At 70.3% G+C, this 55862-nt stretch carries 48 protein-coding genes (1 of these 48 only partly in view); 20 read left to right on the forward strand and 28 right to left on the reverse strand.

Features of this window, described 5'->3' with window-relative positions; translation table 11 throughout:
* Positions 1-52 carry the 5' end (the start) of an aldo/keto reductase gene (locus tag HUA74_RS10260; RefSeq protein ID WP_174454424.1) on the reverse strand. Its footprint begins 3215 nt before the window's first position, so 52 of the gene's 3267 nt are visible here — the first part of the coding sequence; it begins with the start codon at positions 50-52; its stop codon lies off the left edge, out of view.
* 36 nt (positions 53-88) lie between these two features.
* Here HUA74_RS10260 and HUA74_RS10265 point away from each other — a divergent pair, with 36 nt between their 5' ends.
* Positions 89-721, forward strand: a complete 633-nt coding sequence (locus HUA74_RS10265) for a hypothetical protein (protein ID WP_174454425.1) — start codon at positions 89-91, stop codon at positions 719-721.
* A gap of 67 nt (positions 722-788) precedes the next feature.
* On the opposite strand, the gene HUA74_RS10270 is transcribed toward HUA74_RS10265, so the two are convergent.
* The 5 genes from HUA74_RS10270 to HUA74_RS10290 form a co-directional block, all read right to left on the reverse strand.
* Positions 789-1406 (reverse strand): hypothetical protein, encoded by a 618-nt coding sequence (locus HUA74_RS10270; RefSeq protein WP_141640934.1) that lies wholly within the window; start codon positions 1404-1406, stop codon positions 789-791.
* 167 nt (positions 1407-1573) lie between these two features.
* Positions 1574-2638: an esterase family protein gene (locus tag HUA74_RS10275; RefSeq protein ID WP_174454426.1), complete on the reverse strand. Its 1065-nt coding sequence runs from the start codon at positions 2636-2638 to the stop codon at positions 1574-1576.
* 107 nt (positions 2639-2745) lie between these two features.
* Positions 2746-4722 carry a hypothetical protein gene (locus HUA74_RS10280; protein ID WP_174454427.1) on the reverse strand — a complete coding sequence of 659 codons (1977 nt, stop codon included), beginning with the start codon at positions 4720-4722 and terminating at the stop codon, positions 2746-2748.
* A gap of 180 nt (positions 4723-4902) precedes the next feature.
* The gene (locus HUA74_RS10285) at positions 4903-5811 is read right to left on the reverse strand and encodes a TIGR01777 family oxidoreductase (protein WP_141647706.1); all 909 of its coding nucleotides are present in this window, start codon (positions 5809-5811) and stop codon (positions 4903-4905) included.
* Entirely contained in the window at positions 5808-6185 is a 378-nt protein-coding gene (locus HUA74_RS10290) for a hypothetical protein (protein ID WP_246137697.1), read from the reverse strand. The genes HUA74_RS10285 and HUA74_RS10290 overlap by 4 nt, the downstream gene beginning before the upstream one ends.
* Before the next feature lie 310 nt (positions 6186-6495).
* Here HUA74_RS10290 and HUA74_RS10295 point away from each other — a divergent pair, with 310 nt between their 5' ends.
* The 11 genes from HUA74_RS10295 (at position 6496) to HUA74_RS10345 (ending at position 17190) form a co-directional block, all read left to right on the forward strand.
* Positions 6496-7581, forward strand: coding sequence for a polyprenyl synthetase family protein (locus tag HUA74_RS10295; protein ID WP_141647704.1), 1086 nt, complete (start codon positions 6496-6498; stop codon positions 7579-7581).
* 7 nt (positions 7582-7588) lie between these two features.
* The gene (locus tag HUA74_RS10300; RefSeq protein ID WP_174454428.1) at positions 7589-9136 is read left to right on the forward strand and encodes an NAD(P)/FAD-dependent oxidoreductase; all 1548 of its coding nucleotides are present in this window, start codon (positions 7589-7591) and stop codon (positions 9134-9136) included.
* On the forward strand, positions 9133-10149 hold the full coding sequence (locus tag HUA74_RS10305) for a phytoene/squalene synthase family protein (protein ID WP_174454429.1): 1017 nt from the start codon (positions 9133-9135) through the stop codon (positions 10147-10149). The genes HUA74_RS10300 and HUA74_RS10305 overlap by 4 nt, the downstream gene beginning before the upstream one ends.
* 102 nt (positions 10150-10251) lie before the next feature.
* On the forward strand, positions 10252-11709 hold the full coding sequence (locus HUA74_RS10310) for an NAD(P)/FAD-dependent oxidoreductase (protein WP_174454430.1): 1458 nt from the start codon (positions 10252-10254) through the stop codon (positions 11707-11709).
* Positions 11706-12632, forward strand: coding sequence for a carotenoid 1,2-hydratase (locus HUA74_RS10315; protein ID WP_174454431.1), 927 nt, complete (start codon positions 11706-11708; stop codon positions 12630-12632). The genes HUA74_RS10310 and HUA74_RS10315 overlap by 4 nt, the downstream gene beginning before the upstream one ends.
* Positions 12629-14005 (forward strand): glycosyltransferase, encoded by a 1377-nt coding sequence (locus HUA74_RS10320; RefSeq protein ID WP_254625013.1) that lies wholly within the window; start codon positions 12629-12631, stop codon positions 14003-14005. The genes HUA74_RS10315 and HUA74_RS10320 overlap by 4 nt, the downstream gene beginning before the upstream one ends.
* Complete coding sequence (locus tag HUA74_RS10325; RefSeq protein ID WP_174454432.1) at positions 14002-14388, forward strand: lycopene cyclase domain-containing protein; 387 nt, start codon at positions 14002-14004, stop codon at positions 14386-14388. Before HUA74_RS10320 ends, HUA74_RS10325 begins: the two co-directional genes overlap by 4 nt.
* A complete protein-coding gene (locus HUA74_RS10330; RefSeq protein ID WP_141647698.1) occupies positions 14385-14741 on the forward strand; it encodes a lycopene cyclase domain-containing protein in 357 nt (118 codons plus the stop codon). Before HUA74_RS10325 ends, HUA74_RS10330 begins: the two co-directional genes overlap by 4 nt.
* Entirely contained in the window at positions 14738-15415 is a 678-nt protein-coding gene (locus tag HUA74_RS10335) for a lysophospholipid acyltransferase family protein (RefSeq protein WP_174454433.1), read from the forward strand. The genes HUA74_RS10330 and HUA74_RS10335 overlap by 4 nt, the downstream gene beginning before the upstream one ends.
* Complete coding sequence (locus HUA74_RS10340; protein WP_217443421.1) at positions 15415-16278, forward strand: MerR family transcriptional regulator; 864 nt, start codon at positions 15415-15417, stop codon at positions 16276-16278. The genes HUA74_RS10335 and HUA74_RS10340 overlap by 1 nt, the downstream gene beginning before the upstream one ends.
* Positions 16279-16290: 12 nt before the next feature.
* Positions 16291-17190 (forward strand): MerR family transcriptional regulator, encoded by a 900-nt coding sequence (locus HUA74_RS10345; protein WP_141647695.1) that lies wholly within the window; start codon positions 16291-16293, stop codon positions 17188-17190.
* On the opposite strand, the gene HUA74_RS10350 is transcribed toward HUA74_RS10345, so the two are convergent.
* From HUA74_RS10350 to HUA74_RS10385, 8 genes are all read right to left on the reverse strand, one after another.
* On the reverse strand, positions 17150-18229 hold the full coding sequence (locus HUA74_RS10350; RefSeq protein WP_174454435.1) for an oxidoreductase: 1080 nt from the start codon (positions 18227-18229) through the stop codon (positions 17150-17152). The two genes, HUA74_RS10345 and HUA74_RS10350, sit on opposite strands and share 41 nt — an antisense overlap.
* A gap of 32 nt (positions 18230-18261) precedes the next feature.
* On the reverse strand, positions 18262-19755 hold the full coding sequence (locus HUA74_RS10355) for an ADYC domain-containing protein (protein ID WP_174454436.1): 1494 nt from the start codon (positions 19753-19755) through the stop codon (positions 18262-18264).
* Between the two features lie 170 nt (positions 19756-19925).
* A complete protein-coding gene (locus HUA74_RS10360; RefSeq protein ID WP_174454437.1) occupies positions 19926-24593 on the reverse strand; it encodes an SUMF1/EgtB/PvdO family nonheme iron enzyme in 4668 nt (1555 codons plus the stop codon).
* Entirely contained in the window at positions 24590-26425 is a 1836-nt protein-coding gene (locus HUA74_RS10365) for a sigma 54-interacting transcriptional regulator (protein WP_254623665.1), read from the reverse strand. Before HUA74_RS10365 ends, HUA74_RS10360 begins: the two co-directional genes overlap by 4 nt.
* A gap of 80 nt (positions 26426-26505) precedes the next feature.
* Entirely contained in the window at positions 26506-27189 is a 684-nt protein-coding gene (locus HUA74_RS10370) for a hypothetical protein (RefSeq protein WP_174454438.1), read from the reverse strand.
* Between the two features lie 5 nt (positions 27190-27194).
* The gene (locus tag HUA74_RS10375) at positions 27195-27686 is read right to left on the reverse strand and encodes a hypothetical protein (protein ID WP_174454439.1); all 492 of its coding nucleotides are present in this window, start codon (positions 27684-27686) and stop codon (positions 27195-27197) included.
* Positions 27687-27962: 276 nt separating this feature from the next.
* Positions 27963-29483, reverse strand: a complete 1521-nt coding sequence (locus tag HUA74_RS10380; RefSeq protein WP_174454440.1) for a hypothetical protein — start codon at positions 29481-29483, stop codon at positions 27963-27965.
* Between the two features lie 94 nt (positions 29484-29577).
* Positions 29578-31035, reverse strand: a complete 1458-nt coding sequence (locus HUA74_RS10385; protein WP_174454441.1) for a hypothetical protein — start codon at positions 31033-31035, stop codon at positions 29578-29580.
* A gap of 144 nt (positions 31036-31179) precedes the next feature.
* Here HUA74_RS10385 and HUA74_RS10390 point away from each other — a divergent pair, with 144 nt between their 5' ends.
* Positions 31180-32463: an APC family permease gene (locus HUA74_RS10390; protein WP_174454442.1), complete on the forward strand. Its 1284-nt coding sequence runs from the start codon at positions 31180-31182 to the stop codon at positions 32461-32463.
* Here HUA74_RS10390 and HUA74_RS10395 read toward each other — a convergent pair.
* Positions 32460-33899: a glutamine synthetase family protein gene (locus HUA74_RS10395; protein WP_141645137.1), complete on the reverse strand. Its 1440-nt coding sequence runs from the start codon at positions 33897-33899 to the stop codon at positions 32460-32462. The two genes, HUA74_RS10390 and HUA74_RS10395, sit on opposite strands and share 4 nt — an antisense overlap.
* A 286-nt stretch (positions 33900-34185) precedes the next feature.
* On the opposite strand from HUA74_RS10395, the gene HUA74_RS10400 reads away from it, so the two are divergent.
* On the forward strand, positions 34186-34992 hold the full coding sequence (locus tag HUA74_RS10400; protein ID WP_141645136.1) for a S9 family peptidase: 807 nt from the start codon (positions 34186-34188) through the stop codon (positions 34990-34992).
* Between the two features lie 81 nt (positions 34993-35073).
* Here the strand turns inward: HUA74_RS10400 and HUA74_RS10405 are convergent, their stop codons facing one another.
* A complete protein-coding gene (locus HUA74_RS10405; RefSeq protein WP_174454443.1) occupies positions 35074-37170 on the reverse strand; it encodes a thaumatin family protein in 2097 nt (698 codons plus the stop codon).
* Positions 37171-37422: 252 nt separating this feature from the next.
* Between HUA74_RS10405 and HUA74_RS10410 the strand changes: the two genes are divergently transcribed.
* Together HUA74_RS10410 and HUA74_RS10415 are read left to right on the forward strand one after the other, a co-directional pair.
* Positions 37423-37764 (forward strand): helix-turn-helix transcriptional regulator, encoded by a 342-nt coding sequence (locus HUA74_RS10410; RefSeq protein ID WP_141645134.1) that lies wholly within the window; start codon positions 37423-37425, stop codon positions 37762-37764.
* On the forward strand, positions 37761-38252 hold the full coding sequence (locus HUA74_RS10415; protein WP_254625014.1) for an SRPBCC family protein: 492 nt from the start codon (positions 37761-37763) through the stop codon (positions 38250-38252). The genes HUA74_RS10410 and HUA74_RS10415 overlap by 4 nt, the downstream gene beginning before the upstream one ends.
* Before the next feature lie 61 nt (positions 38253-38313).
* On the opposite strand, the gene HUA74_RS10420 is transcribed toward HUA74_RS10415, so the two are convergent.
* From HUA74_RS10420 to HUA74_RS10450, 7 genes are read right to left on the reverse strand one after another with little or no spacing between them, the layout of a single operon-like run.
* Positions 38314-39051 (reverse strand): SDR family oxidoreductase, encoded by a 738-nt coding sequence (locus HUA74_RS10420; protein WP_141645132.1) that lies wholly within the window; start codon positions 39049-39051, stop codon positions 38314-38316.
* On the reverse strand, positions 39029-40426 hold the full coding sequence (locus HUA74_RS10425) for an NAD(P)/FAD-dependent oxidoreductase (RefSeq protein ID WP_217443411.1): 1398 nt from the start codon (positions 40424-40426) through the stop codon (positions 39029-39031). The genes HUA74_RS10420 and HUA74_RS10425 overlap by 23 nt, the downstream gene beginning before the upstream one ends.
* Positions 40413-41693 carry a kynureninase gene (gene kynU / locus HUA74_RS10430; RefSeq protein ID WP_174454445.1) on the reverse strand — a complete coding sequence of 427 codons (1281 nt, stop codon included), beginning with the start codon at positions 41691-41693 and terminating at the stop codon, positions 40413-40415. Before kynU ends, HUA74_RS10425 begins: the two co-directional genes overlap by 14 nt.
* On the reverse strand, positions 41690-42706 hold the full coding sequence (locus HUA74_RS10435) for an amidohydrolase family protein (protein ID WP_174454446.1): 1017 nt from the start codon (positions 42704-42706) through the stop codon (positions 41690-41692). Before HUA74_RS10435 ends, kynU begins: the two co-directional genes overlap by 4 nt.
* The gene (gene nbaC, locus HUA74_RS10440) at positions 42703-43227 is read right to left on the reverse strand and encodes a 3-hydroxyanthranilate 3,4-dioxygenase (protein ID WP_174454447.1); all 525 of its coding nucleotides are present in this window, start codon (positions 43225-43227) and stop codon (positions 42703-42705) included. Before nbaC ends, HUA74_RS10435 begins: the two co-directional genes overlap by 4 nt.
* Positions 43228-43656, reverse strand: a complete 429-nt coding sequence (locus tag HUA74_RS10445) for a RidA family protein (RefSeq protein WP_141645127.1) — start codon at positions 43654-43656, stop codon at positions 43228-43230. It lies immediately after the preceding gene.
* Between the two features lie 21 nt (positions 43657-43677).
* On the reverse strand, positions 43678-45120 hold the full coding sequence (locus HUA74_RS10450; RefSeq protein WP_174454448.1) for an aldehyde dehydrogenase: 1443 nt from the start codon (positions 45118-45120) through the stop codon (positions 43678-43680).
* A gap of 285 nt (positions 45121-45405) precedes the next feature.
* On the opposite strand from HUA74_RS10450, the gene HUA74_RS10455 reads away from it, so the two are divergent.
* Both HUA74_RS10455 and HUA74_RS10460 read left to right on the forward strand, forming a co-directional pair.
* Positions 45406-47145 (forward strand): HAMP domain-containing sensor histidine kinase, encoded by a 1740-nt coding sequence (locus HUA74_RS10455; RefSeq protein WP_174454449.1) that lies wholly within the window; start codon positions 45406-45408, stop codon positions 47143-47145.
* A 42-nt stretch (positions 47146-47187) separates the two neighbouring features.
* Positions 47188-47970 (forward strand): SDR family oxidoreductase, encoded by a 783-nt coding sequence (locus tag HUA74_RS10460; protein WP_141645124.1) that lies wholly within the window; start codon positions 47188-47190, stop codon positions 47968-47970.
* 72 nt (positions 47971-48042) lie between these two features.
* Here the strand turns inward: HUA74_RS10460 and HUA74_RS10465 are convergent, their stop codons facing one another.
* Positions 48043-48654 carry an outer membrane beta-barrel protein gene (locus HUA74_RS10465; protein ID WP_174454450.1) on the reverse strand — a complete coding sequence of 204 codons (612 nt, stop codon included), beginning with the start codon at positions 48652-48654 and terminating at the stop codon, positions 48043-48045.
* A 234-nt stretch (positions 48655-48888) separates the two neighbouring features.
* On the opposite strand from HUA74_RS10465, the gene HUA74_RS10470 reads away from it, so the two are divergent.
* Positions 48889-49674: a 2-keto-4-pentenoate hydratase gene (locus HUA74_RS10470; protein WP_174454451.1), complete on the forward strand. Its 786-nt coding sequence runs from the start codon at positions 48889-48891 to the stop codon at positions 49672-49674.
* Between the two features lies 1 nt (position 49675).
* Here the strand turns inward: HUA74_RS10470 and HUA74_RS10475 are convergent, their stop codons facing one another.
* The 3 genes from HUA74_RS10475 to HUA74_RS10485 all read right to left on the reverse strand — a co-directional run bounded on the left by HUA74_RS10475 (position 49676) and on the right by HUA74_RS10485 (position 54203).
* Positions 49676-51127: a hypothetical protein gene (locus tag HUA74_RS10475; protein ID WP_174454452.1), complete on the reverse strand. Its 1452-nt coding sequence runs from the start codon at positions 51125-51127 to the stop codon at positions 49676-49678.
* Positions 51128-51312: 185 nt separating this feature from the next.
* Entirely contained in the window at positions 51313-52593 is a 1281-nt protein-coding gene (locus tag HUA74_RS10480) for a hypothetical protein (protein WP_174454453.1), read from the reverse strand.
* A 131-nt stretch (positions 52594-52724) separates the two neighbouring features.
* The gene (locus HUA74_RS10485) at positions 52725-54203 is read right to left on the reverse strand and encodes an FAD/NAD(P)-binding protein (RefSeq protein ID WP_174454454.1); all 1479 of its coding nucleotides are present in this window, start codon (positions 54201-54203) and stop codon (positions 52725-52727) included.
* A gap of 124 nt (positions 54204-54327) precedes the next feature.
* On the opposite strand from HUA74_RS10485, the gene HUA74_RS10490 reads away from it, so the two are divergent.
* Positions 54328-54903 (forward strand): cysteine dioxygenase family protein, encoded by a 576-nt coding sequence (locus HUA74_RS10490; protein WP_174454455.1) that lies wholly within the window; start codon positions 54328-54330, stop codon positions 54901-54903.
* Here HUA74_RS10490 and HUA74_RS10495 read toward each other — a convergent pair.
* The gene (locus HUA74_RS10495) at positions 54842-55840 is read right to left on the reverse strand and encodes a sensor histidine kinase (protein WP_174454839.1); all 999 of its coding nucleotides are present in this window, start codon (positions 55838-55840) and stop codon (positions 54842-54844) included. The two genes, HUA74_RS10490 and HUA74_RS10495, sit on opposite strands and share 62 nt — an antisense overlap.
* Positions 55841-55862: the final 22 nt, after the last annotated feature.

Consider the following 55862-nt stretch of genomic DNA (forward strand, 5'->3'; position numbering starts at 1 on the left):
CCGTGACGTCCTCATCGAGCAACCGCACGGTGGCCAGGTCCAGTTCGAGCATCGCCAGGGACTCTAGGCGCCCTGCTACACTGCGGACATGCCCGACATGCTGGCCATCATCAGCAAGGCGATTTTCGAGAAGGAGGCCGCTGGCCTCTCACCCGGCCAGGTGTTGCCGACGGACCGCTACCGCAGCCAGAGCAGGCACCTGTCCCCGCTCGAAGACGGTGGACGCCTCTTCCTCGTCACGGTGCGCCCGCCCAACGAGTCCCTCTGGCTCGTCGCCGTGCTGGAGGGCCTGTCCTCCGATGACGAGGGCTGGGTCGGTCGGAAGAACCGCATCCCCATCACCGACGTCACATCCGCCATTCCCACGCTGCGCTTCGAATCCGGCAAGGGCCTCCAGGCCGCGAAGGGCGCGCTGGGCATGTCCCTCCAGACGCCTCGCGTCCTCACCTCGACGGACGCGGAGCTCCTGCTCGCGAGCGCGGGAGGCGGCCCCATCAACTTCACCGCGCATCAGGAGCACTCCGCGCTGCCCTGCCTGTGCAAGCAGTGCTTCCCCCGAAGCCCCGAGCGCGCGGAGGCCCAGGGCATGCGCTTCGTCCGCGCCCAGGTGGAGACGAGCGGCCGGCTGCTCTACTACTGGCTGCCCGAGGAACTCGCCGGTGACTCGCGCGCCGTCGCCCAGGCCGTTCGAGGCGCGCTCATCGGGCGGCTCGGCGCCTGACACACGTCCACCGTCTCCATGGGCGACTCACCCATGGCGCGAACATTGGTGGAACGTCAGTGGGAAGCTACGGCTTGCTCGGGCCCGCGTCCGACGTGGACAGCTCGGAGCCGATCTGCTGCCACTCCTGGGCGTAGGCGCCCCGGGTGAAGGTGCGCAGGTCGTCGCTCGTCACGGTGCCTCGCGCCATCGCGGTGTCGAGCGCGCGGACGACGGCGGCGCGGTGCGGCTGCTCCACGTAGGGATTGCCCTCGCGGAACACCTCGCCAAACAGCGACTCCAGCCGGCCGTCCTGCTTCAGCCGCTCCACGATTCGCGCCTGCGAGGCGGGCTCGTCCGCGTGCGCATGCAGCATCGCGGAGGCGAGACCACCCTGGGCGTCGGCATCGGGGAACTCGGAGAGCAGCTCCAGCTCCGCGTCCGCTCCGGCGATGGCCGAAGCCTCCGAGGCGGCGGGCGCCAGCGCGGCGTTGATGGCCGGCGTGGCGCGCGGCGTCGGACGGCGGTCCGGCTCGAAGTCGCTGCGTCCCTGGAATGGCCTCACCGCCTGGTGTGCCGGGAGGTCCTTTTTTCCGGGGCTCTGCTGCGCGCCCTTGGAGGCGGAGTCCGGCCGCTCCGTGCTGGAGCGCTCCGAGACGGAGCTCTTCGGCGAGGACGAACGGTTGCCACCATCAATGCGCGACATGAGTGCGCTCCAGGAAGACTGCGAGCCGGTGCGGGCATGGCTCCGGGAAGTCTCAAGGAAGTTATCGGACGCCCCCGGCGCCAGTTGCGTCCAGTGCAAAGGTGAGGTGGCACACGCGCGAGTGCAGCGCTGATGACCGCCAGAAGACACTTGAAGAAGCGCAGCAACTACCGGCGCTTGGCCGCGGGCCGCGGGGGAAACAGCCACTCCAGCCCACGCACCACGTCATCCCGCCAGGCCGGGTAATTGTGCCCGCCGCTGTACTCCCGGTACTCGACCCGGTGTCCCGTGGCCTTCAGCAAGGGCCCCAGTCGCTGGTTGCCCTCCAGGAGCACCTCGAAGCGCCCGCAGCTCATCCACACCTCCAGCGGGCGCCGGGGCACGTGCCGCGCCAGATCGAACACGACGAACTCGTGGTTTTCCACGATGAACGCCCCCGACTGCGACAGCACCCGCCCGAAGGTCTCCGGCGCGCGCAGCCCGATGAAGAGCGACATCAGCCCGCCCAGCGACGAGCCCAGCACCCCATGCACCCCCGGGTTGTGTCTTTCGTCCACCAACGAAAGGTGTTCCCGCGCCAGGGGCAGCACCTTCCACAGCAGCAGGGCCACGGTGTACTCGCTGCACGCGTACTCCACGCCGCGCGTCAGGCCGCCGTTGGAGACGAGCGCGAGGGCGACGGGCTGCATGCGGCCGTCGGCGACCAGCGTGTCCACCAGCTCCGGCAGGCGCACGCGGCGCAGGTAGTCGTCTCCGTCGAGCACGACGAGGAGCGGCACCGGCTCTCGCGTCGGCGGGGCGTACAGGTGCACGGTGCGCTGTCCATCCAGGCCCACGTCGGACATGTCCACGCGGTGGCGGGTGACGCGGCCGCGCGGCACGCCCCGGGGGCGTCGCAGGGGCAGCGAGGGCCCGCCGTCGGGCATGTAGAAGGCGTGGTTGACGTCGCCGAAGCCGTTGTCGGAGACGCGGGTGTTGAAGTCGTCCTTCAGCCGTTGGCCGTGCGCATCGAAGAGGGCGTATTCGACATAGGCGTCGCGGGGCAGCGCCAGCGAGCGCGTCCACAGGCCGGGGGCCACGCGCTCCAGCGCAAGCGGCTCGCCCCTCCAGTCCTGGAAGTCACCCTGGACGAAGACGGGGCCTCGCCCACGCCACACGAAGGTGGCCGTGTCTCCGATGATGACGGGTGTCCCCTCGGCGCGCGCTCTTGCTTCCAGCTCCTTGGCGTCCATCCCGTGTCGCTCCCTGGTGGGTCCAGGGAGCGCGTTCTAGCGCGAGACGGCCACGCGGGCGCGCGCCGTGCTCCGGAGTGTGTGGTGGCCCCGGAGCGCGGGTGGACTCAGCCGACGTTGTCGCGGTGGCGGGCCTGGATGTCACCCGGGAGCGGCTTGCCGGGGACGTGCAGGGGGCCCAGGTCCTCCGCGAGACCGCCGAGCCCTCGCGGGGCGTTCTTGGTCAACGTCAGGATTTCGGCGACCTCGGCCGGGTCCTTCGCGTTGGCGAGCTTCTGGACGAACTCGAACTGGTTCGTCGCCATCTTGCCCGAGTGGCTCTCCCACCGGGACTTGAAGTCGCGGGCGCGATCGGCGAGCTCGGTGAGCTGGTCTCCGGAGAACGTCAGCTCGATGTCCTTCTTCTTGTCGAAGTCGTGCTGGTCGACGTTGTACTGCTGCGCGAACGTGTACTCGGCGCCGCCGGACAGGCCCTCCATGAACATCTTGTATTCGAACTTGTCCTTGTCGAAGACCTCCTTGCCGTCCTTGTCGAAGCTGCGCTTGTAGTCGAGCCGCGTGCCGTCCGCGTCCTGGGTCTCCAGCACCGTGTCCCGCGAGCCATCACCCTTGGTGGTGATGGTGATGCTGCCGCCGTTCTCGGGGACGGCCTGGAACTCCTTGCTGAGGGGGCCCAGCTCCAGCTTCACCTTGGCGTCCGAGGAGAGCTCCAGCTTGTCGACGGTGGCGGAGTCGGAGACGCCCGCGCCGTCCTTCTCCGGCAGCTGCTTCGTCTTCGCGAACTGCTCGAAGGCGTCCTTGCCCTCCTTCGTGTTCACGTCGAACGTGGCGGTGCGCATCTTGTAGTCGGTCAGCTCGGTGCTCCCGTTGAGGGAGACCGTGGCGCCCGCCGCGCCGACGCTGACGGAGGCCCCGCTCTTGATGAGGTCGGTGGGGCCCGCCGTCACGGTGACCTGGCCCTTGTCATCCTTCGAGGTCTCGAAGGAGACGCCACGGCCCTTCTGGATTTCCTCGCCGAGGCCCAGGTCGACGCCCTTCACGTCCACGCTGCCGTTGTAGGAGAAGCCCTTGAGCTCGGCGGCGTCCATCTTCACCGAGGCGCCGTTCGGAATCGTCTCCGGCTTGAGCGGATGCGGCGGCGCGATTTTGCCCTGCTTCAGCTTCTCGAAGTCCTCGTCCTTCATCTTCACTTCGTATGTCTGGGTGTTCGCGCGGGAGACGCCTCCGCCCACGGTCACCTTCTTCATGTCCAGCTCGGCGTTCGCGCCCACCGACATCTCCGCGGAGAGCTCCACGGTGGTGTAGCCGTCCGCCTTCTTGACCTTCTTGTCGAGCTCCGCGCTGAACTCCAGGCCCACCGAGCCGTTCCCCACCGGCACCGTGAGGGGCGGAAGGGGGAGGGAGCCGGTGGGAGCGTTGGCGGCGTCGGGGGCCTGCGAGGGAATGGTCGGGTCGGCGACCATCATCTTCTGCAGCTCGGGTGACACCTTCCCGTCGCTCAGCGCCTGGGCCCGCTCGGGCGAGCCGGCCTCGGTGGCCAGAATCTTCGCGGCGGTGGTGCCTGGGATGGAGCCGGCCTCGGAGTAGTGCGGCTGCTCCTTGAGGTAGCTCTTCATGTCCTCGTAGCTCTTGCCGTTGCTCGGGTCGAGCACGCGCTCACCCTGCCGCACGACGACGTGGCCCGCCTGGCCCTCGGCGCCCGTGCGCGAGTCCTTGAGGAACACCAGGTCCGAGCGGCCCTGCAGCTCCGGCGAGCTCTTGCTGACGAAGTCCGCCGCCTTGTCCAGGCAGTTGACCTTGCTGTCCTGGCTGTTCTCCGTGAACAGCGAGGTCGCCGGCGCGGAGCCCTTTCCATCCAGGTTCAGCGTGTTCTTCGCGCCCGCGGCCTCGAACGTCGACTCGTCCTTCTTGGCTTCCTGCGCCTGGCGCGCGGCCTCGGCGGCCTGACGCGCGGCCTCGGCGGCCTGGCGCGCTGCTTCCGCCGCACGGCGCGCCGCCTCTTCCGCCGCGCGTCGAGCCGCTGCCTCCGCCGCGCGTTGTGCCGCTTCGGACGAACCACCACTGCCTACTCGTTCCACAGTCATTGTCGACTCCTCGAGCCTGAAGGGGGGTGTGGGAAGGCTCAAGTCATGTTGTCTTCTGAATTCTCAGGAGTCGATGTCTGAAGTTGCGCGCGCGTCCCCTTCGGCTCGAGGATGCTTGAAACACACACAACGGGTACATGTGTGCAAGGCGTCAGGTGACGCCTCGGTACGAACAAGCGTTCATGCGAGCAGGTGTTTCAGCGCGGCCTCCAGCTCCGGGAAGCGGAAGGTGAAGCCCGACTCCCGCGCGCGCTCGGGCAGCACCCGCTGGCCCTCCAGGACGACCTTCGCCATCTCCCCCATGGCCGCCTTCACCACGAACGCGGGGATGTGCATCACCGAAGGGCGGCCCAGCGCATGTCCCAGCGCATGGGCGAAGGCCGCGTTCGTCACGGGCTCCGGGGCCGTCGCGTTCACCGGGCCGTCTTCCAGGGTCGCGTGCTCCAGCGCGAAGCGCAGCAGCGCCTGGGCGTCCTCGCGGTGAATCCAGCTCACGTACTGCCGGCCGCTGCCCACCGGTCCCCCCGCGCCCATGCGAAAGGGGGGCAGCATCTTGTGCAGCGCGCCGCCGTCCGGGTGCAGCACCACGCCCATCCGCACCACCACCGTGCCGATACCCGCCCCGCGCGCGCCCCATGCCTCCGCTTCCCAATCCACACACACGCGCGCCAGGAAGTCGTCCCCCGGCGGGCTTTGCTCCGTCAGCGGCTCCGCTTCGCGCGCGCCTCCGTAGTAGCCAATGGCCGACGTGGACACGAAGCGCTTCACCGTGCCCGCCGCCTTCATCGCCTCCACCAGCGTGCGAGTGCCCTGCACCCGGCTGTCATGGATGCGCTGCTTCGCGTCCCGGCTCCACCGCTGCGCCACCGGCTCGCCGGCCAGATGGATGACCGCGTCCGCGCCCGCCAGCGCCTCCGGAGCCAGCGCCGTCCGCCCGTCGAAGGGCGCCCCCGTCACTCCCGGAGGCAGCTTCTCCAGCGCCCGCGCCACGTCCCGCGTCAGCACATGCACGCCATGGCCCTGGCTCAACAAACCCTGGACAAGCCCCGGGCCGAGAAAGCCCGTGGCGCCGGTGACGGCCACCTTCATGGCGCGGCCTCCGGGGCCTTGGGGGCCGCGGGCGTGTTGAGGTCCACCCCCACCAACTGGCTGAGCGCGGAGAAGAACGCCACCTGCTCCTCCGGTTTCATCTTCCCGGAATGCCGGTAGACCAGGGCGCCCTGGGCATCCAGGAGGAGGATGTTGGAGGTCTTCATTGGCAGGCCCCAGGGCGGCGCGCCCAGCGTCCCGTCCATATCCACCAGGATGGGCACGCCCACCTTCTTCTCCTCGTCCCGCACGTAGGACAGCGCAATCTGCCGAGCGGGAAAGAAGTCGAACTTCCTCAGATTCGCCACCGCCACCACCCAGGCGGAGCCCAAGAGATTCCGCTCCTTGCCGCGCGCGAAGAGCTCTTCCTTCATCCCCGCGTTGAGCGTCGTGGAGTCCTTGTCCTCATAAAACAGAATTACCGGTTTTCCGCGCCAGCGAGAGAGGCGGACCTCATCTCCGCTGGAACTCCGTAACGTGGCGTCGAGCGGGCCGTCTGCTGGGCTGGAAGCCAACGCGCCCTGCGTGAGCAGGGCCGCCGCCAGTGTGCTTGTGATCCACATCCTCATGAGGTGACCCCCGGTGGACAAGGTTCTTACAAACCCTGTACATAGCCTTGACAAGCCCTCGACGCAAACGCTACGTCTGGGGGGCAGGAACGTCCTGAATCTGGAGGATCACCCCATGGCACTCCCGCGTCCCGCTGCGCAGCCGTTGCCGGGCGAGGTCCCCCTGGAGCAGGCGTGGCTGGGGCTGGTGCACGCGGAGGTGGAGGCGTCGCTGTCGGAGCTGTTCGAGCTGCCGGACGAGGCGGGCCTGGACGCGCGGTGGACGCGGGCGCTGGAGGAGGCGCGGCTGTACGCGCTGCGGCCCGCGAAGCGGGTGCGGCCGGCGCTGGTGATGGCGGGGCACTGTCTGGCGAAGGGCACGCCGGTGGTGCCCTCGGAGCTGTGGCGCTTCGCCGCGGGGCTGGAGCTGCTCCACACCTTCCTCCTGATTCATGACGACGTGGCGGACCGCGCGGTGCTGCGGCGCGGGAGCGCGGCGTTGCATCACCTGCTGGCGCCGGGCCGGACGGGCGAGGACCTGGCGGTGGTGGTGGGCGACCACCTCTTCGCGCGAGCGCTGGAGGCGATGCTGGAGTCGGAGCTGCCGGGCGTGGCGAAGGTCGTCCGCTACTACCTGTCGGTGTGCCGGCACACGGCGGCGGGCCAGTACCTGGACCTGTCGCTGGAGCGCGCGCCGCTGTCGGAGGTGTCGCTGTTCCAGGTGCTGCGCGTGGCCTATCTCAAGACGGCGCGCTACGGCTTCTGCGCGCCGCTGGTGTGTGGCGCGATGCTGGGCGGCGCGAGCCCCGCGCTGCTGGAGGGGTTGGAGCGCGTGGGCCGCCAGGTGGGGCTCGCCTACCAGCTCCGCGATGACCTCATCGGCCTCTTCGGTGACTCCAGCGTGGCGGGCAAGTCGTCGGATGGCGACTTCACCCAAGGCAAGCGGACCTTCCCGGTGCTCGCGGCCTTCGCGCGCGCCACGCCCGAGGGACGTGAGGAACTGGAGGCGCTCTGGGCCCTGCCGGAGTGTGAGAAGGACACGGTGGCCCTGGCGCGTGCTCGCGCCTTGGTGGAGGCGCATGGCGGCCGTGCCGCATGCGAGCGGATGGTGGAGCGCGCCTCTCGCGCGGCTCGCCGCACCCTCCAGTCGTTGCCCAACCCCAACGGCGTGAGGGATTTGATGGACGCCCTCATCGCGCGGCTCGCGCATCGCGCGGCCTGAGGAACACATGAGCCCGCGGACACAAGGCAGACGTGTGGTGGTGGTGGGCGCCGGTGTTGGAGGTCTGGCCGCCGCGGCGCGACTGGCGCACCAGGGCTTCGACGTCCAGGTCGTCGAGAAGACGGTGGGACCCGGAGGGCGCTGCAACCGGCTGCGGGTGGATGGCTTCTCCTGGGACATCGGTCCCACCATCGTGCTGATGCCGGAGGTGTTCGAGGAGACCTTCCGCGCGCTCGGCCGCCGAATCGAGGACTACCTGACGTTGCTCAAGTGCGACCCGAACTACCGGGTGCACTTCCGGGACGGCTCGGACGTGACGTTCACCTCCGAGCTGTGCGCCATGGGGCGCGAGCTGGAGCGGGTGGAGCCCGGCAGCTACGCGCGCTACCTCGCCTTCCTGGCGCAGGGGCGTGTCCAGTACCGCACCAGCCTGGACCATCTGGTGGGCCGCAACTACGCGGGCATCACCGACTACCTGTCCCCGCGCGTGCTGGCCCGCATCTTCCAGGTGCGCGCCCACCGGCGCATGTACCCGGACGTCAGCCGCTTCTTCCGCGATGACCGGCTGCGCGCGGCGATGACCTTCCAGACGATGTACCTGGGCGTGTCGCCCTTCGAGTCGCCCGCCGTCTACGGCCTGCTGCCCTTCACCGAGCTGGGCGTGGGCATCTGGTTTCCCAAGGGAGGGCTGTACGCCATTCCGCAGGCGCTGGAGCGGGTGGCCATCGAGGAGGGCGTGCGCTTCCACTACGGCACGCCGGTGGAGCGTATTCTCACGGAGAAAGGCCGCACCACCGGAGTCCGACTGGAGGGCGGCGAGGTGCTGGAGGCGGACGCGGTGCTGTGCAACGCGGACCTGCCCTACGCGTACGAGAAGCTGCTGGACCCCCAGGCCACCACGCTCAAGCGCCGCGAGTCGCTGCGCTACACCTCCAGCGGCTACATGCTCTACCTGGGCATGCGCCGGAAAATCCCGGGACTGTTGCATCACAATGTCATCTTCGGCCGCGACTACCGGGGCTCGTTCGAGGACATCTTCAAGCGCTTCCGCGTGCCGGAGGACCCGAGCTTCTACGTGAATGCGCCCACGCGCACGGACGCGTCGCTGGCGCCCGAGGGCAAGGACTCGCTCTACGTGTTGGTGCCCGTGCCGCACCAGCACCCGTCGCTGGACTGGAAGACGGAGGGGCCGGCGCTGCGCGCCAAGGTCTTCGCGCGGCTGGCGGAGCTGGGCTTCCCGCGCCTGGAGTCGGACATCGAGGTGGAGCGAGTCTTCACGCCGGACGACTGGGCGGGGACCTTCAACCTGGCGCGAGGCAGTGCCTTCGGCCTGGCGCAGAACTTCCTCCAGATTGGTCCGTTCCGTCCGGCCAACCAGGACGCGAAGGTGAAGAACCTCTTCTTCGTCGGGGCCTCCACGCAGCCGGGCACGGGGCTGCCCACGGTGCTCATCTCCGCGCGGCTCGTCACCGAGCGACTGGGAGACTGGGCGCGCCAGCAGGGCGTGAAGCTGGCGCCGCGCGCGGCCCCGGTGAAGGTGGCGGAGGCGGCATGAGCGTGTCCGACGAAAGGGCGCTGGTGCGCCGGGGATACTGGCTGGCCCGGCGGGTGACGCGTCACCACGCCAAGAGCTTCTTCTTCGCCTCCTATCTGTTGTTCGGCCAGCGTCGGAAGGCGGCGTTCGCGCTGTATGCGTTCTGCCGACGGCTGGATGACCTGGTGGATGAGGCCGGCTCTGGGATGGAGGAGCTGTCCGTGCGACTGGGGCGGGCGCGGCGCATGGTGGCGGAGCTGTATGTGCCCATGCCGGAGCTGGCGTCGCGGGAGCTGGGGCCGCCGGGTGGGCGGTTGGAGGGCGCGGCGGCGCGCTCGCCGTGGGACGCGGGAGAGTTCGCCGCGCTGGCGCACACGGTGCGCCACTACCGGATTCCGGAGCAGCCCTTCCAGGACCTCATCTCCGGCATGGAGATGGACCTGACGAAGCACCGCTACGACACGTGGGAGGAGCTGGACCTCTACTGCTACCGCGTGGCGGGCGTGGTGGGGCTGATGCTGACGCCGGTGCTGGGGTGCTCGGACGAGGGCGCGCTGCAGCCGGCGGCGGACCTGGGCCGGGGCATGCAGCTCACCAACATCCTGCGCGACGTGCGCGAGGACCTGGAGCGGGGGCGGGTGTACCTGCCCTCCCAGGAGCTGGCGTCCTTCGGGCTGTCCGAGGACGACTTGCGGCAGGGGAAGGTGGACGCGCGGTGGCGTGACTTCATGCGCTTCCAGGTGGAGCGCGCGCGGACGTACTACGCGCGAGCGGCGCGGGGCGTGCCGTCGCTCACGGGCTTTGGCAGTCAGCGGATGGTGCGGCTGATGGGCGCCATCTACGGCGACATCCTCCGTGACATCGAGGCGCGCGACTACGACGTGTTCAGCGCGCGGGCGTATGTGACGACGCGCCGCAAGCTGTCGCTGGCCGCCGCGGCCTTCATCCGACCCAAGTCCGTGTTGCCCTCGCTTCCGGGCGAGCCGCGAGTGCCACTGCTGCCGAGCGAAGTGGGGGGACAACGCCATGGGTGATGCGTGTGCGAAGGCCGGCTCGAGGTCGCTTGAGCGCGGGGTTCGATGGGGGAGCGCGAGTGTCCTCCAGGACACCGAGGTGGCGTGGCGAAGGCGGGGGCCATGAGCACGACGCGTGTCGCGGTGGTCGGCGGAGGCATTGGGGGCCTCACCGCCGCGGGGCTGCTGGCGAAGGAAGGCCACGCGGTGACGCTCTTCGAGGGCGGGGCCTCACTGGGTGGCAAGGCGCAGGCCGTCACCGTGGATGGCGTGACGCTGGACACAGGCCCGACGTTGCTGACGTTGCCGGACCTGGTGCGTGGGACGTTCGAGCAACTGGGAGCGCTCGACCTGATGCCGCCCCTCACCGAGCTGGAGCCGCAGTGCTCCTACCGCTTCGGGGATGGGTGCGCCTTCACCGCGTACAAGGACATGGACCGCACCGCGGACAGCGCCGCCGACGTGAAGCCGGTGGAGCGCAGGGGCATCCGCGGCTTCTACGCGGAGGCCGCCGCCATCTGGGGCGCGGCGGGTGAGCCGTACCTGGAGGCGCCCTTCGAGGGCATGGCCGGGTTCATGGGGCGCGTGGCTCGCCGGGGGATTGGCGCGGTGATGGCGGGCATGCAGTTGTCGTCCCTGCACGGGCTGGCGGTGAAGCACCTGCGCACCGAGCACCTCCAGCAGTACGTGGGCCGCTTCGCCACCTACGCGGGCGCGTCTCCCTACGAGGCGAGCGCGGCCTTCGCGCTGATTCCGCACATCGAGCGCGCGTACGGCGTCCACCATGCGCGGGGCGGCGTGGGCGCGCTGGTGAACGCGTTGGGACAGGCGGTGCGCAGGCTCGGCGTCACGGTGCATCTCCAGACGCGCGCCCGCTTCGCGCACACGCGCGATGGCTACCGCGTGGGACCTGGTGAGGACGCCGCGTCCTTCGACAGCGTGGTGGTGAACGCGGACCCGATGGAGTCCCTGAGTCGTGGAGAGGAGCCGTTGGCGCTCTCCGGCTTCGTGTTGTTGCTGGAGGTGGAGGGGCGTCCCGCGCTGCCCCACCACGCGGTGCTCTTCGGGAGGGACTACCGGCGCGAGTTCGACGAACTGTTCAGCGGGCAGCTCGCGTCGGACCCGACGGTGTACTTCTGCAACCCGTCCGCCACGGATGCCACCATGGCGCCTCCGGGACGCACGGGTCTGTTCGTCATGGTGAACGCGCCGCCCTTGCCCGTGGATGCCGCGGAGGCGGACGTGGCGACGCGTGCCTGGGAGCTTCAGGCCGAGCAGGTGAAGGCGCAGATGTTCGAGAAGCTCGTCGCGCACTTCCCGGAGCTGAAGGGTCGCGTGCGAGTCATCGGCCAGCGCTCGCCGGTGGACCTGGCCGCGCAGGGGGCACCGGGTGGGTCCATCTACGGCTTCCTGCCGCACGGCAAGCTGGGGCCGTTTCGTCGTCCGCGCATCCGGGGCAACACGCCGGGCCTGTTCTTCGCGGGAGGAGGGACGCACCCGGGTGGGGGCGTGCCCCTGGTGATGCTGTCCGGCCGTTTCGCCGCGGAGATGGCCTCCGTGCACCTGCGGAGGGGCGAATGAACACCTTGCGAGACATTCCCGCGCTGCCCATCGAGGCGGGGGCCTATCGCTGGTTCTACGCGGACGTGACGGCGGGGCCCTACAGCGCGGTGTGTATCTTCATGCTGGGCTCGCTGTTCTCCCCGCGTTATTCGGTGGCGGCGCGACGGGGCGGCCGGCCCATGGAGCACAGCGCGGTGAACTTCGCGCTGTACCACGAGGGTGTGCGCCGCCTGTGGGTGTTGAGCGAGTACTCTCGCGCGGAGGTGGAGTCGGCGGGGCGGTTGCGGATTGGACGCTCGACGCTGACGTATGGAGAGGGCGGAACGGTGCGCATGGACGTGGAGGACTGGACGGCGCCCTGGGGTCGGCCCGTGAGTGCGCGCCTCACCCTGGAGCCGCTGACGCCGGTGGGCGAGGTGGTGCGGTTGATGCCGGAGCTTCCGCACTACTGGCAGGCCCTGGCGCCTCGAGCGCGTGCGCGGCTGGAGGTGTCGTCGCTCGGCGTGAAGGCGGAGGGGCTGGGCTACCACGACACGAACCACGGTGAGGAGTTGCTGGGCGAGCGGCTCGCGGGCTGGCACTGGGCGCGCACGCATCGCGGGGATGCGACGACGGTGGTGGACTACCACCTGCCGGATGGTGTGGCGCCGCTGCGGATGACGGCGTGCGAGCAGAGCGTGCGTTGTGAGCGGGGGCCGGGGCCGCAGACGCGTCCCACCGTCATCACGGGCTGGGGCCTGCGCGTGCCCACGCGTTTGCAGACGGACAATGTGGAGGTGGGCGAGGCACGGCTTCTGGAGTCCTCGCCGTTCTATGCACGGCTGGAGGCTCGCAAGGGCGCGCTGGACTGCATGGGTGAGGTGGCGGACTTCCGCCGCTTCCACTCGCCCTTCATCCGCTGGATGGCGCACTTCCGTACGCGGCTGGGGACGGCGGCATGAACGCGCCCGTCCTCCTGTGTCTGGGCTGGGCCGTGCTCGCGACGGGCTTCAGCGGAGTCGCGCTTGCGCGCCTGCTGCGCGTGCGCAGAGGCGGCTCGTTCATGGGGGCACGGTCAGCGCAGGGGCTCCGCGGTACGACGGGGATGTCCACGCTTCGGAGCACGGAGCAGTCCGCAGCGGTCCTGCGTGCTCAGCCCGCGCGGAGTCACCTGCATTCAGAGGATGTGCTCGCACCTCGGGATGAGGAGCCGCCCACCGAGGACCTGCGCCCTCAATCAGCGAAGAGTCCCCTTCATCCTGAAGAGGCGCTCGCGCTTCGGAGCCAGGACGTGCCTGTCGAGTCCCCGCGCACCACTCCTTCGGTGCTGCTCCTGCGCCCGGTCGATGCGCCTACGCCTCGAGAGCTGGAGAACCTGGCGCTGCCCATCGAGTACGCAGGCGCGCTGGAGCAGGTGGTCGTGTCTCCCTATCGGCCTCGGCTCGCGCCCGGCGTGCGCTGGCTGCCGAGCGACCCGCTCACCCCCAACCGCAAGGTGGGCCATCTTCTCTATGCTTTGGAGACGCTCCCCACCGAGGGCCGCGTGGTCCTCTCCGTCGACGCCGATGTCGCGGTGACCGGCGCGCTGGTGGAGGGACTCGTGGCTCCTCTGGTCCGAGGTGCCGCGCTGAGCACGGCCGCCCCCACACCCGTGGACGTGCGTGACGGAGCCGGCCGCGCCATGGCCGGATTGCTGCGCTACACGCATCACAGCTTCCTCGCGCTGCACGCGATGAGCGCGGGCGCGAAGGCCGTGTGTGGCAAGGCCCTGGGCCTCTCCCCCGAAGCCATGGAATCGCTCAAGTCCCTGGCCGACCACATCGGCGAGGACCTGGAGCTGTCGAAGCGCCTGCATGCCCGCGGTCTGGACGTCGCGCTGAGCGACGCGCCCGCGGTGGTTCCCCTGGGCGACATCGGCGCTTGGGAAGTCCCACTGTCCCGCTTCACCCGCTGGATGCGCGTGCTGGCCAGTCACCGCCCCGCGCTGTACCCCACGGTGCCGCTGCTGTTCACTCCCACCGTTCCGCTGGTGTTGCTGGCGGCGCTTCTGGGCTCGCCGGTGCTGTCGCTCGCGGTGGTGTCGCTCGTGGGTGTGCGCGCGCTGCTGGCGCTCCGACTCGCGGTGCTCGGCGCGCCTCGCGCGGCGGGTGTTCACGACGCGAGCCTGGGACACGCGCTGACGGACTGGCTCCTGGGTGAGATGTTGTTGCTGACGGCCTTCGTCATCTCCCTGGGTCGCCAGGGGATGGTGACCTGGCGGGGGCGCACGTACGCGCTGCTGCCGGGAGGCCGCATGGTCCGGGTGTCGCCGGAGCTGACAGGAGGACCTGGATGACCTACGCGCGTTTCCTCGGGCTGTTCGTCGTACTGCCCATCTTCTTCCTGCTGTGGCGCTACCGCCGCACCTTCACGGCCCGAAGCCTGGCGCCCATGGGCCTGCTGCTCGTGGTCGTCTACGCGGCGACGTCACCCTGGGACAACCTGGCGGTGAAGTGGGGCCTGTGGGGCTTCGATGAGACCCGCATCTGGGGCATCAAGCTGGGCTACCTGCCACTGGAGGAGTACCTGTTCTTCGGCCTCCAAACGCTGCTGGTGGGACTGTGGGCTCGGGCCCGGCTCGCCCGCGCGTTGGCTCGGCCCGCGACGACACCAGCGTCGGCTGCGGAGTCCACTGTCTCCTCCGAGCGAGCCCTGTCCCCGAGCGAGGTGTCCTCATGATGGATTCGCGCTGGGCCTACCTCATCCATCTGGTTGGCTGGACGCTGCCGCTCATCGTGTTCCAGACGGTGGTGCTGGTGCGCCACTACAAGGAACGCTCCGGCGCGGTGCTGCGCGCGGTGCTTCCGCCCGCGTTCATCATCGGCATCTATCTAGCGGTGGCGGACCACCTGGCCATCTCCACGGGCATCTGGAACTTCGGCGAGGGCCTGCACCTGGGCATCTACGTGGGGCTCGTTCCCCTGGAGGAAGTGCTGTTCTTCCTGCTGACCAGCGTGCTCGTGTCGCTGGGCCTGGCCCTCTTCACGGGGCTGGTGGAGCTCTTGACAAAGAAGGAGGCCGGGGCGTCGTGATTCCCGCCGCCAAGGGAGGCCCCTTCGGGTGGGCGCTGGACGCGTACATCGGGTGGAAGTTCCGCTCGGCGTTCCGGGGCCTGTGGGTGCGCGGTGAGCTGCCCGCCGCCGGCCCGGGGAGGCTGGTGTACCTGAACCATGCCAACTGGTGGGACGGCTTCATGCTGCACCAGCTCTCCCGGGTGGCGGGATGGGACGCCTACTGCCTGATGGACGAGGAGAACCTGCGCCGCTACCCCTTCCTGGCGCGCATTGGCGCGTTCAGCATCCGCCGCAAGGACGCGGTGTCGTCGGTGGAGTCGCTGCGCTACGCGAAGGACCTCCTGAAGCGTCCGCGCGCGGCGCTGTATGTCTTTCCCGAAGGCGAGCACCGTCCCTTCGGCGAGCTGCCACTGCGGCTGGAGCGCGGCGTGGAGCTGCTGGCGCGCGTGGCCAAGGTGGAGTGCGTGCCCATTGGCGTGCGCTACGCCTTCTTCGAGCACGAGCGCCCGGACGTGCTGCTGGAAGTGGGCACGCCGCATCCGCCCGGCTCGCTGGCCGTCTTCCAGCAGGGCCTGGAGTCGGTGGTGCGAAAGCTGGCGGCGGTGACGACGCTGGAGGGCTTCACGCGCAAGGTGTCGGGCGCGCGGGGCGTGGCGGAGAAGTGGGACGCGGCTCGGGGCGTGGGGCCGTGATGCTGCGCATCCGCACCATCGCCCGGCTGACGGGCATCCGCGAGGCGACGCTGCGCGCGTGGGAGCGGCGCTACGGCTTCCCGCGTCCGATGCGCTCGGAGGGCAACAACTACCGCGTGTACTCGCGCGAGGAAGTGGAGGCCATCCGCCGCGTGGCGCGCCTCATCGAACTGGACGGCCTGGCGGTGAGCGAGGCCATTGCCCAGGTGGTTGCCTCCCCCGTGAAGACGATGCCCCGCGCGGAGCGGCACCAGGAGCGCTTCTGGGCCGCCGTCATGCTGTTGGACGGAGACGAGGTCTCGCGCGTGCTGGACGAGGCGCAGGAGGCCATGGACGTGGACACCTACTGCGACGGCTTCCTGATGCCGCTCCTGCGGGAGATGAGCGCGCGGCTGGATGTCGCCCGCGAGCACCTGGCGTCCGGGTACGTCCGCCAGCGGCTGCGGCAGGTGCTGTCGAGCCTGGAGAGCACGGCGAACGGGCCCCGCGCGCTGCTGGCGTGTCCGGCGGGGGACTTCCATGAAGGGGGCCTGCTGGGCCTGGGGGTGCAGCTCAAGCGCAAGGGGTGGCGGGTGACGATGCTGGGGGCGGATACCCCGGCTGACGCGCTGCGTGCCTCGTGCGAGCAGCTCCACCCGGACATGGTGGCGCTGTCCTTCGTGCAGCGGCGCGAAACGGACGAATTCGCAACGCTGTTGTCGGATGCGTTGCGAGCCTGCGCCCCCTCTCCGGTCGTGGTAGGAGGGCCCGGCGCGCGCGAGCACCTGAAAACCACCTTCACACTGGGTGCGCAGTACGCGGAGTCCTCGCAGGAGCTGATTGCCCTCTGGAGCCAGGTGCGAACCGCGCAAAGTCGCCCCTGACCCGTATCGCCCATGGCCGAGCGCACCTACCGAATCCACGTCGCCGCGGAGCTGTCAGGGGTTCGGGTGGAGCTCATCCGGGCCTGGGAGCGGCGGTATGGCGTGCTCCAGCCCTTGCGCACGCCCGCGGGCTACCGCGTCTACACCGAGCGGGACGTCGCGCTGCTCAAGCGGCTGAAGAAGCTGACGGACGAGGGCGTGGCCATCAGCGAGGCGGCGAAGCTGCTGCCTCAGCTGCTCGAGGAGCTGGACGCCGCGCCCACCGCCACCGAAGACGTCCAGGGCTCCAGCACGGGCCTGGAGTTCTGGCGCGACGCCGCGCTGCTCGCCGCGGAGGCGTATGACCAGGGCGGCGTGTCGGCGGTGGTGGACGAGGTGCTGTCCGCGCTGCCCCCGCTCAAGGCGTTCGAGGGCGTGCTGGCGCCGCTCCAGCGCGAGGTGGGCGAGCGCTGGCACACGGGCGAGCTGTCCGTGGCGCAGGAGCACCTGGTGACGCAGGTGGTGCGCGCCCGGCTGGTGAGCCTGCTGCACGGAGCGCCGGACAGCGGGCGACGCCACGCGGTGCTGGCGTGCTTCCCGGATGAGGAGCACGAGCTGGGGCTCTTGGGCGTGGCGCTGCGCCTGCGCCACGCGGGCTTCCGGGTGACGCTGCTGGGACAGCGGGTGCCCGCGCTGGATTTGGGGCGGGCGGTGGCGTCGCTGAAGCCGGAGATGGTGGGGCTGTCCGCCATCACCAATCACGGCGTGGAGGTGTTCCGCGACACGCTCTCCCAGCTCATCCGGGCGCTGCCGGACGGCGTGCCCGTCTGGGTGGGCGGCGCGGCTGCAGTGGCCCACTCGGACACCGTCGTCCGACTGGGCGCGCGCCTGTTCAGCGACGAGGACGACTGGGTGAAGGTGCTGAAGGAGTAGGCAGCGGCGCCCGCACGCGCTGGAGCATCGCGATGATTCCCGCGTCTCCGACGGCCCACACGCGCTTGCCGGTGAGCGACGCGGACACGGCATGGAAGCCCGTGGACCCCAGCGACTGCCAGCTCCGCGCGCCATCCGCGGACATCTCCGAGCCGGAGGGCCCGACGGTGACGAGCGTGGGCCCTGGCGCGCCGTGGACCTGCGCGACGCAGGAGCGGTAGCCCGCGGGCCTTGCTCCCCCGGGCACGCTCCACGTCTTGCCGCCGTCTCGCGTGAGGGCCAGGTTGCCCTTGGCGTCCATGGGGAGCTTGTGGTTGCCGCCCACCGCGATGCCGTCGCGCTCGCTCCAGAAGACGAGCGAGAACACGCCGCCGCCCTCTCCTGTGGCCAGGGGCGTGGTCGCGACACTCCACGACTTGCCTCCGTCCGATGTGCGGAGCACGCGCGCCGCCGCGCCCCCCAGGCCGAACCACGCCTGCTTCGGTGCTCGCACGGCGATGCTGGTGCCGCTGGCCGCGAAGCCCGCCTCGCCGGGGAGTGCCGGAGGAAACGCCTGGGCGGGCAGGGGCGTCCAGGTGGCTCCGCCGTCCGAGGTCGCGACCACGAGGAAGTGGCCCTCCACCGGGTCGCTGAAGGCGAGGCCATGCTTCTCGTCCCAGAACGCCATGCCGTCGAAGAACGCGCCCGGCGTCGGGTTGGTGAACTGGAGCGTCCAGTGCTCGCCGCCGTCCACCGTCTTGTAGATGCGGGACTTGTCACCCTCGCCGATGGAGAGCAGGTACGCGGTGGTGTCGCTGAAGGCATCCACGTCCCGGAAGTCGAGCGCCTCCGCGCCGGGCACGGTGCCCGCCTTCCACGTCTGACCTCCGTCCGTCGTCCGGACGAAGGTCCCCTTGTCTCCGCTGGCCCAGGCCACGCGTCCGTCGACGGCGCTGACGCCTCGCAGGCGCACGGTGGTGTGGCTGTCCTGGGTCACCCACTTCATCTCCGCGCTCCCCAGTGACAGCAGCGCTGTCAGCCAGATGGCTCCCGTCATCATGCCGCGTCCTCCTCGCGGCCCGGGAGGCTAGCTCAGGGCTGGGGATTGGCGAGCTGCTCGTTGGCCAGGGATTTGTTGAAGACGAGGCTCTTGAAGAGCTGCTTCGCCTCCTCGGCGTTGTCGCAGATGGGCGAGCACTTGTACGCGCCCGCGACGTTGTGCGGGTCCCTGCAGTCGTTGATGACGTGGCCGTTCGAGTCCTCGATGGGGGGCTGGAGCGTCACGCAGCCGGCTTGCAGGTGCTTCCATCGCCAGTGGCTCAGACACGCCGGGCCGCCCGTGTCCCATCCCGCCTCGAACTGCATGCCCGACGGGCCCGAGCCCTCCGTGGGCGGGGCGATGATGTTCGGCGTCAGCGCGTCCCACGGCTGGATGAGGGTGCCGTCCTGGGTGAAGGACGTGCCGCTCCCGCAGTAGTCGGCGCGAGCCATCCGGGTGCAGGCCCAGTGGGTCTTCGTCACCGCGCCGGGGTTCGCGCCATCCAGCCACGGCTTGTAGCCCCAGCGGTAGCACTTGGCGAGCACGCCCGGGTCGCACGCGAGCGTGAAGGCGTGGGTGCTCTCCTCGCGCTCACCCGCCTTCGAGAAGAGGCCCTCCAGGGGGAGCGTCCACGCCCAGCCCACGGCGGGGTCCGCGCCCGTCTTGCACAGGTCCACGGGCGACCCGCTGGTGGGCCTTATCTGCAGGCGATAGAGGAAGGTGTCGCCGGTGGCGTCCCAGATGCCGGGTGACTCGGGGATGGTGACGCTGGCCGCGTTGGTCGCGTCCTTGACTTCGAGGACGGTGCCGTATCCGGACGGTGACGAACTCAGCATCCGCGCGCCGATGAGCTGCTCACCCCGCAGGTCCTTCACCGTCACCGGGAAGCGGCCGGCGGTGGAGCGCAGCGTCACGCTCGCGCTCTGCGTCGTCGTATAGGGGCCCGTCAACACGGTGAAGATGCCGCTCTTGGGGCAGGTGAACTTCACGGCGGGACAGCTGGACGTGCTGCACTGAAGGTCGGGCCCCGCCGTCCCCACGCCCGAGCCCAGGTAACCCGTGCGCTCGAACTCGCAGGGGCTCTCCCCCGAGCAGACGCGCAGGATGGGGCGGCCCGTGCAGCTCCCTGGTGCTCCCGAGCATTCGCCGCTGGAGAGGGTGACCAGCGTGTTCGGCGAGCAGGTGCCCTGGCCCTCCACGGAGAAGCCACAGGTTCGCTCGGGCCCCGTTCCACGCAGGAGGCACGGGGTGAGGCTGGGCGTGGGGCCCGTCACCGACAGGTTGATTCGGGCGACCAGCTCACCCTTGTAGATGCGCAGCGTCGCCGCGCGGCGGACGCCGTCGTGCAGCACGGACGCTCCCGTGTAGGCGGCGGACGGGATGTGCGAACCGTGGAGCTGCGTGCCCTGGGAATGGGAGTCGTCGTTTCCAGCGGAGAAGGCCTGGGACTCCAGGGGAGGCGTCGCGTCCTCGGGGGCCAGCGGCCCGCATGCGGCGAGGAGACAGAGACAGAAACTGGGTAACAACAGTCGCGAGATGGCGCTCATGTGAGGGACCTCGGTTTCGTTCAAGGCAGACCCAGGTCCCTAGAGCATGTCGTATGCCACGGACACGTCCGCGCACACCTTGGGGGGAGGGTGGGCGGGGCCTCGGGGAGTGGGGTGAAGTGGCGGTTCTGGCCGGCAAGACTTGCCGGGGTCCGGCGAGGGTTGCCGTTTCAGGGGCGCGGCGTGGCGCAGACGCGCAGGCCGATGAGGGCCTCGCGCTGCGTGGGCTCCACTCGGTCCCGGTTGGCGGAGTGCGCGGTGAGGTCGCTCTGGTACCAACTGCCGCCCTGCGCGGACGGCTTGGTGGGGTCCACGCTGGAGCGGGTCCACTCCCAGACATTGCCCGCGAGGTCGTCCACACCGAAGGGGCTGCGCGAGCGCGGGTGGCTGCCGACCTCGTCGGGTCCGAAGCCTCCGGGCTCTCGGCCGTACGTCACGTCGTGGTTGGCGTCGTCCGGGGACAGCCAGTCGCCCCCCGGGTAGCGTCGTCCGTCGGCGCCCCGGGCGGCGCGTTCCCACTCGTGCTCCGTGCAGATGCGCGCTCCGGGGACCTGGCCGGTGTGGTCCAGCCAGGCCACGTAGGCCTCCGCGTCCACGAAGGAGATGGCCGACACGGGGAAGCGCAGCCAGTCCTGTTCGAGACGTCGGTCTCGCTTGCCGTAGCGCAGGCGCTCTCCGTTGAGCACGCTGTAGCTGGCGGAGGCCGGCCGCAGGTTGAGGCGCCACCGTCCGTCCGGCTCCTGGGCCAGGTCCACCACCGTGAGGCGCCGCCGCGAGCCCGGCATGCGCGCGGTGCGCTCCTCGGGCGAGAGGGTCTCCAGGAAGGTGATGTACTGGCCGAACGTCACCTCGTGCCGGGCGATGAGATAGGCGCCGGTCTCCAGCTCGTGCAGCGGGGGCGAGAAGAAGAAGGCCCGGCGCAGGAATTCGCTCTCGGATGCGCCTTGGAGGAAGCGGCCGGGGGGCACGTACACGAAGCCCTCGGGGACGGCGGAGGCTTCGGGCAGCGCGAGGTCCAGGGCGAGGGTTTCGCCCGGTCGCACCAGGATGGGGGCTCGCACGGGGAAGTGACCCGGTGCCTCCACCAGAATCAGATGAGAGCCCGCGGGAAGCTCCAGCTCACGCAGCGGCGTCTGTCCCAGGTCTTGTCCGGAGGATGCCGGTGGCGCAGGTGAGTCCGAGGGCCGCGCCGTGTCGCTCGTTGGAGAGATGTCGGGGGTGGCCTTCAGCAGCCGCACCCGTGCACCCGGAGGCGAGGTGATGATGGAGACGCGCGCGGGTGCCACCAGCTTCCGCTGTCGCAGGCCCGATGTGTCGTAGGCGGCGAGGCGCGTGAGCAGTTGAGTGCGCAGCTCGGGCTGCCGCTGTCGGTCGGCACGCTCCGCGCGCTCCGCGAGCAGGTCCGCGAGGGGCTCGTTCACCCGAGGGCTCCCCGGGTCCAGGCCCCAGGCCGTCTCCAGCGCGGCCTGGGCTCGCAGCGAGAGGGTTTCGACCGCCTGCTCCTCGTCTCGGACGCGCGCCCACAGCGTCTCGGCGGCTTCGCGGCGCTCGGGGCCCGGCGTGTCGAAGAGGGCGAGGGACTCCTGGCGCAGTCGCCGCGCCGTCGCGTCCTTCTCGCGGGCATCGTCGTGGTGTCTTCGTGCTTCGTCGAGGTGCTGCGCGATGCGGGCTTCCAGTTGCGCGCGCGACTGCACGCGAGTCACCGCCACCACCGCCAGTAGCGCGAGCGGCGCCGCGATGGCCACCGTCCAGCGTGCGGCCCGGCGACGACGGGCCGTCTGGTGCGAGCGGGCGAGGAAGTCCTCCTGGCCTGCTCCCTCGGGAAGCACTCCGGCGGCGCGCGCCTCGGTGAGCTGTCGCTCCGCGTAGAGCAGCTCGGAAGGTTGGCCCAGTCGTGCCCATTCGGTGGCGGCGCGAGCGAGGCGGTGCCGTATGGCGCGGCGCTGCTCATCCTGACCCAGCCAGCCGCGCAGCGTGTCCCAGCCCGTGAGCAGGCTTTCGTGCGCGAGCGTGTAGACACCCTCGCCGCTCTCGGCCTCGCCCGCCGTGAGCAGGCGACCGCGCACGAGGCCATCCAGCACCGCGCGGCCGTTGTCATCGCCGGGCCCTCGCAGCAACTCCTCGCGAGTGCGGCGCAGTCGCGTGCCCTCGGGAGTGACCAACTCCAGCAGCAGCTCCCGTGCGCGGGGACGCTGTTCCGGTCGGAGCTTCTCCACCACCGCGTCCGCATGACGGGCCAGCGCGCCCTCCACGCCGCCGAGTGACGCCAGCGCCTCGGCGGGAATGGTGCCTCGCGCGACGTCGCGTGCCTCCCACAGTGCTTCCAGCGCGAACTGCAACAGCGGAAGTCCGCCGTCGGCTCGCGCGGCGGAAGTCACGAGTGTGTCGACCAACGCGGGGGACTCGAAGCGAACGCCGAGTGCGCGGGTGGGACCTTCCACGGCCTCGCGCAGTCCTCGCTCGGACAGGGCGCGGACGAGGTAGAGCGCGCGGGGAAGCTCGTCTCCCAGGCCCGGCAAGGCGACCAGGCGGGTGAGGCAGTCACTGCGCGCGGTGGCCAGCACGCGGATGCGCGGAACCCGGTGCAGCGCCAGGGCCAGCTCCTCGGCGAGCCGCGTGGCCTGGGTGGGCTCGGAGAAGGTGACGAGCTCCTCGAGTTGGTCGATGAAGAGGAGCACCGGTGGGGCGCCCGAGGGACGACGGCGCAGGGCTCGGGCGAGGGCTCCGGGTTCCTCGGTGGCCACCTGTGCGAGGAGCGCATCGGGGCCTTCCGCGAGCACGGGCGCCAGGGCTTCGGCCAGCGCCTCCAGTGGGTGCCTTCCGGGAGTCCACGAGACGATGGTCCACGCGGGGTTGTCGTCGCCGCGTCCGGCGCTGGCGATGGCGGGCAGCACTCCGGCGCGACACAGCGACGACTTGCCGACGCCCGAGTCTCCCGCGAGCAGGACGAAGCGCTCGCCGCGCAGCCGGTCCAGGACCTCACCCAGCTCCGCCTTGCGGCCGAAGAAGACGCCCCGGTGCTCGGCCTCGAAGGTGCGAAGTCCCCGGTAGGGATTGCCGGAGGGCAGGGGAGAGGTGTGAGCGGACTGGGCCAGGGCCTCCAGGGCCTCTCGCAGCGCGTCTCCGGATTCGAAGCGTTGCTCGGGGGCCAGGGCGAGGCAGCGGTCCACCACGGCGGCCAGTCCGGGAGGAAGGTCGAGGTCCTGCTCCACGAGCAGGCGAGGGCGCTGCTCCAGCACTGCGCGCCCGAGGTCGGACAGGGGCACGTCTTCGTGGGGCGCGGTGCCAGTGCACAGCTCGTGGAGGAGCACACCCATCGCGTAGATGTCGCTGGCTCGGCTGGCCTGCTCACCGCGCCAGAGTTCGGGTGCGAGATAGAGCGGCGTGCCGGGCACGGTGAGCGGGAGGGGCGAGGGTCCTCGGTGCGCGGGGGGCACTCCGTCCCAGGGCCCACCGGGAGACGAGTCGTCGCGAGGGCTCGCGACCTCGCGATGGTCCGTCGTCGGCCGAGGTGCTCCGCTTTGTGCTCCGTGCGCCGAGGGAGCCGAGTCTTGCGACGTGCTTGATGGATGCTCGTTCGCGAGAGCATCTTGTGAATGCAGCGCTGACGGAACGGCGAGCCGCGGGCGCGTCTCCGATGGCTGCCCATGCGCGACGTTCTCGCGAGGAGGCCCTACTGGACGCGTCTCCGCTGGCTGTCCTGGCGCGAAGTCCTCTCCAGGAGGCGCCATAGGACGCGTCTCCGCTGGTTGCCCTGGCGCGGCGTCCTCGCCAGGGGGCGCCACGGGACGACTCTGCGCTGGCTGCCCAGGCGCGATGTTCTCGCCAAGAGGTGCTACTGGCCGCGTCTCTGCTGGCTGCCCTGGCGCGACGTTCTCGCGAGGAGGCGCCATGGGACGCATCTCCGCTGGCTGTCCTGGCGCGGCGTTCTCGCCAAGAGGCGCCATGGGACGCGTCTCCACCCGGGACGTTGGCGAGGTGGCGTCGCCAGGAGGCGTCATGGGCCAGGGCTGCACCAGCGCGTTTAGCGGGGTGGCGTCGCCAGGTGGCGTCATGGGACGCGTTTGCACCTGTGCCTTCGGCGTGGTGCCCCCGCCAACATGTGACACCAGGCGCGTTTCCACATCGGGCTCCGTGCCCCCACGCGCGTCCTCCCCGCCAGCTCCCCGTCCCGTGTCGAGCGTCTCGCGCGGTGCCTCTCGTTGTCCCGTGTCGCGCGTCGCGCGCGGTGCCTCTCTCCGTCCCGTGTCGAGCGGCGCCTCTCGTCCCGCGTCACGCGCGTCTCGAAGACCCGCTGTGCTCGCTCCCCCCGTCCACACCAGCGCGCGAGGACCGTCTTCGCCCGTCCACGACTCCGCGAGCCCGAAGTCGAGCAGCTTCACCTCACCTTCTTCGGAGAGGATGGCGTTGGCGGGCTTGATGTCGCGGTGCAGGACCCCGCAGCGGTGCGCCGCCGCGAGCCCACGCGCGAGTCCAATCCCCAGCACCAGCACCTGCCGCCCGTCCATCGGACGCCGCAGCGTGTCCAGCGGCTCGCCTCGGATGAGCTCCGACACGAGATACGGCTGGCCGCGCACCTCGCCCACGCGGTGGATGGCCACCACGTTGGGATGCTGGAGCCGGGCAATCGCCCGCGCCTCCTGGAAGAACCGCGCGCGCGCCACCGCGTCCGGCAGTCGCCCCGCGGGCGTCGCGATGAACTTCACCGCCACCAGCCGGTCCAACAAGGTGTCCCGCGCGAGAAAGACCTGTCCCATGGCGCCACGCCCCAGGGGGCGCAGCACCTGGTACTCCTCGAACTCGCGGGGGGGCTCCAGCAGCCCGGGTGGCGCGCTCATTCCGGCGAGGTGCCTCGGCGCGCGGAGCGAGGTTGCAGTCCCAGTTGCTTCAGCTTGAACGAGAAGGTCCGGATGGGCATTCCGATGAGCGCCGCCGCGCGCGTCTGCACGCCCTCCGCCGCCTCCAGCGCCTCCTGCATCCTGCGTCGCTCCAGCTCCCGAATCTCCTGCGCCAGCGGCAGCCGGGGCCGATGCGCCGGAGCCAGCGCATGCTCCGGTTCCGGCTCCACCACCTCCGCCTGCGCTACCGTCCGCCCGCTCGACATGCGCGCCGGCAGGTGGTGCGGCTCCACCACGTCGCCCGTCACCGCCGCCGCCACGTAGTCCATCAGGTTGCGAAGCTCGCGCACGTTGCCCGGCCAGGTGTGCCGCGACAGCGCATGCAACGTGCCCGACGCCAGCTCCAACTCCCCACGCCCCAGCGCCACACAGGCCCGCTCCAGGAAGTCACGCGCGAGCATGGGCACCTCGCGAGGCCGCTCCCGCAAGGGAGGCAGCAGCACCGTGGCCGCACCCAGCCGGAAGTACAGGTCCTGCCGGAAGCGCCCCGCCGCGACTTCCGCCTCCAAATCCCGATGCGTGGCGGCCACCACGCGGATGTCGATGGGCCGCTCCCGCGTATCTCCCACGCGGGTGATGCGACGCACCTCCAGCGCGCGCAGCAGCTTGGCCTGCGCGGACGCGGGCAGCTCGCCCACTTCATCCAGGAACACCGTGCCGCCCTGCGCGCTCTCCAGCAACCCCGCGCGCGACGTGGTGGCACCCGTGAACGCGCCGCGCTCGTGGCCGAACAGCTCGCTCTCCACCAGGCCTTCCGGAAGGGCCGCGCAGTTGACGGGCACGAACGGACCGGAGGCGCGACGAGACCAGTGATGCACCGCGAACGCGGCGTTCTCCTTGCCCGCGCCCGTCTCTCCGCACACCAGCACCGGCAGCTCGCTCGCGGCCAGCCTGCGCAAAAGCGCGTAGAGCTGCGCCATCGCCGGGTCCGCCACCAGCACCGTGCGCTCGCCCAACGACACCCGGGTGATGTCCTCCGCCGCCGAGGCGAAGCCCCCCGGCGCCGCCGTCCGCGCCGCCGTGCGCGCCGCGGCCACCAGCGTCTCCGCGTCACAGCCATCCGACGGACACGTGGCGGAGCCCAACCGCGCGCGAGGGCACGCACTCAAGAGCGCCTCCACGCGCTCCCCCATCCCCTCCTCGCCTGGATCTCCCGACACCTCGGGCAACAGCCACAGCAGGTGCTCACCGTCCAGCCAGCCCGCCGCCTCCGCGGGCCCCGCGTCCGAGCCCAGCACCGCCTCCACCGCCTCGCGCTCGGAGGAGCCCTGCTCGGCCAGCGCGAGCGTCAGCACCGTGAGCGGCCGGCCATAGCGCAGCGCGCGTTCCACCTCCTCGCGCAACTGCCCCATCAACCGGTCCGCGTCGAGCGCCCTTCGCGCGGGCATGGGCCGGCGCTTCGCCCGCACCACCGCCACCACCGCGCCGAAGGAGAGCACATCCCCCGACAACAGCGGCCGCGCATCCTCGAGCTGGCGGCCGTTGATGGACGTCCCATTCTGGCTGCCCAGGTCCACCACCCGCGCGCCCTCTTCCGTCACCAGGATGCGCGCGTGACGGCGCGACACGCTCTCGTCCTTCAGCTTCAGGTCCGCCTTGTCGTCGCGGCCCACCAGCACCACGCCCTCGGCTGGCAGCGGGAAGCGCCACGACGACTCGCCCTCCAACACCAGCAGGTACGCCGCGCCCGTCCCGGAAGGCTCCGAGGGGGTGCCGATGGGGCGGGTGTCTCGAGCACTGGGAGGCGGAGCGGACATCAAGCGGTCGTCCATGCTGGCACGCCCGCGTCGAGTCGAGCAACCCAGGGGTACCCAGGAAACAAGGAGCCGCTTGGGACCCGAGCGAAGGATGCTCACTTGCGCAGCGTCATGGGCAGACGCTCTCCCGCCCGGGAGAGGTAGACGCGGGAGCTTCGGCGGCCCCCTTCGTTCTGGGGACGTACGACGGCCTGCCCCCGCAGGCCCTGTACGCGCAACAGCGAGGTCAACAGCTCCGCCTGGGCATCACCGTTGTCATGCTCCACCTCCAGCGTGCACAGGTGGGTGCGGCACTCCACGCGGGTGAGCCGCGAGCCCGTGAAGTCCGGGCCCTGAAAAGACCTGGTGACGAGCGACTCGGTGGGGACCGCCCACTGCGTGTCCCGAGGCTCCGTGTTCGCGGCGGCCTCCAGCTCCGCATCCAGCTCCATCACCCGCTCCCGCCGACGCTGCTCTTGCGCCGCCTGCTCGGCCTCCTTCGTGGGCGCGGTGTCCGGGCCCTCGGAGCCCTCCTCCTTCGCGGTGACGCTCCCCCCCGGAGGCGTCGCCGGTACATGGGACTGCTGCTCCAGGCGGCCCTGTGCGCGGCGCAGGGCCTCCAGCTCCGCGCGCAGCGCGCGCACTTCCTGCTCCAGGTCCGCTGGAGGTCCGGTGTGAACTTCCGCGACGGCCGGAGGTGTCGCGCCCTGCACGGGCACATCCCCCCTCAGACTCCACACTCCGGCGACGGCCACGGTGGCTCCAGCCAACCCCAGGACTCCCCAGCGGACCTTGGACATGGTGGCTACTCCGAGATGTAGAAGCTGGAGAGCGTGGACTGGAAGCCGGAGTAGGGGCCCGGCAGCTCGCAGCGCAGGGCGATGTAGCCGTTCACGGACGCGAAGGCCGTCGCCAGGTTCAGCGAGATGGTCTTCGGGTTGGCGGTGTCGGCGCCGGCGGTGCAGCCGGAGTCAGCGGTGATGGCCGTCCCGTCGGGCTCGGTCAGCGTCGCGGTGCAGCAGACGTTCTCGGTGAGGTGCGGGTCTCGCGCGGTGATGAGGAAGGAGACGTTCTCGTTGAACGAGGGGGCGAGGACGTTGCGCTGCACGGGACAGACGACCTCGATGGCGCCGCCCGTCTGGTTGATGAGCCGGCCGCTGCGGAAGATGCTGGGCGCGGCGAAGCCCGACACGGACGTGCACAGCGCGCCCGCGTAGGTCGCGGGACCGGCGACCGCCGGCAGGGCACCGAGCAGCGCGAGCGCCGCCACCGACTTCTTGAACGTATTCTTCGTCATGGGATTTTCCTTGTCCTGCGCGCCACCCCCGAGATGTCGCGTCATGCGCAAACCCGGGTGGCGTGCTGGGACAGGGAAGAGCAACGAAGATGCCAGCGCCTGTCGGCCCGCCTTTCGAGGGAGGGGACACGCCCCCCGGCAGGAGTTGCCGCACGGCGCGGTCTTCGGACCGGCAAGGCTTGCCGTCCCCGGCGAATCTTGCCGGGGTGTGAATGACGAAGCCCCGGCCACCTACGGGCGCCGGGGCTCCAGGCTCACGACAGGGGTTGTCGCGGGCTACTTCGCGGCGTCGAGCTGTGCGACCTTGCTCTGCGTCTGCAGTGCCGGGGGCGAGGCATTCAGCGTGCCCAGGTACAGCCGCCCGTGGAAGCCGTCCGGCCGCGCGGCGTCGAAGAGCTGCACGCCGTCGTTCACCTTGGAGAGCTGCAGTGCTTGATTCGTCGGGCTGATGGCGAAGACGTTGCACTCCACGTCCTCCCAGACGCTGTAGCGACAGGCGAACTGGGTGCCGCGCTTGAAGCCCGCATCCAGGGCGCGCACGGACGAGGGCAGGGCCCGGGCCACGCGCGCGCCGAACGGCTCGAAGTCGCCGTCCCAGCCCACCTTCGCGGTGCGCGCATGCACGCTGCCGGTGAGCACCAGCGTCCAGGACTGGGCGCGCTTGGCCTGGAAGGCGAGCAGGTGTTTGGCCATCTGCGCCTCGCGCTCGTTGCCCTGCACCTTCTCCCCGTCGATGGCGGCCAGGGCCACGTCCTTGCCGGAGACGCGCAGGCGGCGCACCTGCTCGACGAGCCAGAGCATGGCGCGGCTGCTGCGACCGTCCTGGTACACGCGGCGCCAGAAGGCGCTCTCCGACAGCAGCTCCTGCGCGTCCTCGGACGTGCCCTCACTGGCGAGGTAGCGCTCCAGCAGCGGCTGCTCGGAGATGGGCGCCGACAGGGCCAGCGTCACCGGCAGCCCCTTCGACGTGGCCTCGCACAACATCCGCAAGGCGGTGGACGGCACCTCCTGGGTGCCCAGCGGGTCCGCGACGAACAGCACCTGCCCCGCGGCCAGCAGGGGGCTTGCGCCCTCCACGGGCTCGCCGCACTCCGCCGCGCGGACCGTGCCCGCTTCGCCCGTCTCTCCCCAGCCCTCCATCATCACCGAGCGCATGGGCACCGGCGCGTTGCCGCCCACCAGCTCCAGCGCCGGCACCATCTCCAGCCGCTCGAGGAGCTGCCGCTCGATGCCCAAATCGCGCACGCCGTGCACCATCCGGAATCGCTCCATGCCCGGCGCGTTCGGGAACGGGTCCTCGAGCGCGACCTGCCGGCGGAAGCCCTGCGCGTTGGTCTCGGTCCGGAAGGCCTCCAGCCGCGCATCCAGGGGGTTCGAACTCTGGTCGGAGAGCAGGTCCCTGTTTATCGAGCCCGCCACGCGCGGCCCCTGCTCCACGACGTTCTCCATCTCGTTGTAGCGGAGCCGGAAGACGCGGACGAGCGTCTTGCGAGGCCCCAGCCGCTCGCCCTTGACGTAGTAGCGCTCGAGGGTGCGCAGGTTCTTGTTGTTCTTCCCGGGCTCGTGCGCGGAGGAGAACAGCTCCAGTCCGCCGTCCTTCTCCAGCACGTCGTAGCGTTCCGACTCCAGGATGCGCCGGGCCGTCATCATCGCGTCCTCGACGGGCACCAGGTACACCGTCTCCTCGACGGGGGTTTCGAACTGGCCGGTCTCCGGGTTGATGTTCGCCCCGAGCGGACGGGTGAGCGACGCACACCCCGTGAGCATCAATCCCAGCAGCAGTCCGTACCGGCGCATCTTGGCTCCCTGTTCCAGGCGTGAGATGCCCGGCGCGTCACTCCCACACAAAACGCCCGGTGGCGGATGAGTATATCGCGGCCTCCCGCACGGCTCAGTGCGTCGCCCGCGTGGGTGTGTCGACAGGGGCACGGGCCTGGGCGTGCAGTGCGGGCGGCGACGCACTCAACGCGCCCAGATACAGCCGGCCGTGGAATCCCTCCGGAAGGGGCGCGCCGAACAGCTCCAGGCTCGCGGGCTGGCCCACGGGGTGTCGAGTCTGTTTCGAGGGGCTGATGGCGAAGACGTCGCACTCCACGTCCTCCCAGACGCTGTAGCGACAGGAGAACTGGGTGCCGCGCTGGAAGCCGATATCGAGCGCCTGGACGGAGGGCAGCTGACCTGCGAGCCGTGCGCCCAGCGGCTCGAAGTCGCTGTCCCAGCCGACCTTCTGCGTGCGCGTGTGGGTGCCTCCGGCGAGCACCAGCGTCCACGCGGGGGCGTGCTGGCGCTGGAAGTCGAGCACGTGCCGGGCCATCCACGCCTCGCGCTCGTTGCCGCTCGCCTTGTCGGCGTCGAAGGCCACGAGCGACACGTCCTTGCCGCTGGCGCGCAGGCGGCGCACCTGTTCGATGAGCCACAGCATGGCGCGGCTGCTGCGACCATCCTGATACACGCGGCGCCAGAAGGAGCCGTTGCCCAGGAGCGTCTGCGCGTCGCTCGCGAGTCCGGCGCTGGCCAGGTAGGCGTCGAGCAGGGCCTGCTCGGTGGAGGGAATCGACAGGCCGAGCACCACGGGAAGTCCCTTCGCCGTCGCGTCACACACCAGCCGCAGCGCGGCCGAGGGCACCTCGCGCGTTCCCAGGGGGTCCGCGAGCAGCACCGTGGCGCCCGCGGTCATCACCACGTCCGTGCCGGTCAGGGGCGCGCCGCACTCGGGTTCGGGAGCGGACGCCGGGGCTTCCTCCGCCCACTCCTCCATCATCACCGAGCGCACGGGCACGGAGGCGTTACCGCCCACCAGCTCCAGGGAGGGCACCATCTCCAGCCGCTGGAGGAGCGTGCGCTCGATGCCCAAATCCCGGTTGCCGCGCGCCAGGCGATAGCCCTCCACCTGGGGCGCTCCGGCGAAGGGGTCTCTCTTGAAGGGATTGTCCACGCCGTCCGCGTTCCGGTGCGCTTCTTCCCGGACACCGGCGGCCAGGGGCGGCGTCTCCGCCACGGTGTCGATTTCGCTGTAGGAGAGTCGGAAGACGCGGACCAGCGTCCTGCGCTCGCCCAGCTTCTCGCCCTTCACGTAATAACGCTCGAAGTTGCGGGAGCCGGCGCTGCCCTTGCCGGGCTCATGGGCGGAGGTGAACAGCTCCAGCCCGCCTTCCTTCTCGAAGACGTCATAGCGCTGCTCCTCGAGGATGTTGCGTGTCATCGCCATCGCATCGGCGAGGGGGACCAGATAGACGGTCTCCTCTTTCGGCGCGGGCTCGCCCGCCTCGTCGATGGGGACACCCAGGCCGCGCGAGAGGACCGCGCACCCCGAGCACACCAGGCCTAGCATCACCGCCATCCAGCGCATGGGAAGCCTCCATGGGCGCCCGGCCGCTCGCGACTCCCGGCCGCCCGCCTGTCACTCGACACCGAACGCTCCGGCGCTCCGGCTATATCGAGACGCGAGGGGGTGGGTTGGTGCCGGGGCCGTGGCTGTAGTGAACTGCGGTCCGTGCCCGCTCCCCTCGCTGTCTCCGTCGCGTCTCAGGAACGGACGGTCGGTCCGCTCCAGCTCCTCGCCCTGGGCGTCAACGGCATCGTCGGTGTCGGCATCTTCTTCGCGCCCGCGGAGGTCGCCGCGACCACGCCGGGCATGGGCGCGGTGCTGGCATTCGCGCTCACGGGGCTCTCGCTGATTCCCGTGGCGCTGGCCTTCGCGGTGCTCGGTCGTCGCTTCGACGCGGATGGGGGGCCCGTCGTCTTCGCGCGGGCGGCCTTTGGCGAGCGAGTCGCCTTCCTCGTCGGCTGGGTGGCCTACGTCAGCGCGTTCCTGAGCACGGCCGCCGTGGTGGCGGGACTGTCGCAGGCGGTGGCGCCATCGCTGGGGTTGGAGGGCCCGGTGGGGCAGCGCCTGCTCGCCTCCGCGCTGGTGACGGCGCTCGCGGCCATCGTCGCCTCGGGCATCCAGGTCTCCGCGCGGACGTGGACGTCGCTCACGGTGCTGAAGCTGCTGCCGCTGGCCGCGCTGCTCATCGCGTTCTCACTCGCCTCCGGGCCCCGGCCCGTCATCGCGCCCACGTCGGGGCTCGCGGATGGCGCGTGGCTGCGCGCGGGGCTCACGGTGATGTTCGCGTACCAGGGCTTTGAAATCGTGCCGGTGATTGCCGGACAGGTGCGCTCGTCGGAGCGCAGCGTGCCGCTGGCCACGGTGGGCTCGCTCCTGGGCGCGGTGCTCTTGTACGTGGGGCTCGTCTGGGCGTGTGTCGCGGCGCTGCCGGAGCTCGCGACGAGCGCCGCGCCCCTGGCCGCGGCGGCGGGCGTGTGGGGCGGGACGGGCCTGTCAAGGGTGGTGTCGGCGGGCACCAGCGTGTCCGCGCTGGGCATCTGCGTGGGGATGATGGTGACGACGCCGCGCTACCTGTCCGCGCTCGCGTCGGGAGGCCGGTCGCTGTTGGGGCTGGAGGGCATGTCACCCCGGGGCGTGCCCCTGCGGGCGCTGGCCGTCACGTGGGGCGCGGTGCTGCTCTTCGTCAATCTGGGGAACCTGTCGGAGCTCTTCGCGCTCTCCAGCATCGCCGTGCTGATGCAGTACGGCGTCACGGCGGCGGCGCTGGCGTGGCTCTCGTGGAAGCGTCAGCGGGGCCTGCGGCCGGTGCACGCGATATTGGCGGTGCCCACGCTGGGGCTCGGCCTGACGCTGGTGGCGTTCGGCGCGAGCCTTCGGGAGGCCGCCACCACCGGAGTCGCGGTGGTGGCGGGCCTGGTGCTGCTGGGGCTGTCCAGGCCGAGGGCCTAGAACTGGCTCCAGAGGTACTGGTTGGTGATTTCGTGGTGGAACTGGATTTCGGACGTCTTCACGCGGGCGCCCAGCTGCTTGGGGCAGCGCTCGGCGGAGGCCGTCTTCAGCTCCGCGAACTTGGACTGCACGTTCTCACCGAGGATGTTGGCGATGAACGAGCTGCCCTTGAAGAGGCGGATGGCGTCGAAGATGTTGTCCGGCAGGAAGCGGGTGCGGCTGCGCTTGGACTCCGCGTCCTCCTGCGGCTGCGGGCCTTCCAGGCCGGTGCGGAGCAGGGAGTAGAGCACCAGGTAGGGGTTGGCGTCCGGGGCGACGGAGCGGCACTCGACGCGCGCCGAGCGCTCGTTGCCGTAGGGGATGCGCACCATGGCGCCGCGGTTGTTGGCGCTGGCCTTGATCTGATTCGGGGCCTCGTAGTGCGGGTCCAGGCGGCGGTACGCATTCACGCTGGAGTTGAGGACCAGGCAGATGTCGTTGGCGTTGGTGAGCAGCCGGTCGATGAACTCCCAGCCCATGGGGCTCAGGTTGTCCTGGCCGGCCTTGTCGTAGAACAGGTTCTTGTTGTTCTTCGACAGCGACATGTTCATGTGCATGCCGTTGCCGTTGACGCCCGTCACCGGCTTCGGGAGGAAGCTGGCGGTGGTGTCCATCTGGGCTGCGACCTGGCGGCACAAGAGCTTGTAGAGCTGAATCTGGTCCGCGGAGATGAGCGCCTCGCTGTACGAGAAGTTCATCTCGAACTGGCTGGGGGCGACCTCCGGGTGGTCCTTCTCGTTCTGGAAGCCCATGGCGCGCTGGGCCTCGGCGGCCTTGTCGATGAAGGCGCGCAGCGGGTCTCCGGGCAGCGAGTGGTAGTAGCCGCCGGTGGAGATGAAGTCGAACTTGCCCGTCTCGTGGTAGTGGCGCTCGGCGTCACGGCCCTTGAAGAGGAAGCCCTCGACTTCGGGCGCGGCGTGGAAGACGGTGCCGTCCTTCTGGTACAGCGCTTCGGTGATGCGCTTGAGCTGGCCGCGCATGTCCGCGTGGTACGGGCTGCCGTCGCGCTCCAGCACTTCGCTGAACACCAGCACCTTGCCGGGCCCGAAGATGTCGGAGGGCAGCCAGTAGAAGGAGCCCCAGTCGATGTTCAGCCGCAGGTCGCTCTCCGACTGCTGGGAGAAGCCGCGGATGGAGGAGCCGTCGAACGTGAGGTTGTCGGCGCTCTTGAGCAGGAACTTCTTGTCGTAGTCCAGCATGTGCAGCCGACCCTCGAGGTCGGTGAAGCACACGGTGACGGCCTTCAGGTTGCGCTCGTCGGTGAGGTACTTGATGCGCTCCTCGCGGACCTTGTCGGCGGCCACGTGCTGGACGCGCTGCTCCTTCACCTTGAGGTTGCGCTCCTCCAGCTCGTCGTAGGGAATCTCCAGGAAAGTCCGCAGCCCCTTCGTCTCCATGTGTCCGTGCCTCCAGGCCGGTGCCCGCCGTCAAACGGCGGCAGCGAATCCGTGGGCGCAGGTATTTACATTTGGCGACGGGAAATCAAGCCTAAATTTAGGCGAGTGAAGGCTAAATCCTTGGTCTAAAAACGTTTAAAGCCCGTTTGGCAACACTTGGGAGGGCCTCCGGGAGGGTGGGAGTGACGTCCGAAGGACACTTGGACGCCCTGGGAGCTTGCCTGCCCTGAAGGGCCATGGACGGGCACGGCTTGTGAGGGCCCTGGCGCCTCTTGAAAATGCGGGCATGAGCTCGCTGTGGATTCTCGAGGAGGCGCCTCCCGCGCCGGATGCACGCATCAGCTATGGCCCGGGGCCGCACCACTTCGGGGAGTTGCGGCTTCCGTCGGGTCCGGGGCCTCATCCCGTCGTCGTGGCCCTCCACGGGGGCTTCTGGCGCGCGAAGTATGACCTCGCTCACCTGGGCCACCTGTGCGCCGCGCTCACCGCGAGCGGCTTCGCCACATGGAGCCTGGAGTTCCGACGCATCGGCCACGAGGGCGGTGGCTATCCCGGCACGTTGGAAGACGTCGCGCTCGGCGCGGACTTCCTGCGCACCCTCGCGCAAGCGCATCCCCTGGACCTCTCCCGCGTCGTCTTCCTGGGACACTCCGCGGGCGGCCACCTCGCGCTGTGGCTCGGGGCGCGTCACCGGATGCCCGTGGGAAGCGCGCTGCGCCGCGAGGACCCGCTGCGCCCTCGCGGAATCGTCTCCCTCGCGGGCCTGGCCGATTTGACGCGCACCTACGAGCTGGGGCTGAGCGACCGCGCCGCGGAACTCCTCCTTGGCGGCTCCCCCTTGGAAGTGCCCCTGCGCTACCAGCGCGCCTCGCCCGCCGCGCTCCAGCCCCTGGGTGTTCCCCAGGTCATCCTCCACGGCTCCGAGGACGACACCGTCCCCGTGGCGATGAGCGCGGACTACTGTGCCCGGGGCCGCGCGCATGGCGACGACGTGCGCTGTGTCGTGCTGCCCGGCGCGGGCCACTTCGAGGTCGTCGACCCACGCTCACGCGAGTGGCCCCAGGTGGTGGACGCCGTGCGCTCGCTGCTCTGAGCGCCGTCGTCCCCAGGCCCATCTGGAATCGAGTGCGCCCTCATCGCCTTGTCGGCATGAGCGGCGCGCCAGGCCCCGTCGCTAGTTCACGTCACCGAACACGAGGCCGTAGCCCACCGAGTTGGGCGTCCCACCGTCCGGGCCTCCGGTGCCCGTGGTCATGCACGTGAAGGTGCTGGTCGCGTCGTCATACGCATACGTGTACGCGGTGGGGCACGCCTTCTTGAGGAACGCGAGCCACGGCTGGACGTTCTGCGCCCACGTGGTGTTGTTGTTGATGCACTGTCCCTGGGCCTGCTGGGCCGGGTTGTTGCCGGCCTCCAACGTGGTGGGCCAGAAGCCGCCCGCGGGGTTGCCGGGGAACGTCGGGCAGCCGCAGCAGGAGGGGGTGTTGCCCGCACTCGAGTTGTAGCAGGACTGGCCGAAGTTCCCCGCGCACTGGAAGAGGTTGTTCAGCGTGTCCGTCACCGTGCCCGCGCTCATCGGCTGCGCGCAGTTGAGCGGGCCGTAGCTGAACGGAGGCATCGCCGCGCACAGGTCCTCGTAGGACCACCAGCCGATGGACTGGCCACATGTCTGGATGAGCGGCGTCATGGTGTTGACGCCCGGAAGGAAGGCCGTACCGCACGTCGGCGTGCCCCCGTCATCCAGGCCCGCGCAGTCGCTGTTCGACGCGCAGGTGCTGCAATAGCCGGCGGCGGGGTTGTTGGGGTTGCTGCACACCGCGTTGCCCGCGCAGTACGGCTCGGTGAGGGAGCACTTCGTCAGCGTGGGCTGGCACACGCCGCTGATGCAGGTGGTGCCCGCTCCGCAGTCGCTGTTCTGGCCGCACGTCGCCAGGGTGATGGCGCGCAGCAGGGTGGAGTAGTCGGCCGAGAGCCCGGCCGTCGTGTCCGGAGTGAATTGCCACGAGCACGCCTCCAGTGTCCCCGCGTCGGGAACGCTCTGGGCGACGCGCGAGCCCGCGGTGCCACAGTTGTAGGGCGACGGCTGGGACGCTGGCGCGAAGCCGCCGTCATTCGTGGGGCCCATCTGGATGCTGACGTTCGCGCCGTTGATGACGGTGACGTCGTAGAAGTCGGACGCATTGGGTTGGAGGGTGAACTCCGCCGCGGCGAAGGGATTGGTGCCGCCCTTGCCGAGCGGACACGGCATTCCGGGCCCGTTGCCGCAGTCCGCGCTCTGGCACTTCGTTCCGTCCGCCTGACATCCCGTGCGCCCGAAGATGCCGCCGCTCCAGCCAACGACGGGGCGACACAGGCACGCGGTGGAGCCCGCGTCCTGGGGACAGTCCGTGGGCGGGTTGGTGATGTCGGGGCCGCTGGCCACCAGGCAGCGGTTGCTCTGGCATTGCGAGTCCTGGGTGCAGGCCGTCAACTGGGGTTGGAGGTTGGCGTAGGCGGGCGGAAGCGAGGACGGCATGCACAGCGTGGCCGTCTCCTGGGGCGTCAGCTCCAGCGCATCCAGGGGCACGCCGCCATCCGTGCGCGAGTACTGGCACAGGCCCAGCTCCACGTCGCACGTCTGTCCCGTCGGACACGTGGTGTTGCCCGAGCCGCAGGCCTGGTTCTCACCGGGGACCACCTGCTGGAAGTAGCAGGTGCCGCCGTTGGCGAGGCTGCACTCCTGTACGGTGTTGGCGCACGTCGTCCCGGTGGGGCACACGCCCTGGCCACCCGTCGCGCAGTTGCACAGGCCCGTGGTGGAGTCACAGCCCTCGGAACCGCAGCCCGCGCAGGCCGCCACCTGTTTCGCACCCGTGCACTGCATGGAGGGAAGATTGACGGTGACGATGGGCGCGCCACCGTTGCACGCGCTGCCAGTCGCCACCATGCACTGGCCCGTGTTCGTGTCACACATGTTGCCGGCGTTGCAGTCGGCGCTGCTGGTACAGCCCGGGTTGTTGCACTGCTGATTCGGACCACAGTCCGTGTCGGTGGTGCAGGCGAAGGGCGGAGGCGCGGCGCCCGCCGTCTGTCCAATCCACACCGTCTGGCTCGCCTGGTTCGTCAGCGTGAAGGGACGGAAGCCCGGAGGGCATGTCACGGGCGGCGAGGAGTCCGCGTTGGTGCGAAGTCCGGTGCCCGTCGTCCTGCAGCCATTGCCCACCGTGAGCACCAACACGAGCGTGGACAAGCCGAGCGACACCACGGGTGCAACCAATCGACGCGAAACCATGAAGGGGGACTCCGAGGCAGGTTCGCCCAGGGACCGTACTGCGGGTGAAAAGGCGCACCAAGGATTCGGCGCGTCGGATGCGCGCGTGCTCCAAGGCGTACCCGCCACGGGTGTGCTCCCGAGCTTCGTGCGGAGCGCTCGCGAAGTCCCTCGGCGCACGAGCACGCGGGCCCGTCGTCGCGGCCCCGTCGTGAGCGCGTTCTGTCGCGAGGGACTTGCGCGCGACAGCGACCTTGATTATCACTGAACCATATGGTTCAGTTTAATTCGCAGCTCGATTTGGCCTTCGGAGCGCTGGCGGATGCCACGCGTCGGGGCGTGCTGGAGCGGCTGGGACGTGGCGAGGCGTCCATCAGCGAGCTGGCCGGGTCCTTCGACATGACCCTGACGGGCATGAAGAAGCACGTGCACGTGCTGGAAGAGGCGGGGCTGGTCTCCACCGAGAAGGTGGGGCGGGTGAGGACCTGCAAATTGGGACCGCGTCGCCTGGAGGACGAGGCGGCGTGGATCGCCGGCTATCGGCGGATGCTGGACGCTCGGCTCGACAGGCTGGGTGAGTTCCTCGCGCGAACGAAAGATGAGGAGGAGTCATGAGCAAGTCTTCGCAGCAGATGTCCAGGGATGCCGTCGTCACGCAGCCGTCCGACCGGGAGATTCGCACCGAGCGCATCTTCGATGCCCCGCGCGAGCGCGTCTGGAGGGCGATGACGGACCCGAAGCAGGTGGCCCAGTGGTGGGGCCGTGGCAACAAGCTCGTCGTCGAACGGCTGGAGGTCGAGCGCGGAGGACACTGGCGCTTCGTCGAGCACGCCGAGGGCGACGCTCACGGCTTCGAGGGCCGGTTCCGCGAAGTCACGCCGCCCGAGCGGATGGTGCAGACCTTCGAGTGGGATGGCATGCCGGGCTACGTCATCCTGATCACGACGACGCTCGAGGACGTGGGTAACGGCCGCACGAAGCTGGTGGCGACGTCGCTCTTCTACACGACGGAGGAGCGCGACGGCATGGCGTCTTCCGGCATGGAAGGGGGCCTCAACGAGAGCTACCGCGCGCTGGACGCGCTGTTGGCTCGGGAGGCGTAGGCGCCGTGACTTCCGAGGGGATGAGCCCTGCCCGCTCATCTCCCTCGGAGCCTTCGTCGCTTCAGAACCCGCGCTGCGCGCCGCCGTCGACGACGATGGACTGGCCGGTGATGTACGAGGCCTGCTCGGAGGAGAGGAACGCCACCAGCGAGGCCAGCTCCTCGGGACGACCCAGTCGCCGCGCGGGAATCTGCGGCGCCACCTTCTCGTCCGTGAGGCCCAGCTGCGTCATCCGCTCGGTGGCGTGGAAGCCCGGCAGCACCGCGTTCAACGTGACGCCGTGCTGCGCCACTTCGTTGCTCACCGTCTTCACCAGCCCGAGCAACCCGGCGCGCAGGCCGTTGGAGATGGTGAGGTTGGGCATCGCCTCGCGCGCGGCCAGCGACGTCACCAGGACGATGCGGCCCCACTTGCGCTCCTTCATTCCCGGCAACGACGCCTGGATTCCATCCACCGCCGCCATCCACAGGCTCTGGAAGCCGAGCTGCCACTGCTCCGCTGTCAGCGACTCGAAGCCGCCCGCCGGAGGCCCGCCCGTGTTCACCACGAGCACGTCCACGCCACCCAGCTTCGCGACAACCTCGTCCACCAGTCGCTTCGCCGCGCCCGGCTGGTTCAAGTCACACGGCACCGCGAGCGCCGCGCCCAACTCCTTCGCCGCGCGCTCCAACTTGTCGCCACCGCGCGAGCAGATGGCCACCGTGGCGCCTTCCTTCACCAGCGCCTGTGCCGTCGCGTAGCCCAGCCCCGCCGATGCGCCCATGACGAGCGCGCGCCTACCCTTGAGTCCGAAATCCATCCGCGTGCTCCTTCATGAATGGCACCAGCCGCTGCTGGATGAGCTGCTTCGCCCGCCCCAGGTCCACGTCCTCGGCGCGCGTCAGCCCCTCGGACAACTCGGAGACGATGCCGCCGGCAATCGCCCCCACTTCATAGGCCAGCCGGTACGGCACGCGGCTGAAGCTCACCATCGAGTAGCGACTGACGAACTCGCCCGGAAAGGCATTGAGCAGCGCCTTCTCCACGGCCTTCTCCAACAGGAAGCGCGGGCTGCCGGTGCTGTCGCGCATCTCCACGAAGTTCTCCACCGCCATGTCCGCGATGGCATCCGCGTTCGTCTTGCGCAGCCGCTCCAACGTCCCGAAGACGTCCGCCCACGTGCCGTGCTGCTCCAACAGCCCATCCAGCACCGTGCAGTCCTCGAAGCCGCAGTTCATCCCCTGGCCGAAGAAGGGGACGATGGCGTGCGCCGCGTCGCCCAGCACCAGGGCCTTGTCACCCACGCGCCAGGGTGCGCACTTCACCGTCACCATGCCTCCCGTGGGCCGCGCGAAGAAGGCCTCCGTCAAATCCGGGATGAGCGCCTTCGCGTCGGGGAACTGCTCCTCGAAGAACGCCTCCAGCTTCGCGGGCGAGTCCAGCGACTCGAAGCTCACCGGCCCCTTCCACGGCAGGAACAGCGTGCACGTGAAGCTGCCATCTTCATTGGGCAGCCCGATCAGCATGTACGTGCCACGCGGCCAGATGTGCAGCGCGTGCTTCTCCATCTGGAACGCGCCGCCCGGGCCCGCCGGAATTGTCAGCTCCTTGTATCCGTGCCCCAGTTGCTCCTGCGTCGCCGCGAAGCCCGGCACCTGCTCCATCGCCTGCCGCACCGCCGAGCCGGAGCCGTCCGTGCCGAACAACACTCGGCCCGCTTCCTGGCGCTCCTGCCCCGAGGCCTCGTCCAGCACCGTGAGCGAACCCGTCGCGAGGTCCGCCTGCGTCACCCGCTGATTGAAGCGGATGCGCACCTTGCCGGTGGCCTCGGCCGCCGACATCAGGAACTTGTTCAGCCACGCCCGCGACAGCGAGTTGATGTGCTGCGAGTCGTCCTTGCCATAGGGCTGGTACGCCAGCGCCCCCTTCGGCGGGTGAATCATCCGCCCGCGCATCGGGATGGCGTGCTTCAGCGCCTCTTCCTCCAGCCCCACCTGCCTCAGCGCGTACAGGCCGCGCGTGGAGATGGCGAGGTTGATGGAGCGGCCCGCGTCGATGACCTCGCGGCGCATGTCCGGACGGCGCTCCAGCACCTCCACGGAGTAGCCCCGGCGCGCCAGGAACACGGAGAGCAGCGAACCCACGAGGCCCGCGCCCACCACGGTGACGGCTTCGTTCCGCTCACCCACGGGCATGGCCCTCCAGCGTCTTCACGAAGCGGTAGACATCGGTGAAGTTGCAGTACAGCGGCGCGGGCGCCGCGCGGATGATGTCCGGCTTGCGGAAGTCGCAGACGATGCCCGCATCCGACAGTCGCTTGAGCATCCCCTGCGCCTCGCCCTTGAAGCGCAGTGAGAGCTGAGCGCCGCGCTGCTTCGGGTCCCTCGGCGTGGTGATGCGCACGAAGGCCGGCGGCAACTTGTCCAACAGGAACTCCAGATACCCCGTGAGCCGCTCGCTCTTCGCGCGCAGCGCCTCCATGCCCGCCTTGTCGAACAGCTCGAACGACGCGCGCAGCGCCGCGAGCTGGAGGATGGGCGGGTTGGACAACTGCCACCCCTCCGCGCCTGGAATCGGGTCGAAGTCGGGCCCCATCTGGAAGCGCGTCGTCTTGTCGTGCCCCCACCAGCCCTCGAAGCGGGGGATGTCCCGCGAGCGCGAGTGACGCTCGTGGACGAACACGCCGCCCAGGCTCCCCGGGCCCCCGTTGAGGTACTTGTACGAGCACCACACCGCGAAGTCCGGCCCGTCGTCGTGCAGCGACAGCTTCAAGTTCCCCGCGCCGTGCGCCAGGTCGAAGCCGACGAGACACCCCTTCGAGTGCGCCGTGCGCGTAATCGCCGCAATGTCGAACGCCTGGCCCGTGAGGTAGTTCACGCTGCCGAGCAACACGAGCGCCACCTCATGCCCGTGCTGGTCCAACGTGGCGAGGATGTCCTCGGTGCGCAGCGTCTCCTCACCAGGGCGCGGCTTCAGCTCCAGCACCGCTTCGCGCGGGTCATACCCGTGGAAGCGCGCCTGGGACGCCACCGCGTACTGGTCCGACGGAAACGCGCCGCCCTCGACGAGGATTTTGAACCGCTCGCGCGTGGGCCGGTAGAACGACACCATCATGAGGTGCAGGTTCACCGTGAGGGTGTTCATCACCACCACTTCTTGCGGCTTCGCGCCCACCAGCCGCGCGGCCTGCTCGGTGACGAGCTCGTGGTAGTGCAGCCACGGGTGTCGCCCCTGGTGGTGCCCCTCCACGCCCAGCTTCGCCCAATCCTCCAGCTCCTCCTGCACGTAGCGCGCGGCGTTGCGCGGCTGGAGCCCCAGCGAGTTGCCCGCCAGGTACACCACCGGCTTGCCGTCCGGGGCGGGAGGGAAGAGGAACGCGTCGCGGAAGGTGCGCAGCGGGTCCTCCGCGTCGGCGCGGCGCGCGAAGTCCTCGGAGTCCTCGTAGGGAAGCGTCGTCGTCATGGTGCGAAGTCCTCGCGAGAGCGCCCCAGCCACGCCAGGGCGTTCTTCCAGAGCAGTTGCTCGCGCGCGTCGGGCGCCAGCTCGCTCATCGATTCGATGAGAGTGCCCGGGCGCAGCTCGCCCAGGGGGAAGGGATAGTCACTGCCCAGCGCCACCTTGTCCGCGCCGAACAGCTTGACGATGAAGCGCAGCGTCTCCGCGTCGTGCACCAGCGAGTCCACCCAGAAGCGGCCCAGGTAGTCGCGCGGCGGCACCTTGTTGTCCACGGCCACCAGGTCCGGACGCGCCTCGAAGCCGTGCTCGATTCGCCCCAGCGTCCCGGGGAACGAGCCGCCACCGTGCGCGAAGGCGAAGCGCAGCCTGGGCAGCCGCTCCAGCACGCCGCCGAAGATGAGCGAGCACATGGCCAGCGACACCTCCGCGGGCATGCCCACCAGCCACGGCAGCCAGTACTTCTGCATCTTCGCCTCGCCCATCATGTCCCACGGGTGGACGAAGATGGACGCGCCCAGCTCGCTCGCGGCCTCGAAGAACGGGAACAGCTTCTCGTCGGACAGGTTCCAGTCGTTGACGTGGCTGCCAATCTGCACGCCCGCCAGGCCCAGCTCCTTCACGCACCGCTCCAACTCGCGAATCGCCAGCTCCGGCGACTGCAGCGGCACCGTGCCCAGGCCCACGAAACGCTTGGGGTGCTCACGCACGACGGAGGCGACGTGGTCGTTCAGGAAGCGCGACAAATCCAGCCCGTGCTCCGGCTTCGTCCAGTAGCTGAACATCACCGGCACGGTGGAAATCACCTGGACGTGCACACCCGCCGCGTCGCACTCCTCGATGCGCTTCGCCGGGTCCCAACAGTTGCTCTCCACCTCGCGGAAGAACTTCCCGTCGTCGCGCAGCATCCGCGCTCGGCACGGCTGGTGGTGGTCCAGCGTGATGAAGCCGCCATAGCCATAGCGCTCCGCGAAGCGCGGCAGCTTCTCCGGCAACAGGTGCGTGTGGATGTCGACCTTCAACGCTTCGGCCCTTCCTTGGTGACCTTCGTCCCGCACTTCTTGCACGTGCAGTTGTCCGGGTTGCCGTAGAAGTGCTCGAAGATGGGCGGCAGCTGCGTCACCAGATTGGTGACGTGCACGAACTCCTCGTAGAGCTTCTCGCCGCACGTGGGGCACAGCCACATGAAGCCATCCAGCTCTCCGGGAAGGCGGCGGCGCTCCAGCACCAGGCCCACCGTGCCGGCGGGACGCTGCGGCGAGTGCGGCACCTTGGGCGGCAACAGGAAGATGTCCCCTTCGGAGATGGGGATGTCCACGGGCTTGCCGTCGTCGAGCACGCACAGGTTGATGGTGCCCTCCAACTGGTAGAAGAACTCCTCGCCCTCGTTGATGTGGAAGTCCGTGCGCGAGTTGGGGCCGCCGACCACGGTGACCATGAACTCGCGGTCCGCCCACACCTGCTGGTTGCCGACGGGCGGCTTGAGCAGGTGGCGGTGCTCATCAATCCACTTCTTGAAGTTGATGGGGGTCAGGCGGCCCATTCAGTCGTCTCCGATGGTGGCGATGCACTTGAGCTCGATGGCAATGGGCGTGGGCAGCCGATTGATTTCGAGCGTCGTCCTGCACGGCGGGTTGTCCTTGAAGTACTCCGCCCACAGCCGGTTGTACGTGGGGAAGTCCTTCTTCATGTCCGTCAGGTACACCGTGACGTCCACCAGCTTTTCCCAGGACGAGCCCGCGGCCTCCAGGATGTAGCGGACGTTGCGGAACACCGAGTGACACTGCGCCTCGATGTCGTACGAGGTGATGTTGCCCTCGGCGTCCAGTTCCACGCCGGGAATCTTCTTCACCCCGCGCTCACGCGGGCCCACGCCCGACAGGAACAACAAATTGCCCACGCGGCGCGCGTGGGGGTACAGGCCCACGGGCTCCGGGGCCTTCTGGGAATCGACTCGCTCACTGGTGCTCACGTCGTGTCTCCGTCCAGCGCGTCACAGCTTGATGCACACGTTCTTCGGCTCGGTGAAGAAGCGCAGCGCTTCCCACCCGCCCTCGCGTCCCACGCCCGAATCCTTCACTCCGCCGAACGGCGTGCGCAGGTCTCGCAGCATCCAGCAGTTCACCCAGACGATGCCGCTGTGCAGCCGGGACGCGAAGCGGTGCGCCCGCGTCACGTCCTTCGTCCACACGCTGGCCGCCAGGCCGTACTTCGTGGAGTTGGCCCACGCGAGCACCTCGTCCTCCTGGTCGAAGGGGATGATGCTGGCCACAGGTCCGAAGATTTCTTCCTGGTTGGTGCGGCACGCCGCGTCCAGGCCCTCGATGAGCGTGGGCTCCACGAACCAGCCCTCGCGGCAGCGGCCGGACAGGCTCGCGCGCCGGCCTCCCGCGAGGATGCGCCCGCCCTCCTGCTTCGCCAGGTCGATGTAGCCCATCACCTTGTCGAAGTGCTGCTGTGACACCAGCGCGCCCTGCTCGGTGCCGGCCTCCAGCGGGTCGCCGACCTTGAGCGCCCGCGTGCGCGCCACCAGCGCGTCCCTGAAGCGCTCGTAGAGGGGGCGCTGCACGAAGATGCGCGGGCCGCACAGACAGATTTGCCCCTGGTTGGAGAACGACGAGCGCACCGTCGTCGCCAGCGCCTCCTCGAAGTCGCAGTCCTCGAAGATGACGTTGGGGTTCTTCCCGCCCATCTCCAGCGACAGCTTCTTGAAGTGGGGCGCGGCCACGCGCGCAATCTCCGAGCCCACGCGGGTGCTGCCCGTGAAGGAGATGGCGGCGATGTCCGGATGCTGGCTCATGGCGGCGCCCACCTTGGGGCCCAGGCCGTGGACGACGTTGAGCACGCCCGGCGGCAGGCCGACCTCGCGGCAGACCTGGGACAGGAGATACGCCGTCATCGGCGTGACTTCGGAGGGCTTGGCCACCACGCAGTTGCCGATGGCCAGCGCGGGCGCGAGCTTCCACGTCAGCAGGTACAGCGGCAGGTTCCACGGCGAGATGCAGCCCACCACGCCCAGGGGCGAGCGCAGCGTGTAGTTGAGCGCCACGCCGTCGGTGGCGTGCGCCTCACTGGAGAACTGCGTCACCGCGTCCGCGAAGAACTCGAAGTTGAGGATGCTGCGCGGGATGTCCACGCTCGACGCGACGGACAGCGGCTTGCCGGAGTCGATGGACTCCGCGCGGGCGAAGTCGTCCAGGCGGCCCCGGATGGCGTCGGCCAGGCGGCGAATCAGGCGGGAGCGCTCGGCGGCGGGCGTGGCGGACCAGGCCGGGAAGGCGCGCGTGGCGGCCTCCACCGCGTGCTGGATATCCGTCGCGTCCGAGTCGGGCACCTGGGCGTACGTCTTCCCCGTCGCGGGCTCTGGCTTGTCCAGCCACTGGCCACCGCGGGCGGGCAGCAGCTCCCCACCGATGTAGTTGAGCACCTTCTCCATGGCTGGACCCTCCGTGCGTGCCCGCACCACGAGTCGCTCACGGGCGCCCGCCTCCTCGGTTGCCGAGAGGGAGGGGGACCGCGGGAACCCCGGTCGAACGGCGCGCAATGTACGCAACCGACGGAGCCGTCACCAGCATCACGGCAGGCGCACCCCACCATGTCGTCCGCTCGCGTCAAACGCATGACGGCCCAGGCTGTCCGGAGGGCAGGGGAGCAGTGAAGGCCCACGGGTGGCCGGAGGGGGTGAGGGGCCGGACGGGGTTGAACCCAAGGGGAGTCGAACATGCCGATGGAACCTGTCGCGCCCATGTCGCTGGAAGAGGCTCGCGCGGCGGAGGATGCGGACTCGAGGCAGCTCCTGTCGGCCGCGACCGTCGAAGAGGCGCTCGCCGTGCTCGTGGAGATCGCCCGCCGTCTGACGCGCGCCCACCAGGCGACCGTGGTGATGACGCCCGCCGCCGGGAAGACGCGGGGGGCGAGCGTCACGTCGCTCTCACGGGCCTACGAGGTCTGGGGTGGCTACGCGGTGCCCTCCGGCGACGAGCCGGGTCGCACGGCGAGGGAGCGTCGCAGCGCGCGAGCGGAGCCCCGCGGCCGAATCTCCGCCTCGCTGCCCTCGGACGCCGGCGTGCTCTACCTCTTCGACCGGGAGGTGGGCGACTTCAGCCGCGAGGACGAGCTGGCCCTGCACCGACTCGCCCGGCTGGCGGGACTGGCGCTGGAGTCCGCGCGCCTGTTGCGTGAGGAGCAGCAGGCACGCTCGGAAGCGGAGGCCGCCGAGCAGCGCGCGGCCTTCCTCGCCGACGCCAGTCGCCTCCTGTCCACGTCCTCGCTGGACCCGAAGGCCACGCTCGACACGCTGGCCCGGCTCTGCGTGCCCATCCTCGCGGACTGGTGCTTCGTCGACATCGTGGACGAGTCGGGCACCGTGCAGCGCACGTCGGTGGCGCATGCCGACCCCGGCCAGGACGCGCTCGCCCGGCGCGTGCGGGACTTTCCTCCCGGGCCCGAGGGCAGCGCGCACCCCACCACCCGCGTGGCCCGTCAGGCCGAGTCCCTGCTCGTGGACAACATCGACGACGCGTGGCTGCGCGGCGTCTCCGTGAGCGAGGCCCACTTCGAGACGATGCGCGAGGTGGGCTTCCACGAAATCCTCGCCGTGCCGCTGCTCGCGCGAGGCCGCTCACTGGGCGCGCTCACCTTCCTCGCGGTGCGCCCCTCGCGCCACTACAACCAGACGGACTTGGAGACGGCGCAGGACCTGGCCCGCCGCGCCGCGCTCCTCGTGGACAACGCCCGGCTGTACCGCGAGGCGCGCCGCTCCGTGCGCCTGCGCGACGAGTTCCTCGCCGTGGCCAGTCACGAGCTGAAGACACCCCTCACCCCGCTCCAACTGCGCCTGCAGTGGCTGCGGCGGCAGACGCGCAAGGACCGGCCCTTCCTTCCCACGCCGCTGGTCGTCTCGCAGCTCGACGTCGTGCAGCGCCAGGTGGACAAGCTGTCGGGGCTCGTCCACGGGCTGCTCGACGTGTCGCGCCTGTCCAGCGGTCGGCTGACGCTGCATCGCGAGGACGTGAATCTGGAGGCCGTGGCGCGCGAGGTGAAAGACCGGCTTGCGGTCCCCGCCAGTCAGGCCGGAAGCCCCGTGTCGCTGTCCCTCCAGGGCGACCTGCGCGGGCACTGGGACCGCGTCCGCCTGGAGCAGGTGCTCACGAACCTGCTCGCCAACGCGCTGAAGTACGGCGCGGGCCAGCCCGTGCACATCGCGCTCCGGGGCGAGGCGGACCGGGTGCTCCTGCGCGTGGAGGACTCGGGCATCGGCATCGCGCGGGAGTACCAGTCGCACATCTTCGAGCGCTTCGGCCGCGCCGTCAGCGAGCGCCACTACGGGGGACTGGGCCTGGGGCTCTACATCACCCGGCAGATTGTCGAGGCCCACGGCGGCGAAATCGGCGTGCGCAGCGAGCCGGACATGGGCAGCCGCTTCGAGGTCAGCCTCCCCCGGCACGAGAGCACCGCGTGAGTCCTCCCGCGCTCGGCTATAAAGGCGCTGGGAGGAAACAACATGTCACGCAAGGTGGCCCTCATCACCGGAGCTTCGGCTGGCCTCGGAGTGGATTTCGCGCGGCGCTTCGCCCGGGACGGGCACGACGTCATCCTCGTCGCGCGCGGAGCGGCGCGGCTGGAAGCGCTCGCCGCGACGCTGGAGAAGGAGCACGGGGTGAAGGCCCACGTGCTGCCCACGGACCTGTCCCAGCCGGACGCGCCCGAGCAGCTCTTCGCGCAGGTGGCCGAGCGCGGGCTGGAGGTGGAGTTCCTCGTCAACAACGCGGGCTTCGGCTCCTCGGGCCCCTTCCTGGACCAGGACGTGAAACGCGAGGCGGAGATGGTGCAGGTGAACTGCACCGCGCTGCTGAAGCTCACGCACCTGTTCGCCCGGCCCATGCGTGAGCGCGGCCACGGGCGCATCCTCAACGTGGCCTCCACCGCCGCCTTCCAGGCCGGGCCCTACATGTCCACGTACTACGCGACGAAGGCGTTCGTCGTGTCGCTGTCGGAGGCGCTGGCGTACGAGCTGAAGGGCACCGGCGTGACGGTGACGTGCTCCTGCCCCGGCGCGACACACACGGAGTTCGCGCAGAAGGCGGGCAATGACAAGAGCCGCCTGTTCCAGCGCTCCGGTGTGGCGAAGCCCGAGGACGTGGTGGAGCACGCCTACAAGGCGATGCTGCGCGGGCGGGTGCTGGCCATCCACGGCGCGCTCAACGGGCTGGCCGCCTTCATGGTGCGCTTCAGCCCGCGCTCCGCCGCGCGCGCCATCGCCGCGGGGCTCAACCAGCAGGCCTGAGCACGCTCACGCCGATGGAGGGGCCGTGACACTTCGGAAGAAACGGAAGCGTCACGGCCACCCGTCCCACGGTCAGTTGAAGGTGGCGGTGAAGAGCAGCGAGAAGTGGGTGACGTTCCAGTCGTCCCCATCGTCGTTGTCGCTGCGGATGCGGCCCAGCGCCACCTCGCCGCCGATGCCCACCGCCCAGTTGTTGCTCACCCACCACTCCTTGCCCAGGCCAAAGTGCAGGCCGACGCCGGAGTCCGTCTCCGCCTCGCGCTCGCCGTCCTGGGTGATGCTCAGCTGGTTGGCCACCACCGCGCCAGAGATGTAGAGGTTGACGGGCATGAAGTAGTACGTGGCGCCCACGCCGAGCGCGGCGTAGTTGCTGCTCACGTCGCCGTCGTCGTCACCCTCGATGGTGGTGTCGCCAAACTGGATGTCCGGGTTCGGCGTGGAGGTGCCGAAGAGCTTCCCGTAGATGATGAAGTTCTCGATGAGCGCGTAGCCCAGCTCCAGGTTGATGGTGGCGCCGGCGCCCTTGAGCGCCAGGTCAATCTCCTGCGCCTCGGAGTGGGTGTAGGCGATGCCGAGCTGACCGCGCAGGTAGAAGCCGTCGTGGGTGTGCCGCCCTGGGGTTTCGTCCGCGAACGCCGCCGAGGTCGGAAGAAGCACTGCCGCGAAGAGCCAGAAGAGTCGCATGATGGGAGTCCTTGCTTCGGAGGCCCGCCCCGGCCGGGGGGCTGGAACCGGGGTTATGCAGCACGTCGGCCCGGTGAATCCAGTCCCCGGAAGCCCTGTGCTTCCGGTGCGCGCGGCTAATACCCCGACGCGGGACAACCTGCGCATCAGCCGCCTCGCCTGGGACCCCTGGCCGTGCTCTGCTGCGCCGCCCGGCGCGTCTGTCCGCGCTGAACCGACCTGGAGAGGGATGCAATGACGCAGACCGTGGACCCCTCGGAGCTGGCCCGACGCCTCGACGCCGCGCGGCGAGAGCGGCGCGAGGTACCGCCCCTCACCAACGAGCTGCCGAAGCTCACGCTGCCGGAGGCCTACGCCGTCCAGGAGGCGGGCCTCCAACTGCGCCTCGCCGACGGTGAGCGCGTCGTCGGCCTGAAGATGGGCCTGACGTCCGAGGCCAAGCGCCGGCAGATGAACCTGGACTCGCCCGTGTACGGCGTCCTCACGGACCGGATGCGCGTGGCGGCGGGCGGGGTCATCGCACTGGGCCAGGGCATCCACCCGAAAATCGAGCCGGAGATTGCCTTCCGCACCGCGCGCGAGCTGCGCGGGACGGTGACGCGCGAGGAGGCGCTGGACGCGTGCGAGTCCGTGTTCGCCGCGATGGAAATCCTCGACTCGCGCTACCGCGACTTCAAGTACTTCTCCCTGCCGGACGTGGTGGCGGACAACTCGTCCTCCTCGCTGTTCGTCCTCGGGGAAGAGGAGCACCCGCCGCGCTCGCTGGATTTGACGCGGCTGGAGATGAAGATGTCGGTGAACGACGCGCTGGCGCAGTCGGCCCGCTCGGACGCCATCTCCGGGGACCCGGTGTTGTCGGTGGTGCAGTTGTGCGAGCTGCTCGCGCTGCGCGGCCAGGTGCTCCCCGCCGGCAGCATCGTCCTGGCGGGCGCCGCCACGGTCGCGCACATGCTCCAGCCCGGAGACCGGGTGCGGCTCATCGTGGAGGGCCTGGGCTCCGTGGCGGTGTCGGCCGCGTAGCTCAGTGCATCCAGGACGACACGCCCGCGCTCGAGTGGCGCGGGCTCGTGTCGGCCTCTTCCCAGCGCACCGGGTAGCGGTCCCCGTGCTGGCGCAGGAACGCGTCCAGGCGCTTCAAGTCCAGCCGCTCCGGCATCGGGTAGCGCGCGGCCATCGCCCGCTTCACCGCGGGGTGGTAGCGGACGACGGCGGCGAAGTCGCGCGGATACTCCTGCTCGTCCACGCCCAGGAACTCACCCCGGTCCAAACCCCGGGAGAGCAGCTCCCGCCAGCGTTGCAGCGGCGCCAGGCCAATGGACTCCACGCCCCGGGAGCAGAGCATGAGGTACAGCGCTTCCCACGGCTCGGACGCGTCCAGGTAGTGCTCCAGCGCGCGCGCCGAGGGCCGCGTGTTGAGCACCATCCAGAACGGCACCGCGCCGCCGCGCAGCGCCCACCAGGGCTCCATCAGAATCGACGACTCCACCAGCAACCGCCCCAGCGGCATGTGCCTGTCGCGGTACCAGTGCCGGTACAGGTCCGCCACCAGCGGGCTGAGCGCCTCCGGCTCCGGATAGACGATGCGCCGCAGTCGCCAGCGTCGCTTGCGCGCCAGGCGCTGGAGGTCCTCGCTCAGCGCGGGCTCGTAACCCCACTCCGCTTCCGGGCTGTCGCTGTCCGGAGGCGGCGTGGGCCAGCGCGGACGCGGCGAGCCCTGGCGCCGCAGGTACGCCTCCACGCGCGGGCCGCCCAGGTAGTACTCGTCAGGGCTCGCGCCGCCGAGCGCCCCGTGCTGGAAGACGTGCCGCTCGCCCTGTCGCAGCGTCGGCCAGCGCAGCTCGCACTCGGACACGAAGAGGGTGGCGCCGGGCTCCAGCACGTCCTCCAGGAAGCGGACGTAGGCGACGCCCAGGCGTCGTCGCTTCACCCGGAAGTGCGTCAGCCCTCGCAAGAGGAGCCGGTCGTGGTTGGCGTCGTGCGTGTGGTGCAACTGGAGGTCTGGATGGGACTCCAGCAACCGGCGCGCGGGCTCTCGCGCGAAGTCCAGGTGCTGGAGCGGCTCGTCCACGGGCACGCGCCCGTCGTGACGCACGGCGAGCAGTTGCGTCTGGGGCAGCCACGGAATGCCCAGCGCCGCGCACAGGTGGACCAGGGCGCCGTTGGAGGAGCCCACCACGGCGGCCGGATAGCGTTGGCGCGGATAGCGGGCCACCACCCAGCGCGACAGGGCCTCCGCATCGAAGTGCGTCAGCGCGCGCGGCGTGAGGGCCTCGGCCAGTCCGCTGCGGACATAGGCGGCCTCGCGCCTCGGCACCGGGAGGCGGTTGACGACGGGGAGCAGCGCCTCGAACAGCGGGCTCGTGTGGCGGTGGGTGCCCAGCGCGGGAAAGTCGCGGCCGTGCAGGAAGCCCGCGAGCGCGCGCAGCATGGCGGCCGACGAGTCGAAGTCCGCGACGAAGCGGCGCGCCCTCATGGCGGCCCCGCTTCACACCCGGAGCGCTTCGGCGGATCCCAGCCGGGACTCCTCGCGTGCGGCAGGTCCATACCCCCTCCAGGGCGGTGACGCGTCCATCGGGAAGGTAGGCCCTGAAGAGCACCCGAGCAGGCCGCCGACACCGGCCTGCCCGCCCGAGGGCCCAGGAGGCGTCCTGGCGTCGCTCAGGGCTTGGGCTGGCGCGTGGTGAGCGGCGGGTCCGCGGTCACTCGCAGGCCGTGGGCCGCATGGGCGCGCGAGCACGGCTGGAGCCGGGCCTCCGTGGGGCCCAGCGTCTCGAGCACGAAGGAGGAGTCCTTGTGCCGGGGCGGCGACTCCGGCCAGTGGCCCCGCTCGGCGCGCGCCAGGTCGACCTCCGCCAGGGTGATGAGCGCGTCGTGCTGGAGCTTGCGCAGGTCCAGTCGCTCGGCGTACTCGCCGTAGGTGGCGACGTGGGGCCCATGGATGGAGCCCAACTGCTCTTCCTCCTCGCTGGCTTCCATGAGGGCGAAGGCCCGCCGGCGCGCCGGAGTGGGCAGGTCCGCCGCGGTCGTCAGCGCGTCGAAGCCCTCCACCAGCGTCCACCACGCGCGTCGCGCCGCCAGGGGGCCGTCGTCGGAGGCCTCCGCGTCCCGCAGCTCCGGCGGCACGCAGTCCTGACTGCCCGAAGGCAGCGCGGCCAGGGCCTCGTCGGACAGCAGCCCCCGGAAGTGGACCAACTGCACCAGCGCCGACTCGTGCCGCAGCGTCATGGAGAAGGGCGCGAAGCCCTCGGCCAGCTTCACCAGCTGCGAAATCGCCAGCCGCTTGCGCTCCGTCGGCGCCGCGTCCAGCGCGTCCGCGCACGGCCGGTAGAGCACGCCGTGGCCCGTGGCGGAGAGCAGTTGCCCCTCCATCCCCCCGCCCAGCTCCAGCTCCCGGCTCAGCGCCAGCGCGTCCAGGCACGTGTCCAGCGCCGCCAGGGGCCGCCCCTCGGCGAGCTTCAGCCGCGTGTCCAGCGCGGCCAGGTTCACCACGTACATCAACGCGAACCTGCCGTTCGCGCGCGCCTGGGTGAAGGGCGCGAGCACCCCCAGGCTCCGCGGCAGCCCGCCGACCTCCGCGTGGGTCGCCGCCAGCACCTGCTCCAACAGGGGCCGCGCCCGCTCCAGCGTCTCGGCGCACGCCGAGGACAGCGCCGACGTCGGCAGCTTCCCGTCCGCCACGTCCCGGCAGGACTGCCCCAGCGTGGAGTCCGGCCCCGTGCCCGACTTCTGTCGCTCCTGGTACAGGTGCAACACGTCATCCAGCAGCGGCTCCAGGTGGCGGGCGAAGGTGCCCGGCCTCGGCGGATGCGCATGCGAGGGCCGCGCATACCGCGCTTGCGTCAGCTCGTTCACCTCGCGCACCAGCCGCGCTTCCAGCGGCCCCGTGCGCAACTTCACGTACGCCAGGCCCCCCGCGCAGGCGAGGAGGACGGCGAACACGCCTCCAGCGACTGTGACGAGAGAGCGGTGAGAAGTCATGAGGGGGAGTAACGCGGGCCGAAGCCTCGCACGAAACCCCGGCTCCAGGGATTTCCACCCATCCTTGGATAGGCTTCACTGCCAGTCCGGGCTCAGCCGGCGCTGCGGCGGGGGGCGACGAAGCCGTGGCCCAGGCGTTTGAGGAGGTGTTCGGCCAGGGCACGGGCCTGGGTGCGAATCTCCGGCACGGCCGTGGTCTCCCACAGCTCTCCGCGCCGCAGGGGGCCCAGGGTGAAGAGGCGGCCCCCGGCATGTCCGCGCGCGTCCAGCAGCGCCCCGTGGCGGTCGGTGTCCAGGCCCAGGCCGAGCGCATCCGGGCGCACCCGGCCCGCCTCCGCCAGGTGCTTGAGCAGCGGGTGGCCATGGCGGGTGACAGAGCCCTCCGGCCCCGTGCAGTTGACCACGTGGTGGACCTGGAGCTGCTCCTCCCGCCGCTCGCCCCGGCGCCGCACGCTCACCCGCACCGTGCCGGAGTCGTCCAGTTGGAAGCCGCGCACCCGGGCCGCGGACAGCGCGAGCCGGCCCTGGGCCCTGAGCCGCTCCACCCCGTCGCCGACATCCGGCGCCATCCGGTGGCGGTGCACGTCCCAATAGGCGCGCAGGTGCCGCAGGAAGCGCCTGCGCTCCCCGTCATCCAGCCGCTGCCACAGGGGCACCGTCACGGGCCGCAGCGCGTCCACCACCGCGCGCCAGCTCGCCCCGGCCTGTGTCGCGAGCCGCACCTCGTGGCGGAGGACGCGCAAGAGCGCGCGCACCCTCACGGGGATGGGATGGGAGGGCTCCGGAGCGCGCAGTCCCTCGCGGCGCAGCGCGCGCAGCACGTCGCGGATGCCGGGCGACGCATACGTCCCCGGGGCCGCCGCGCGCGGATGACGGTGCGGCAGGAGCCCGTGCCGCGACAGCGCGTGCAGCGGGCCCTGGTGTCCCATCTCCTCCAGCGACAGCACGGCGTCCACCATGGTGAGGCCCGTGCCGATGAGCAGCACGGCGTCGTGCTCGCCAATGCCCGCCAGCGCATCCGGTGCCCACGGCGAGCGGTGATAACGCGGGCTCGCATACAGTCCGCCGTCCGCCACGCGCAGGTCCGCGGGGCTCGCGTTGCCCAGCGCCAGCACCACCGTCCGCGCGACGAGCTCTCCGCCACTCCGCGTCGACAGCGTCACCAGTCCGCCATGCTCCCGGGTGGACGTCACCTCGCCTGCCAGCGTCTCCAACTGGACGCCCGGCGGAGCGCGCGCGACGGTCTCCTTCAGCACGGCCTCCAGGTACTGGCCGTAGCGCAGGCGGGGGACGAAGTCGCCGGCCTCCGTGTCGGGTGTTTCCTGGCGCAGCCAGCGCAGGAAGTGCTCGGGCTCGTCCGCGAAGGCGCCCATCCGCGAGGCGGGGACGTTGAGCAGGTGACGCTGACTCCGGGTCGAGTAGGCAAGCCCCTGTCCCACCCGCCCGCCGCGCTCCACCAGGAGAATCCGGAACGGCGCGCGTGCTTGCCGCAAGAGGTGGATGGCCAACAACGTTCCGCTGGCCCCGCCCCCCACCACGGCCACGTCCCAAGGGCTGCTCTGAACTTGCACGCCGCAATCCTATGTCCGCTCCCGTCCAGCGGCATCCGTGGATGTGCGTGGACAATCGAATGCCAACCCCTGGTCGCGGTACGAGAGCGTGTCCACACTCCCACGCACATCCCGGGAGGATCCATTGCGCGAGCGCCCCAATGAAGACTGGGACGGAGAAGTCCCGGACGCGAGAAGCCTGCTGGGCTGGCCCCTGCCCGAGCGACGCGGGTCCATTCCCTCGCTGTCGTGGTTGGTGGAGAGGCTTCGCGACAGCCGGCCCGACTGGGGGCTGCTGGAGTCGTTCGTCGAGTTCGACCCCGCGCGCTACGTGCGCAAGACGCTGGCGAAGACGCGGGCGTGCGAGCTGCTGCTGGTGTGCTGGGGCCCGGGCCAGGGCTCGCTCGTCCATGACCACGGAGGCTCGTCGGGTGTGTCCCTGCTGGTGCGAGGCGAGCTGCGGGAGACGCGCTACGCGTGGGCTGGAGACAGGCTGGTGCCCGACGTGTCCCTGCGCGCGGCGGAGGGGGACCTGCTGCTCGAGGAGTCGGACACCATCCACCGCGTCCTCAACACGTCGCGGCGCGGCGCCGTGTCACTGCACCTCTATGCGCCGCCGATGGAGGGCATGACGCCCTACGACGACCAGGTGGCGTCGCTCAAACCGCCGCGTCCAGCTGACGTGGGGGCTGGGCGAAGGCGCCGGCCACGGGCAGGGTGACGCGGAAGATGCTGCCCTGACCGGGCGCGCTCTCCACCGTCAGCGTGCCGCCCAGGGACGTGACGATGCCGTGACACACCGCGAGGCCCAGGCCGGTGCCCACGCCCAGGGGCTTGGTGGTGAAGAACGGGTCGAAGATGCGCTCGCGGTGCTCGGGGGAGATGCCGCAGCCGGTGTCGCGCACCTCGACGGCGACGCGGCCGGGCATCGCCTCGCGCGCCACGACGCGCACCTCGTTCACCTCCACCTGACCGGGGACGATGGCCTGCGCCGCGTTGAGCAGCAGGTTGAGGAATACCTGCCCCAGCCGCGAGCCGTTGCCCTGCACGGGCGGCACGCCGTCACACTCGACGACGAGTCGCGCGCGGTGCCGCAGCTCATGCATGGCCATCTTCGCCGCCGTGCGCACCACCGCGCCCACGTCCGAGGGCCCGCTGCCCACGTCCTCCGAGCGCGACAGCGTCTGCAAGTCACGCACGATGAGGCGGATGCGCTCGGCGCCGTCGCGCGTCTCCGCCAGCGCCTCCAGCACCTCCTGGCGCTCGCGCTCGGGGAGCTGCTCCTTCTGCTGGAGCTCCTGGTGGATGTACTCCAGGTTGCTGAGGATGAAGGCGAGGGGGTTGTTGATTTCGTGCCCGACACCCGCGGCGATGCGGCCCAGGGCGATGAGCCGGTCCGCGAAGAGCAACTGAGCCTGGGTGGCGTGCAGCTGCTCCAGGCTGCGGGACAGCTTCGCGTTGGCGGCCTCCAGCTCCGCGGTCCGCTCCCGCACCGTCTCCTCCAACCGCCTGCCCGACTCGCCGGCCTCGCGGGTGAGGTCCGTCCCTGGACGCTCCGCTCCGTGTGGAAATCCCGCGCGAGTCTGGAAGGCGCGGCGCAGCGTGCCGCGCCGTTGCGCCACCGCTGACATCAACAGCACCCTGGCTCGTAGCGTCATCACGTCGCGGTCCCGGCGTCAG

It is taken from the genome of Myxococcus sp. CA051A (genome assembly GCF_013336705.1).
Classification (GTDB): Bacteria; Myxococcota; Myxococcia; order Myxococcales; family Myxococcaceae; genus Myxococcus; species Myxococcus llanfairpwllgwyngyllgogerychwyrndrobwllllantysiliogogogochensis.

Excerpts from the sequence above, each read along its gene's own strand:
- HUA74_RS10380 (WP_174454440.1), bottom strand. The coding sequence starts at position 29,483 with ATGCGCCGGTACGGACTGCTGCTGGGATTGATGCTCACGGGGTGTGCG.
- HUA74_RS10395 (WP_141645137.1), bottom strand. The coding sequence starts at position 33,899 with ATGGAGACGAAGGGGCTGCGGACTTTCCTGGAGATTCCCTACGACGAG.
- HUA74_RS10415 (WP_254625014.1), top strand. The coding sequence starts at position 37,761 with ATGAGCAAGTCTTCGCAGCAGATGTCCAGGGATGCCGTCGTCACGCAG.
- HUA74_RS10410 (WP_141645134.1), top strand. The coding sequence starts at position 37,423 with ATGGTTCAGTTTAATTCGCAGCTCGATTTGGCCTTCGGAGCGCTGGCG.
- kynU (WP_174454445.1), bottom strand. The coding sequence starts at position 41,693 with ATGACGACGACGCTTCCCTACGAGGACTCCGAGGACTTCGCGCGCCGC.
- HUA74_RS10375 (WP_174454439.1), bottom strand. The coding sequence starts at position 27,686 with ATGACGAAGAATACGTTCAAGAAGTCGGTGGCGGCGCTCGCGCTGCTC.
- HUA74_RS10330 (WP_141647698.1), top strand. The coding sequence starts at position 14,385 with ATGATGGATTCGCGCTGGGCCTACCTCATCCATCTGGTTGGCTGGACG.
- HUA74_RS10340 (WP_217443421.1), top strand. The coding sequence starts at position 15,415 with ATGCTGCGCATCCGCACCATCGCCCGGCTGACGGGCATCCGCGAGGCG.
- HUA74_RS10300 (WP_174454428.1), top strand. The coding sequence starts at position 7,589 with ATGAGCCCGCGGACACAAGGCAGACGTGTGGTGGTGGTGGGCGCCGGT.
- HUA74_RS10280 (WP_174454427.1), bottom strand. The coding sequence starts at position 4,722 with ATGACTGTGGAACGAGTAGGCAGTGGTGGTTCGTCCGAAGCGGCACAA.
- nbaC (WP_174454447.1), bottom strand. The coding sequence starts at position 43,227 with ATGGGCCGCCTGACCCCCATCAACTTCAAGAAGTGGATTGATGAGCAC.
- HUA74_RS10495 (WP_174454839.1), bottom strand. The coding sequence starts at position 55,840 with ATGACGCTACGAGCCAGGGTGCTGTTGATGTCAGCGGTGGCGCAACGG.
- HUA74_RS10345 (WP_141647695.1), top strand. The coding sequence starts at position 16,291 with ATGGCCGAGCGCACCTACCGAATCCACGTCGCCGCGGAGCTGTCAGGG.
- HUA74_RS10475 (WP_174454452.1), bottom strand. The coding sequence starts at position 51,127 with ATGAGGGCGCGCCGCTTCGTCGCGGACTTCGACTCGTCGGCCGCCATG.
- HUA74_RS10310 (WP_174454430.1), top strand. The coding sequence starts at position 10,252 with ATGAGCACGACGCGTGTCGCGGTGGTCGGCGGAGGCATTGGGGGCCTC.
- HUA74_RS10350 (WP_174454435.1), bottom strand. The coding sequence starts at position 18,229 with ATGATGACGGGAGCCATCTGGCTGACAGCGCTGCTGTCACTGGGGAGC.
- HUA74_RS10320 (WP_254625013.1), top strand. The coding sequence starts at position 12,629 with ATGAACGCGCCCGTCCTCCTGTGTCTGGGCTGGGCCGTGCTCGCGACG.
- HUA74_RS10325 (WP_174454432.1), top strand. The coding sequence starts at position 14,002 with ATGACCTACGCGCGTTTCCTCGGGCTGTTCGTCGTACTGCCCATCTTC.
- HUA74_RS10365 (WP_254623665.1), bottom strand. The coding sequence starts at position 26,425 with ATGGACGACCGCTTGATGTCCGCTCCGCCTCCCAGTGCTCGAGACACC.
- HUA74_RS10450 (WP_174454448.1), bottom strand. The coding sequence starts at position 45,120 with ATGGAGAAGGTGCTCAACTACATCGGTGGGGAGCTGCTGCCCGCCCGC.
- HUA74_RS10360 (WP_174454437.1), bottom strand. The coding sequence starts at position 24,593 with ATGAGCGCGCCACCCGGGCTGCTGGAGCCCCCCCGCGAGTTCGAGGAG.
- HUA74_RS10305 (WP_174454429.1), top strand. The coding sequence starts at position 9,133 with ATGAGCGTGTCCGACGAAAGGGCGCTGGTGCGCCGGGGATACTGGCTG.
- HUA74_RS10285 (WP_141647706.1), bottom strand. The coding sequence starts at position 5,811 with ATGAAGGTGGCCGTCACCGGCGCCACGGGCTTTCTCGGCCCGGGGCTT.
- HUA74_RS10465 (WP_174454450.1), bottom strand. The coding sequence starts at position 48,654 with ATGCGACTCTTCTGGCTCTTCGCGGCAGTGCTTCTTCCGACCTCGGCG.
- HUA74_RS10270 (WP_141640934.1), bottom strand. The coding sequence starts at position 1,406 with ATGTCGCGCATTGATGGTGGCAACCGTTCGTCCTCGCCGAAGAGCTCC.
- HUA74_RS10470 (WP_174454451.1), top strand. The coding sequence starts at position 48,889 with ATGACGCAGACCGTGGACCCCTCGGAGCTGGCCCGACGCCTCGACGCC.
- HUA74_RS10370 (WP_174454438.1), bottom strand. The coding sequence starts at position 27,189 with ATGTCCAAGGTCCGCTGGGGAGTCCTGGGGTTGGCTGGAGCCACCGTG.
- HUA74_RS10455 (WP_174454449.1), top strand. The coding sequence starts at position 45,406 with ATGCCGATGGAACCTGTCGCGCCCATGTCGCTGGAAGAGGCTCGCGCG.
- HUA74_RS10425 (WP_217443411.1), bottom strand. The coding sequence starts at position 40,426 with ATGCCCGTGGGTGAGCGGAACGAAGCCGTCACCGTGGTGGGCGCGGGC.
- HUA74_RS10385 (WP_174454441.1), bottom strand. The coding sequence starts at position 31,035 with ATGCGCTGGATGGCGGTGATGCTAGGCCTGGTGTGCTCGGGGTGCGCG.
- HUA74_RS10265 (WP_174454425.1), top strand. The coding sequence starts at position 89 with ATGCCCGACATGCTGGCCATCATCAGCAAGGCGATTTTCGAGAAGGAG.
- HUA74_RS10315 (WP_174454431.1), top strand. The coding sequence starts at position 11,706 with ATGAACACCTTGCGAGACATTCCCGCGCTGCCCATCGAGGCGGGGGCC.
- HUA74_RS10420 (WP_141645132.1), bottom strand. The coding sequence starts at position 39,051 with ATGGATTTCGGACTCAAGGGTAGGCGCGCGCTCGTCATGGGCGCATCG.
- HUA74_RS10400 (WP_141645136.1), top strand. The coding sequence starts at position 34,186 with ATGAGCTCGCTGTGGATTCTCGAGGAGGCGCCTCCCGCGCCGGATGCA.
- HUA74_RS10295 (WP_141647704.1), top strand. The coding sequence starts at position 6,496 with ATGGCACTCCCGCGTCCCGCTGCGCAGCCGTTGCCGGGCGAGGTCCCC.
- HUA74_RS10460 (WP_141645124.1), top strand. The coding sequence starts at position 47,188 with ATGTCACGCAAGGTGGCCCTCATCACCGGAGCTTCGGCTGGCCTCGGA.
- HUA74_RS10405 (WP_174454443.1), bottom strand. The coding sequence starts at position 37,170 with ATGGTTTCGCGTCGATTGGTTGCACCCGTGGTGTCGCTCGGCTTGTCC.
- HUA74_RS10290 (WP_246137697.1), bottom strand. The coding sequence starts at position 6,185 with ATGAAGGAAGAGCTCTTCGCGCGCGGCAAGGAGCGGAATCTCTTGGGC.
- HUA74_RS10275 (WP_174454426.1), bottom strand. The coding sequence starts at position 2,638 with ATGGACGCCAAGGAGCTGGAAGCAAGAGCGCGCGCCGAGGGGACACCC.
- HUA74_RS10355 (WP_174454436.1), bottom strand. The coding sequence starts at position 19,755 with ATGAGCGCCATCTCGCGACTGTTGTTACCCAGTTTCTGTCTCTGTCTC.